Here is a 55,745-nt window from a genome sequence, read left to right on the forward strand (position 1 = left end):
GACCACCCGGCGCGAGGTGCTGGAGTGCTTTGCGACGACGGGCGATGCCGATTATCATTTGCGCGTCGTGGTGCAGGACATGGCGGCCTACAACAGGTTTCTCGACGAGTTCATGTTCCGCATTCCCGGCATCCGCTACGTCCGCAGCAATGTGGTGCTGAAGGAGATCAAGACCAGCGTGGCGCTGCCGTTCTAAGACACGGGAAGTGCAGTAGGGTGGGCAAAGGCGTGTAACGCCGTGCCCACCATCTCGCCTCGATTTGCGAAGGTGGTGGGCACGCTTCGCTTTGCCCACCCTACGGCACCTTTGTCATTTCACCGCTGCTCCCGGTCGCCCTCAACGATCCCCCAGCTAGTGTTTTCCGCAGCAGCAAATTTCACCCAGCGCATGTCATATCCTTGTTGCTATTCCGTGGCATCGCGCGGCTGCATCTTCCAGGCGCCGGCGGCAGGCCGCTTCAGCCCGAGATTTTCCCGCAGCGTCTTGCCGCGATACTCATTCTGGAACAAGCCGCGGCGTTGAAGCTCCGGCACGATATGCTGCACGAAGTCCGCGTAGGAACCCGGCACATAGGTCGCGGCGATGACGAAGCCGTCGCAGCCGCGCTCGACGAACATCTCCTCCAGCTCGTCCGCGATCTCCCTGGGGCCACCGACCATGGCGTCATGCACCTGGCCGCGGCCCGAGAAGCTGACGAAGTCGCGCGCGCTCGGATTGCTCTTGCCGGAATTCTTCAGCACGCCGTCGCGGATGCCCAAAATGCCCTGCATGCTCTTCAGCTCGTCCGTCGTCAGTGGCTCGTCGAGATCCTTTGAGGCGAAGTCGTAATTGAGCGCTTCGGCGAGCAGCGACAGCGCGTCGATCTCGAGCGGCAGCTTGTTGATCAGCGCCATCTTGTCTTCGGCCTCGGTCTTGGTCGCGGCGCAGACCGGCGTCGTCAGATTGCAGAGGAACATCTGGTCGGGATCACGGCCGGCCTTGGCGGCCTCGTTGCGAACGGCCGCGTAGCCGTCCCTGGCGCCCTGGAGATTGCGCGCGGCGGTGAAGATCACCTCGCCCCATCGGCCGGCAAAGCGCTGACCGCGGCCGGACGCGCCGGCCTGGATGATGACGGGATGGCCCTGGTCCGAACGCGGCACGGTGAAGGGACCGCGGGACTTGAAGGCCGGTCCCCTGTGATCGAGCCGCTTCACCTTGGCCGGATCGGCAAAGCGGCCGCTCTTCTTGTCCATGATGAGGGCGCCGTCTTCCCAGGTATCCCAATGACCGAGCACCACTTCCATGAACTCGTCGGCCTTGTCGTAGCGGGAATCATGTTCGGGATGGGAGTCCCGCCCCATGTTGAGCGCCTCGCCGTCATTGAGCGAGGTGACGACGTTCCAGCCGGCGCGTCCGCCCGACATCAAATCGAGGGTCGCGAAGCGGCGCGCGACGTCGAACGGCTCGTAATAGGTGGTCGAACAGGTCGCTGCCAGCCCGAGCTTGTCGGTGACCATGCCCATCGTGGTCAGCACGATCAGCGGGTCCATCTTCACGCAGCGGATGCCGTATTCGACGGTGTGGGCGTGATCGTTGCCGTAGCGGTCCGGCATTGCCAGGCGATCGTCGAAGAACGCCATATGGAATTTGCCGGCTTCGAGTATCCTGGCGATCTCCTGATAATAGTCCGCCGACATCGAATCGTCGCGCGAGTCCGGATGCCGCCAGGAGCTCGGCAAATTCGTGCAGTTCTGCGCCTGGAGGAAGCCGACAAGTACCATCTGCCGCGTCATGCTGCGTTCCCTCGGCATTTGTGCCCTTAACGGGCTGCTTGTTGGGAGCCATCGTCTCAAAGCGCGGGAGCGATATCAATCTCCCGTAAACCAATACGGGGCTGCAAATTCGTAAAAGGATCACACCTTTCGTCGCAGATTCCTCCCGTGCGGCGGCATTCCCGAGAGTTTGGTGCCGGTCGTTCGCAGCTCGTTCACTTTGATCGAGGGTTTGCAGCGCGCAATAACGACCACTTAGGCGATGGCCGTTCATAAAGCATCGGGAGAATTAGGCAGAAATGCCCGGGAGCTGAGATCGTGCAGACGACCCTCGCGCGCACCTTTGCAGCGTTGAGCGCCATCAACGAAGCGATCCTCTACGCGAAATCGCCGGACGAGCTGTACCAGAAGGTCTGCGACGCCGGGTTTTCGAGCGGAGACTTCATGGCCGTCGCCGTGTTCCTCGTGGAGCCGGACGGTCATAAGCTCCGCTTTGCCGCTGGTTGCGGCGATGACGTGGCGCGGCTGAGCGCGATCGAGATCACCACGGAAGCCGGTACGCCGGAAGGCTCGGGCGTGGGCGGCGAGGCGTTCCGCAGCCAGAAGCTCTGCATCAGCAACGATTTCCTGAACGATCCGCGTTCGCTCGCGTGGCGCGACAGCGCGGTGGCGGCGGGTGTCGGCGCAGCCGCGGCGCTGCCCTTGATCTGCATCGGGCGCAGTATCGGGGTGTTGTATGTTACGCGGTCGGGGGCTGGCTCGCTCGACGAGGCGATGGTCTCGTTGTTCGAGCGGATGTCGGCCAATATCTCTCATGCGCTGGAGAGCTTCGCGACCGAGAGAGCCCGCCTGATTGGCGAGCGGGCAGTGCGGCGACTCAACCGCATGTTCGGCGCGCTCAGTGCGACGAACGAAGCAATCCTGCACGCCAGCACTGAACTGGACTTATACCAGCGGGTCTGCGACGCCGCTGTATACAGCGGCAAATCGCTTGCCACTTTCGTTCTGCTGCGCGAGGCGAATTCGCAATGGCTGACGCCGGTGGCCGCGACCGGACAAAATCTCGATCTGATCAGGCAGTCGCGCTACTCGATCGATCCGGAGAGTCCCTACGGCAAGGGCATCTCCGGCCAGGTGTTCCGGACGCAGAAAGCGATCGTCGAGGACGACCTCGTCAATCGCACCAAAGGGACGACCTGGGAGCAGACCAACGTCAATGCCGGAGCCGTCGCCTGCGTCGCTGCTCCGTTGATCAAGCGTGGCACCAGCATCGGCGTGCTGTTCTTCTTCGTGAGCAAATCCTGGGCGAAGGACGAAGGCATCGTCGCATTGTTGTTGCGAATGACCGAAAACGTATGCTTTGCGCTCGAGAATTTTGACCGCGACAAGGAGAAGGCCCAGATCGCGCTGGAGGAGGATCGGCTGGCGCGCATGTACGCGGCGCTCAGCGCGACGAACGAAGCCATCCTGCGGGCAAGCTCGCGCAGCGAACTGTTCGATCTGGTTTGCGAAGCCACGGTGCAGGGCGCGAAGTTCGCCTCGACCTCGATTGCGCTGCTCGACCGCGACGCGGAACTACTTCGCGTTGCCGCGTCCTCCGGACCGAACGCGGACGAGGTGCGATCCTTCAGATTGGCCGTCAGCGACGAGGTGCCGGAGGGACGCGGCCTGACCGGAACTGCGTTCCGGACGCGGCAGCCCTGCATCAGCAATGACATCCTTGCAGACGCCCGTCTCGCGCCGTGGCACGCCAGCGCGCGTCGCAACGGCATTGCGTCGTCTACCGCGCTGCCGCTGTTCAACGGCAACAGCGTCGAAGGCGTATTCCTGTTCAATTCGCGCGAGTGCGGTACTTTCACGGACGAATTCGTCGAGCTGTTGCGCAAGCTCCAGGCCAACGTCGCCTTCGCGCTGGAGAATTTCGATCGCGCCGACGAAAAAGCGCGGGCCGACAAGCAGCGCGACCGCCTGAGCGGCATGTTCGAGGCGCTAAGCGCCACCAACGAAGCCATCATGCGCGCCAAGAGCCGCCAGGAGCTGTTCGAAGCGGCGTGCCAGGCAGCCGTGCTCGGCGGCGTATTCGCCTCGACGACAATCGGCATCATTGACGACAAGCGTGAACTCGTCCGCGTCGTCGCGGCGAAGGGGCGCCTCCAGGAGCGAATGGTTGGACGCACCTGCTTTGTTTCCGCCGATCATCCTGAGGGCCAGGGAATCATAGGGATGTCGCTGCGGACCCGCCGGCCCAGTGTCATCAACAACTATCTTAACGATCCGCGATCGATGCACTGGCATTCCAAGGCGACAGAAGACGGAACGCGAGCCGCGGCCAGCTTTCCGCTGCTTCAGGCGGGCCAGGAGCCGATCGGGATTCTGCTTTTCCTCGCACCAGAAGAGAATACGTTCACACCGGATCTGGTCGAACTGCTGGGGCGCCTGGCCGAGAACGTGTCGTTCGCACTGGATAATTTCAATCGTGCCGAGGAAAAGGCCCGCACCGAGACGCAGAAGGAGCGCCTGACGCGGATGTTCGCGGCCCTGAGCGCGACCAACGAGGCGATCATGCGGGCAAAGTCTCGCGCCGAGCTGTTCGATCTGGTCTGCCTCGCGGCGTCGAACGGCGCCAAGTTCACCTCGACCACGATCGCCCTGGCCAAGGCGGACAGCGATCAGCTCGAGATCGTGGCCGCGGCCGGACCGTCCGCCGAAACCACGCGCAACGTCCGTCTCTCCATCGATCCCGAGCGTCCCGAAGGGCGCGGAATGAGCGGCACGGCGTTCCGCACCCGCCAGCCCTGCATCAGCAATGATTACCTCAACGACGATCGCGTCCGTGTCTTCCACGCCATCGTCCGCAATGACGGCGCGCGGTCTGGCGCGGCGTTCCCGCTCGTGGTGCACGACAAGGCCGCCGGCGTCATGATCTACATGTCGACCGAGCCGGGCACCTTCACGGCCGAGTTTGTCGAGCTGCTGCAGCGTCTCGCCGACAACGTCTCGTTTGCGATGGAGAATTTCGATCGTGCCGACGAGAAGAACGAGGCCGACGAGCGGATCGAGTACCTCGCCTCGCACGACAGCCTGACTGATTTGCCAAATCGCGAGACCTTCAACGGCTTGTTGCGCGGGGCCATTGATGAAGCCCAGCGCCATGATCACCGCTTCGCGGTGCTGTTCATCGATCTCGACCGCTTCAAGGTCATCAACGATTCGCTTGGCCATGAAGCCGGCGATCTGCTCCTGCTCGAAGTGGCGAACCGGCTGCGCCGCGCGCTGCGGGCAAGCGATGTGGTGGCGCGCCTCGGCGGCGACGAGTTCGTTGTGATCCTCGACCAGTGCGGCGAGATCGACGACGTCCAGCGTATCGCGACCGGGCTGCTGATGGCGCTCGCCGAGCCGATGGAGCTTGCCGGACACGAATGCCACACCACGGCCTCGATCGGCATCGCGATGTATCCGGCCAACGGTTCCGACGCGCAGACGCTGACCAAGAACGCCGACATGGCGATGTATCTCGCCAAGGAGGACGGCAAGAACGGCTATCGCTTCTTCTCCAAGGAGGTGAAGACGCAGTCGATCGAGCGGCTGTCGCTGGAGAGCGCGCTGCGCCGGGCGCTGGAGCGCGACCAGTTCTCGCTGAACTACCAGCCGAAGGTGGACATGGAGACCGGCCAGATCACCGGCGTGGAAGCGCTGCTGCGCTGGACGCACCCCGATCTCGGCAGCATCTCGCCGGCGCAGTTCATTCCGCTTGCGGAAGAGACCGGACTGATCGTGCCGATCGGCCGCTGGGTGGTGAAGGAGGCCTGCGCGCAGGCCATGGCCTGGCAGCGCCGCGGCCTGTTGCCGGTGTCGATGGCGGTCAACCTGTCGCCGCGGCAGTTTGTCGATGAACATCTGCTGCAGGACGTCGACGAGGCGCTGGCGGCCTCCGGCATGTCGCCGGTGCTGCTCCAGCTCGAGGTCACCGAGAGCATGATGATGCGCAATGTCGGGCGCGCGCTGAAGGTGCTCGACGCCATTCAGAGCCGCGGCATCCGCCTTGCCATCGACGATTTCGGCACCGGCTATTCGTCGATGTCGCTGATGAAGCATTTTCCGATCGACACCATCAAGATCGACCGCTCTTTCGTCCGCGACCTGCCGCAGGATTCGGAGGACCAGGCGATTGCGCAGGCGATCATCAGCATGGGCAAGGCGCTCGGCATGACCGTGGTCGCCGAAGGGGTCGAGAACTCCGAGCAGGAGGCGTTCCTGCGCGCCCATGGCTGCGACGAGATGCAGGGTTTCCTGATCTCGAGGCCGGTGCCGGCACGGCAGATGGCCGAGCTGCTGCGGCCGATGCTGCTGCCGGTCGCACCGCCGCTCCAGCCGGAGCCGGATCTTGCCGCCGCTGAAGCCGCGAAATTACGGCTGAAACGCGCTGTCGTCTGACGGCTGCGGCTGCAGTTCGCGGACGTCGTCCGCCTTGATCTGCGCCTTGCGCGGAAAATCATCCGGCCAGGGCACCGAGGTTTGCCCGGCGAACAGCGTGAGAAGAGCATGCGCGCCTTCGGCGAAGCTCGCGCCGTCGTCCAGGCCGAGTTCACGACACCATGCGCGTTGCATCGGCTCGTGCGCGTCGAACATCGCCATCGCCGGTCCCCACCACCAGGCCGGTGCCGGCGAGCGCTCGTCCTCGGGCACGGCGTGCCAGCGAACGAGCTCGTCCATCACGCGCTCGAATTGCAGGCCTGCGGCCTGATGCATTCGCTCTGTGCTCCCTGGGGCCGGCCTGAAGGCAGGCCGATGCGCGGTCTCGATCGTGGCCTTCGCTGTGAAGAATCGGCTCGCGCTGTCGGCTGAGCCATATGTGCCGCTTCCATTGGCGGCCCTGCAAGAAACATTCGGCCGCCGGATATTCGCCAGCGCCGGTTGTGACGACCTCTTTAGCCCCTTAGGGGCCCTACCCGCAAGGTAATACGGCGTTCAGCGCGATTTGAATGGATGCGCCTTCTGATGCCAGGCCCAGGCGGTCCGGATCACCGTCGGAAGGTCGGAATGGCGCGGCACGAAGTTCAGCACTTTTCGTGCGGCGGAGGGATCGGCGACCAGATAGGTGGGATCGCCGGCGCGGCGCGGCTTCACGGTGTGCGGCACCTCGCGTCCGGTCTCCTGCCTGATGGCGTTCAGGATCTCGCGCACGGAGAAGCCGGAGCCGGTGCCGAGATTGAAGCTGCCGCCGGCATGTCCCGTCTCCAGCAGCTTCAGAGCGGCGACATGCGCCGCGGCGAGGTCGGTGACGTGGATGTAGTCGCGGATCGCGGTGCCGTCGGGCGTGTCGTAATCGTCGCCGAACACGGCGAAATCGACATGGCCCTGGAGCGCCATCATGGCGCGCGGAATGAGATGGGTCTCGTTGTCACGCAGCTCGCCGATGCCGCCGGCCGGATCGGCGCCACTGGCGTTGAAATAGCGCAGGCAGAACGCGCCGAAGCCGTAGGCCGCGCGATAATCGGCGAGCATTCGCTCGATCATCCATTTCGACGCGCCGTAGGGATTGATCGGCGCGCAGGGAAAGTCTTCCGGCAGCTCCTTGGAATCGGCATTGCCGTAGACGGCGCCGGTCGAGGAGAACACGATGCGCGTGCAGCCGGCATGGCGCATCGCCTGCAACAGCGACAGGGTGCCCTGCACATTGTTGATGTAGTATTTCTGCGGGTCGGTCATGGATTCGCCGACGAGGCTTGCCGCCGCGAAATGCATCACCGCCGTGATCTTGTGGTCGGCAAAGGCGCGCGCCAGCGCCGCGCCGTCGAGCAGATCGCCGGTCACCAGCTCCCCGGCGACGAAGCCGCGATGGCCCGTCGAAAGATTGTCGTAAACGACGGGCCGGTAGCCGGCGGCGGTCAGTGCGCGGCAGGCATGCGAGCCAATATAGCCCGCGCCTCCTGTGACGAGGACAGTCGGTCGGTCGGTCATGTCGTCTTCCACTCTTCTCTCAGCGATTGAAGGGCCGGTTGCGACTGAAGAGAAGGTAGAGCGCGCGAGGGTTGGTGGTCAAATAGCGCCAGAACAGGCGGCGCGGCTCGAGCAAGGTGCGCCAGGCCCATTCCAACCCGATTTTCTGCATCCATTTCGGCGCGCGGGACCGGCTGCCCGACAAAAAGTTGAACAACCCGCCGGACGTCTTGATAACGCCGACATTGGTCATCAGCGGGGCGTATTCCTCGACGAACGCCTGCTCGTTGGGCACGCCGAGCGCGACCCAGAGGTAATCGGGCGCGAGCGCGTTGATCTCCTCGACTTTCGCGCGCAGGGCGTCGCCGCGCAGATAGCCGTGGCTGTGGCCGACGATCTTGAGGTCCGGATACAGTTTGCGGACATTCTCGACGGCCGCCGCGTTCTCGTCCTCGCTGGCGCCGAACATGTAGAAGGTGCGGCCCGCGGCCTCGGCCTTGCGCGCGACGACGTGGAACAGATCGGTGGTCGCGACGCGCTCCGGCAGCGGAAACCATGATTGCAGCTTTGACGCCGCCACCAGCGGCTGGCCGTCGGCATTGATCAAATCGGCGGCGCGGAACAGACGCTCGGTCTGCGGTTCGGTCGAGCAGCGCGCCAGCACCTCGCCATTGGCCGAAGTCAGGTACAGCGGACGACCGATGCGGTTGTCGGGATCGGTGGCCTCGATCATGAAATCGGCGGTCGCCTCCAGGTCGAGCGCGGCCATGCGAAGGCCGCCGACGGTGGTTCGCGGCACGTCGGCAGTTGCGGCCCGGCCGTCCAGATTGACGCGGCGCTCAAGCATATTGTCTGCCTCGCTGGCGCGCCTGGGTTGCGGGGGTGAGCTCGTCGAGCACGACGCCGGCGAGCTTGCGCTCGGCGCGACCGAGCGTGTTCAAAATTTCCTCGAGGCCGTCGTTGATGTCGAGGCTGGTCGGCAGCACCGCCACCAGCGCGTCGGCTTCATCGAGCAGCTTGCGGCTGACGGCGTTGAGCGGCGTCACGGGGCCGTCGAGGATCACGAGGTCGTAGCCGCCGGCGGAGCGCGCCTGCTCAATGGCCTTGCGGATGGCCTCTGTCGCCCTGCCGGCATCGCCCTCGGCAGCCGGCAGCACCGAGACGCCGTTGACTGTCTTGATCTCGCGCGCGGCCTTGCTGCCGATCGAGAGCCAGCCCAGCCTGCTCGGCTCGCTCTTGCCGGGGCGGCTCACCTTGTTCGAGAGCGAATGTGCCTGATGATCGGCATCGATCATCAGCACGCGGGCGCCGTCTCGTGCGGCCGCGAGGGCGAAATTCAGTGCAGCCACGCTGCGCCCGGTGGTCTCGCCGGCGCCGACGAGCGCGATGACCGGCATTGCCCTGCCGCCGGCTCGCCGGGCCGCGGCAGTGCGCATGTCGCGCCAGGCGTTGAGCAGCATCGTCAGGGGAAAGCCGGGGCGCAGCGTCGGCCAGCCCAGCCGCGTGAGATCGACGCCGCCGCCGGTGGCGAGAATGGCGCCGAGCGTGTGGATGACGTCAGCCTCCTGGAGGCGCGCAATCAGCGGCTTTCCGACCAGCGGCTCCTCGACCATTGCAGGCTGCAGCGATGGCGCAGCAAGTTCCGGCAGCGGCTGCGCAACGTCCGCGGCGTGTGACGCCGGCTGGGACTGAGCAATCTCCGGAGCTCGTGGAGGCTCTGGCACTCGCGGCGTCCGCGGCGCCGAATTGCGCTCACGGCGGGCCGGTGCGGGCGCCGGCGCGGTCGCACCGGCGAACATTAGCTCGGCTGCGACGAACCAGCTCGAAGCAGCGATCGCGCCGAAGATGAAGCCGATCATGGCGAACATGCTCATCGCCGGCGGGAACGAGCGCCGCTGCGGCACCGTCGCTTCGCCGATGATACGGGCCGCCGAGGTGTTCAGGGTCTCCTGCTCCTCGGTCTCGCGCGAACGCTTGAGGAACGACTGATAGACGTCGCGGCTGGCATCTGCCTCGCGCTCGAGCTCGCGCAGGCGCACGGCCGCCTGGCTGAGCTGAACGCTCTGCCGCTTCTGCGCTTCCAGCGCCCGGTTGAGCGAGGCCTCGAAGTCGCGGGCGCGCGTCAGGTCGTTCTTGGCGGACTGGGCGAAGCGGTCGATCTCTTCGTTGATGGTGCGCTTGAGATCCTCGACCTGCTTCTCGGTCTGGCGCAGCGCCGGATGGCGCGGGCCGAGCTCGCCGGCCTGCTCCGCATATTTCTTGCGGGCCTCGGCATATTGCGCGCGCAGGTTGGCGATGGTCGGCGATTGAAGCGCCTCGGAGTTCGCACCCGCATCGGCAGCCGTGCGCCGGCTCGCCTCGATCTGGTCGAGCCGCGCCTGCGCATCCATCGTCGCCGCGCGGGCGGCGGACAGCCGCTGGTTGCTGGCGGACAGCTGTTGATCGCTGATCAGCGCGTCCTGGGTGCCGACGAAATTGTTCTGGGCCTTGTAGGTGGCGAGCGCGGTCTCGGCGCTGCGCAGCCGCTCGCGCAGCTCCTTCAGGCGGCCGGAGAGATCGCTGGTGGCGCGCCGCGCGGCCGAAGCCTGCGAGTTGCGGGACTCGGCGAGGTAGGCGCTGGTCAGCGTGTTGGCGAGCATCGCTGCCTTGGCGGGATCGGTCGACCAGACTTCGATGTCGACGATGAAGCTCTTCTCGGTCTTGCGGATGGTGATGTGCCTGTTCAAGGCCTCGAGCGCCGCAAGCTGCACTTCCTTGTTGTCCGCGGCGGAGGGGAGGCGAGGCTGAAGGCCGATCAGGCCGAGCAGCGACGACATCAGGCTCCTGCCGTCATCGCCGCCGCCGAACTCGGCGTCCTTGTCGAGGCCCGTCTGCTGGATCACCCGGAGCAGCACACTGTTGGATGTGATCAGACGCGCCTGGCTCTCCACCACCATGGACATGCCGGAGACATCCTGCGCGCGGGGCGTGAGCTCGCGATCGACGAGCTGAAGCTCGCGCGGGTCGACATAGAGCTGCGCGGTGGCGGTGTAGCGGGGCGTCACGCTCTTGCCGAGCGTGACGGCAAGGGTCGCACCGAGGAGGGCGGCAGCGGCAATCGCAACCTTCCGCCGCCACAGCAGATTGACGAGCTTCAGCACGTCGAAGCCGGCTTGAGGCCTTTGTTGCGGGGTCTCCGGTCCGGTCCGATCTATCGGCTGGTTATAGTCAAGCATGATCCCCAGCTTCCATTCCAACTGCCGCAGGCTGAGGGGTTACTCTTCGCTCTACGCCACGCACCCGGGATATAGGTGCCCAATCAACGCAACAGGGAAAATTAACCATACTCAGTGCGGGACTATTCACGGAAATGGCAAACAAAGCGTTTAAGCGCGTGTCACTCTTCGACGCATCGTGGTGACGCCGGGGTCCCTCGGAGATTAACGGTTCGTTACCGCGCGCGGCCTGGCCGCGAAGCCTCGCTTGTTGTGCGATGAGCGGCGCGCGCATGGTCGTCAGCTTTTCCGCAGGATGACGTGATAATCGCCGCGGCGGACGTCGGTGCCGCGCGGCAGCACGGCATTGAGCACGGCGGCGCCGGCATCGACCAGAGCGGCGAACAGCGGCTTGCGCCGGCGCATCTCGGGATAGCGCGGGCTCTCGACCTCGCGGCGGTAGACCATCTCGAGGCCGTTGGCCGCCGCGAACGCTTCAAGCCGCGGCAGCGTCACCAGCGGATGGAAGAAGGTTGGGAACGGCGGCTCGCCGGGCAGGCCGGCATCCTTGATGCCGCGGACGTGCCGATAGAACCAGACGTGAAACCAGTGCGGCGAATATTTGGTGACGACGCCTGACAGCGAGCGCGGATTGGGGGCGCCGATCAGGATCATCCCGCCGGGCTTGAGTGCGTCGCGGAAGTTCAGAAGCGCGGCGTCCACATGGGGCAGATGCTCGATCACGTTGTAGCAGATCACGAGATCGAAGGTCTCGCGGCCGAAGCGGTAGGTCTGCACATCGCCGAGGATCGCCTCGTCCGCGTATGTGTTGTTGCTGACCTGATCCTCGTCGATGTCGACGACCGTGACGGTGCTGCGGCTCAGCAATTCCGGTGGCAGGACGCTGCACGAGCCGCCGCCGGCTTCATAGGTGGCGAGCCGGCCTTGCGGCAGTTCGCGGCGCAGCAAATCGTGGACGGCGAGCAGGCTGTCGCGAGCCTCGCCGGGGACGAGATCGTGCAGCGCCTGGGTGGGTACAGTGGCCGCGGGGATCTGGATCGCCGTGGCTGTCGCGAAATCGATCGTGGCTGGCTTGTTCATTTTCTCTGACCGCACTTGTTCTATTCAAATTTACAGGAAAAAACGTGCATGCCCGAAGAGCAAATCTGATGCCGCGCCGCTTCACCGGTCGCGGTGCTTACGGCCGGGTTAATGCTTATGGGCGTTAACTACGGCATCGACCATGCTGCGCCATCACCAGCGCAATGGACTGCGAATTGCACTATCACGCGTGCAGGATTTTGCAGGAGAAACACCCGGAAGCGGTTAAGTCCATGGGTTGCGGCGAGATCGGCGTTGCGGCTCCGATACGCGCTTCCTCTCGGTCGTCCATCCTGGGACGCATCTGTCCCGCGGCGATGTGCCGTTGCAGGACAGCGCCGATCCGCACGATTGATGCAGGGTTTTTTTCACAAATCTCGGACATCTATGACGCCATGACGCTGATCCCGACAGACCTCTCCGCCAGCCGGATCTCGGATGCCGTGCGTGATCCCCACCGGGAGATCGCGGCGAGCTCGCGCGTCATCGATCTGTCGGTCGGCATCGTCGTCTGCGTTCCCTGCTTCCGCCGCCCGGAGCATCTGCGGCGGACGCTGGACTCGCTCGCGAGCCAGCGCACCCCACGCTCGTTCGCCGTCGTCATGGTCGAGAACGATGCCGCAGGGCGCGAGAGCGCGCCGGTGGCCGCGGAGTATCTCGCGGACGGCAGGCTCCAGGGCGTCTGCCTGGTCGAAAAACGGCAGGGCAATTGTCAGGCGATCAACGCTGCGTTCGAGACGGCGCAGGCGCTGTTTCCGGCTGCGACCCGCTTCCTGATGATCGACGACGACGAGATCGCCTCGCCGGACTGGCTCGAGCTGATGGTTCGCACCGCGGAGGCGACCGGGGCCGACGTGGTCGGCGGGCCGGTGCTGCCGGTGTTCGACGACGAGAGCAAGCCCTGGCTGGCGCGTCACCCCGCCTTCTGTCCCGCCTATGAGTACAGCGGCGCGGTGCCGCTGATCTATGGCTGCGGCAACTGCCTGATCACGCGCGGGGCGTTCGAGCGGATCGACCGTCCCGCGTTCGATCTGCGCTTCAATTTCCTCGGCGGCGGCGATTGTGATTTCTTCGTGCGGTGCCGCGATGCCGGCATGATCTTCCACTGGACGGCGGAGGCGGTCATCACCGAGACCGTGCCGCAAAGCCGCACCGGCCTCGGCTGGATCGCCAGGCGCGGCCTGCGCATCGGCGCAATCAATTATCGTGTGCAGTACAAGGCCGCGCAGAGCGCGGGAGCTCGGGCGCGGGTGTTCGCGCAGATGCTCGGGCGGCTGCCGCTCTCGCTGGTTCGCTCCGGCCGTCTGCTCGCAAGCTCGAAGGCCGTCGTCGCCATGCATCCCGCGCTGGTCGCGCTCGGCTCCCTGCTCGCGGCGTTCGGCATCGAGCCGAAGCCTTATGAAGCGTCAAAAATCCTGTCGTGAGGTCGCCGGGCGCCTAGATGCCCAGGCGGGCGAGAGCGACCCTAAGCGCGGCACGCGGCAGCGATCGGAGCGAGCGCCGGCCGATCATCCTGAGATAGGCGAAGGCGTCGCGATATCTGCCGAAGCGGACTGCTTGCATCGCCGAATAGGTGACGAGATGAATCTCGGCGGCCAGGCGGAGGCCGGCTTCCATGCCCTCGGGCAGTCTCGCCAGAATCAGGCCGTCGTCGAAAACTCGCGCGATGGCCGGGAAGAAATCCCTCGGCGTCCGCACCGCTGCGTTCATGGTGTTGGCGGTGTGCAGGCGATAGTCGAGTAGAAGTTTTGGAGCGAACTCGAATTCGCCGATCGCGGCAAGGCGGCACCAGCAATGCCAGTCTTCGCAATATCTGAGCGACGTGTCGAAGCCGCCGATGGCGCGGAAGGCTTCCGCCCGTGCCAGCGCGACGCCGCCATTGACGATGAAATTACCGGCCGCAAGCCGCGCCAGCACATCGCCGGACGGCTTGCGGCGTCCCTTCAGCAGGCCGCGCCGGCCGATTTGCCGTCCCTCGCTGTCGATCGTGTTGTAGTCGCCGTAGACGAGAACCGCGCGCGGCGCCCCGCGCGCTGCCGCCAGCAGCGCCGCAACCGCGCCGGGACGCAGGCGATCGTCGGCATCGAGGAAGAGGAGCCATTCGCTGTTTGCATGCCGGGCGCCGAGATTGCGCGCGGCCGATACGCCGGCGGACTCGTTCGTCATCAGGCGCAGCCGCGGGTCATGAATCGCGCGGACGATGGCGGTCGTGTTGTCGGTCGAGCCGTCGTCCACGACGATCACTTCGCCGACCTCGCCCTGCGCCAGTGCGCTGGCCAGGGTTTCGCCGACATAGGCTGCGACGTTCTTGGCGGGAATGACGACGGACACCGACGTGGTTGGGCTCGCCGGCAGCGGGAGGCGCGGCGCCGGAACGGCGCGTGAGGTGGCCCGCAAATCGAGGACGTCTTCGGCGGTGATCACGTTATGGCTCGGCTTTAAGGATCTGTTAACCAGGACGCTTCCGCCGGAATGGCAATGCGATCGATCGCAATCCTGGCCGCTGCGGATGATACCCGCATTACCGGCAAATCGTTGCCGCGAAGCTCTGCGCGACTGCCGGTTTCGTAGATTAGCGTTAAGCCGGTGCCATTAAGCCTGTCGCAAGGTTGGAAGAGTGCGACAGCCGGTCCCATGCGAGAATGCGGACTGCTTGCCGCGGATGGATTCAGTGCCCGCAAACACATTCGAACATGACTCCGATGCCATGGTCCTCAACCTTTTCTACGAGGACAAGGACGATCGCTGGTTTCCCGGCGACCGGCATCTGCGGCGCGTGGCGCGCCGCATGCTGCTCGGCGAGCCGCGCATGAGCGGACAGCTTCGGGTGTTCCTCAACCTCTGCGCGGGGCTCGATCGGCTCGGCATCCGCTATCGCGTCAACGACTACCGCTACATCGCGCAACATCCCGACGAGCTCGCCTGCATCATCGGCCGCACCTTCCTGCTCGACAAGTTCGCGTGGAAGAACCCGATCCTGCTCGGTGTCGCCGCCCACAACCATCCGCTGGACGATCCGGATCTGTTCAAGCGTCTGCCGGTGAAGAAGGTCGTGGTGCCCGGCCCATGGTATGTCGACATGTACCGGCCGTATTGGCCCGACACGGAAGCCTGGCCGATCGGTATCGACACGGATCTCTGGGCGCCGTCGGCGCCGTCGCAAAAGACCGTCGACGTCCTGATCTACGACAAGGTCCATTGGGACCGCGAGCACCATGCGCGGGACCTGATCGAGCCTGTCCGCACCCGCCTCATCGAGGAGGGGCGCTCGTTCACCGAACTGCGCTACGGCAGCTACAAGGAAGATGACTATCGGGCCGCGCTGGCGCGTTCGCGCGCGATGATCTTCCTGTGCCAGAACGAAAGTCAGGGTATCGCCTATCAGCAGGCGCTGTCCTGCGGCGTGCCGGTGTTCGCCTGGGATCCGGGCGGACCGTGGCGCGACCCCGACTATTACCCGCACCGCGTCCGGTTCGCGCCGGTGTCGTCGGTGCCATACTGGGATGACCGCTGCGGCGCCAAATTCCTGGACATCGCGGGGTTCGAGGCGGGCTGGGACAATTTCTGGGCCGGGTGCGCTGCCGATACGTTCGATCCACGCGGCTTCGTGCTCGACAATCTCACGCTGGAGCAGCGGGCGCTGCAATATTACGAGATCGCGCGCGGCATCGTACGGCAGCAGGCGGTATCGCAGACCCCCGATGGGCTGGTTGACGGATGCTTAACAGGGATAGGCTAAGAGCTGGAGCTTCCCCGGCTTCACCACCAACCTCGCCATGGATCGCAGCGCCGCTGACATGACTGACGTCGAGGTCCGATCGCTTGGCCACGTCCTGCACGATGGGCTTGCGGGGCTGAATGCCGCGCATGCGGCGCGTTGCCTCGTCGCGGTTGCGGCGCTGCTTCTCGTGCTGGTGACGCTCGATCCGTTTCCCGACCTGCGCAACGAAGACGTCACCACCGTCGTCGGCGGGCGAATGGCGCTCGCCTATATCCTGTGGGGTCTCCTGGCTGCGGTCGCGATGCTGTTCGTCGCCGTCACGGATGCGCCCGCGCTGAGGAGTCTGGTGACGCCGCTGCATCTCTGCCTCGTCGGCTGGCTGCTGATCAACATCGCCTTCTCCGAGAGCCGCGGCGTTTCGATCCAGCGCTTCGCGTTGGCGGCCAGCGTGACGTCGCTCGCGGTGCTTCTGCCCCTGCTGCCGCCGACGCAACGCAGCTTCAATTCGTGCCTCGGCGCCGCCGCGCTCGTGCTGTTGGTGCTCTGCTATCTCGGTGTGGTTCTCGCGCCGGACCATTCGATGCATACCGCGCTCGACCTCACCGAGCCGCAGCTTGCCGGTGACTGGCGCGGCAGCTTCGGTCACAAGAACATTGCCTCGCCGGTGATGACCATCCTGATCTATGTCGGCATTTACCTGTGTGGCGTCGGCTCGTTCGTGATGGGGCCGGCGATCGCGGCATTGGCCGGAATCTTCCTGATCTTCACCGGCGGCAAGACCTCGACGGTGCTTTGCCTTGCGATCTACGCGCTCGCATCTCTGGTCTATGTTACGCCAGGTCTGTGGCTGAAGCGGCTCATCTGTTTCGTGCCGCTGGTCGTGATGAACCTGCTGACGGTCGGCAGCGTCCTGAGCCCGGCGCTCGGGGCGATGACGCGTCTGCTTCCGCTCGATCCCACTTTCACCGGCCGTTCCGCCATCTGGGAGTTCGCGCTCGCGGCCGTCGCCGAGAAACCGATTGTCGGTCACGGCTATGCGGCTTTCTGGGACGATGTGACTGCACGGCAGACCGCCCAGGGCGCCGAATGGGCGACCTCCGCCGCGCACAGCCACAACAGCTATCTCGACCTCGCGGTCACCATCGGCCTGCCGGGGCTGGCACTGCTGATCCTCGTCTTCGTGCTTGCGCCGCTCCGCAATTTCCAGTCGGCCCGGGTTCACAACCGGAGCGGCGGGCTGGCAAAGCTGTTCCTCACGATATGGCTGTTCGGCCTGTATTACGGGGTCACCGAGACCTTCCTGCTCGAGCGCCAGAATCCGATCTGGTTCATGGTCGCGCTTGCCGTCGCCGGCCTGCACTTCCTCGCCAGGTTCCAATGCGTCGAACAGATGGAACCGGAGCGCTGACAGCTTGTCGCAGCCCCGGCGGCAATTGGTGGCGCCAGCTTAACGATAAGCGGCGACGTCACTTGGTGTGCGACAAAACATAATCTATCTGGACACATTCAGTAATCATATGTCCCGCGGATGACGTTTCTCAGCGTCGATCAACCAGATGGTCTTGTGTCCAGCACGTCGGCAATCGCTGTCGATTTCGTGCGTGACTGGCAGCGGGCCGCATCGCGCCTGAACGCAGGCCATCGCACCGCGTTCCAGCACGGCTACTGGCTCGGCGCCTGGTACGAGGCGTTCGATGATGTCGCGCCGCTGATCGCTGTGCTCTCCGATGCTGAGACCGGCAAGGACATCGCGGTGGTGCCGATGATCAGCCATGTCAGGCGCGGCATCCGCATCGTCGAGTTCGCCGATCTCGGCGTTTCCGACAACAACGCGCCGATCCTGGCACTCGATGCCGTGCTGGATGCAGAATCGACGGAAGCGATCGGCAGGGCGTTGGTCGATGCATTGCGCGCCTTGCCCGACCGTTTCGATCTGCTGCGTCTGAAGAAGATGCCGGCCCAGATCGGCGGCAAGCCGAACCCGCTGGTGTCGCTCGGCCGGGTCGGATCCAGCTCGCTCAACGGCAATCTCGTGCTGATGGGCGACAGCTACGAGGATTACCAGGCCTCGATCAAGCGCATGCAGATGCCGCGTGCCTGGCGCGTCTTCGACCGTCATGCCGGCGCGCGGTTCGAGCTCGCCGCGGATGTCGCGCGCGCGCGCGAACTGCTGGATGTGATGGATGTCCAGCAGCAGGCGCGGATGCGCAAGCTCGGCTCGCGCTTCGTCCTCAACGACGAGACGCATGCGAGATTCTATCGCGAGGTCGCCCGTCAGGGTCTCGCGGACGGTTACGCCGTTGTCTCCGCGCTCGTCTGCGACGAAGGCGTTGTCGCGACCACGCTTGGCGTGAGACACGATGCGACCTACATTCTTCTGCGCATCAGCCACGCCGGCGATACATGGTCGCGCTGTTCGCCCGGACTGCTTGTTGCCGAGCGCACCATGGCGGCGCTGCATGCACAGGGCGTGCGCCGATTCGACCTCAGCATCGGCAACCTGGACTACAAGCGCCGCTTCGGCGCCGAGCGGGTTCCGCTGACCGACGTCAGCATCGCGCTGTCCTGGCGCGGCACCCCCTACGCATGGCGCGACCACGTCGCGCAGGGCATGCGCCGATATCCCAGGCTCGCCGCAGTCGCCACTCCTGCGCTGCGCAAGTTGCGCTGACAGGGGTAGTCTATCGCATCGCCGGCTTTGGCGGTCCGCGCAGCCGGCAAGTCATCACACTGACACGAAACTTGCGACTGCGCCGTGCTTCCGGTTCTCGCGGGAGTTGTGCTATCGTCGCCACTGCTTTTCCGGAGGCGACATGGAAGATCGTTCGGCGAAATATCGCGCATTCTATGCGCGGTTGATCTGCGCTGCCGCCAAGACGACGGATCCCCGTATCGAGCAGGCCTTTCGCGCGGTCAGGCGCGAGCCCTTCGCCGGACCGGGGCCGTGGTCGATCTCCGTGGGACGCCTATTGGCTCGGCGGCTGCGGGGTGAAAGAAGGCGAGACCGTGATCCAGATCGGCGCCGGCAGCGGATGTTACACGGCAATCCTTGCCGAGCTCACGGGATCTTCCGGCCGTGTCCACGCTTATGAGATCGACGAACGCCTTGCGGCACTCGCGCGCGAAACCCTGAAGGGCGTTCCGCACGTCGAGCTGCACGATCGCTCGGGCATCGCGTCCGATCTGACGAAGGCAGACGTGATTTACGTCTGCGCCGGTGCGGCGCAGCCGGCCGCCGAATGGCTCGATGCCTTGCTGCCCGGCGGGCGGCTGGTGTTTCCCCTGGCGGCGGAGGGCATGCTCGGTGGCATGTTGATGATCACGCGTCCGGACGAGGGCGCGGTCTGGCCGGCGAAATTCCTCGGCCGAGCCCAATTCATCGGCTGCGCGGGATTGCAGGATGCCGATGCCGCCCGGCGATTGGCCGAGGCGTTCGCAAAAGGCTGAGAGAGCGTGCAGTCGTTGCGGAGGGAGGGCGCTCCGGACGAGACGTGCTGGTTTGCCGGTGAGGGCTGGTGGTTGTCGACGGCGCCCGCACCTGCGCCGGCGATCAGCATCCCTGCGCACGCGGACATCACGCAGGCCTGAGGTCAGCCGCCGCGCGTCGCGATCCCGTGCGGCCGGCGCAAAGCCATTCGTATCGCTTTGGTGAAATAAGGTAGGGCGGCATCCCCGCATAAGAATGCCGCCCTTGTCGCATCAGCCATGCGGCCGGCTATCAAGCTTGATAACGCAGCTCAGCCGTGCAGCTTCCTGGCCGTCTCCGCGATCAGGCGGCCCTGATAGCGCGCGCCGGCGAACTCGTTGGCGCTGGGCTGGCGGCTGCCGTCGCCGCCGGCGATCGTGGTGGCGCCGTAGGGCGCGCCGCCGGTGACCTCGTCGAGCTTCATCTGGCCGGCGAAGCCGTAGTTCATGCCGACCACCACCATGCCGAAATGCAGGAGGTTGGTGATGATCGAGAACAGCGTCGTCTCCTGGCCGCCGTGCTGGGTCGCGCTCGACGTGAAGGCGCCGCCGACCTTGCCGTGCAACGCGCCCTTGGCCCAGAGGCCGCCGGCCTGGTCGAGGAAGTTCGCCATCTGCGAGGCCATACGGCCGAAGCGGGTACCGGTGCCGACGATGATCGCGTCGTAATTGGCGAGGTCGTCGATCTTGGCGACCGGGGCGGCCTGGTCGACCTTGTAGTAGGACGCTTTCGCGACCTCCGCCGGCACCAGCTCCGGCACGCGCCTGATGTCGACGGTGGCGCCGGCCTCGCGCGCGCCCTCGGCGACGGCGTTCGCCATCGCTTCGATGTGGCCATAGGCGGAATAATACAGGACGAGAACTTTGGTCATGGTGGTCTCCGTTGGATGAAGATTTGATGGGTTGATTGTGGGGTCGTCATGCCCGGGCAGAAGCGCGAAGCGCGTCTTCGCGCTAGATGTCCCGGGCATCCACGTTCTTGCTTCCTCGTTGAGAGGCGTGGATGGCCGGGACAAGCCCGGCCATGACGGAGAGAGTCGTTAAGCGGCGTCGACGAGCACGATCTCGGAATCTTCCAGGGCCGTGATCTTCAGCCTGTCCTCGTCGCGGATTGCGACGCCGTCGCGGGCATTGACACGCACGCCGTTGATCTCGACTGCACCCGCCGCGGGCACCAGATAGAGATGCCGCGACCTCTCGGGCTCGTACTCAGCGCTCTCGCCGGCCTTCAGCGTGGTGGCGAGCACCCGCGCATCGGCGCGGATCGGCAGCGCGTCCGCATCACCCTCGAAGCCGCTCGCGATGGTGACGAGCTTGCCGGAGCGGTCCGACTTCGGAAACGGCTTCGAGCCCCAGGTCGGCTGTCCCCCGCGCGCCGTCGGCTCGATCCAGATCTGGAAGATCCGTGTCCTAGTCGGCTCCAGATTGTACTCGGAGTGGCGGATGCCGCTGCCGGCGCTCATCACCTGCACGTCGCCCGCTTCGGTGCGGCCCTCGTTGCCAAGGCTGTCCTGATGGGTGATCGCGCCTTCGCGCACATAGGTGATGATCTCCATGTTGGCATGGGGATGGGCGGGAAAGCCGGTGTTCGGTGCGATCTCATCGTCGTTCCACACCCGCAAGGCACCATGGCCCATATTGTTCGGGTCATAGTGGCTTGCGAAGGAGAAATGATGCTTCGCGTTGAGCCAGCCGTGATCGGCGCCGCCGAGCTTTGCGAAAGGTCTGAGTTCGATCATCTGCGTAGTCCTTGTTGGAGTGGTCGGCGTCTTGTTCAGGCGCCGAACCCGCCGTCGACGTTGAGTACGGTGCCGGTGACGAAGGACGCTTCCGGGCTGGCCAGGAACACGATTCCGGCGGCGACCTCCTCGGGGCGGCCGAAGCGTTGCAGCGCGTGCTGCTTGCGCTGGGTCTCGGCGAACTCGCCGCCGTCCTTCGGGTTCATGTCGGTGTCGATCGAGCCGGGCTGCACCACATTGACCGTGATGCCGCGCGGGCCGAGGTCGCGTGCCGCGCCCTTGGTGTAGCCGACCACGGCCGCCTTGGTCGCGACGTAGTCGGCAAGGCCGGGAAATGAGGCGCGGTCGGCGAGCATCGAGCCGACGGTGACGATGCGGCCGCCTTCACCCATCAATTGCGAGGCGGCACGGATCGCCGCGATCACGCCGTGCACGTTGACGGCATCCTGGCGGGCCAGCGCTTCGGTATCGGCATTGGCATCGTCGATCGCACCGCCACTGGCGACGCCGGCATTGTTGACGAGGATGTCGAGATGGCCGAATTCCTTGGCGACGTCCTTGACGAGCTGCGTCACGTCCTTGGCCGAGGCCTGGTCCGCTTTGAAAGCGCGCGCCCTGACGCCCCTGGCCTCCAGCTCGGTGACGACGGCTTCGGCCTTTTCGGGCGAGGCGACATAGCTGATGGCGACGTCCGCGCCTTGATCGGCGAGAGCGCGGGCCGCGGCCGCGCCGATGCCGCGAGAACCGCCGGTGACGAGGGCAACCTTGCCTGAAAGCTTCTTGGTCATTGGATTTCTCCAGTCCTGAATGTCTGATGAGCCTTGGATAAGCCTCCATCTGTGGTATAGGAATAGAAACTGTTGAAACGTATTGTTTCCCAAATCGACATATAGAGGCTGGCCTCCATGGCAAAACTCCCCGATTTCGAGGCGCTCGCGGTTTTTGCAAAAGTCGTGGAATTGCGGTCGTTTGCGGGAGCGGCGAGCGAGCTCGCGATGTCCAAGGCGACAGTGTCCAAGGCGGTCACACGCCTGGAGGAGCGGCTCGGCGCGCGGCTGTTCAACCGCACCTCGCGCCGGCTCGCGCTGACCGATGCCGGGCACAAGCTCGCCGAACGCGCCACGCGCCTGCTTGCCGATGGCGAGGCGGCCGAGAACGAGGCGCTGGCGCAATCGGTGGCGCCGCGCGGCCTGGTGCGGCTCGCCGTGCCCATGACGTTCGGCATCAAGGCGGTGGCGCCGCTGCTGCCGGAGTTTTTCGAGACCTATCCGGAAGTCTCGGTCGATCTGCATTTGAGCGATGCGACTGTCGACCTGATCGGCGAGGGTCTTGACATGGCCGTGCGGATCGCGCGCCTGCCGGACTCGTCTCTGATCGCGCGGCGGCTCTTCACCATGCCGCGTTTCACGGTGGCCGCGCCGTCCTACCTCAAGCGTCACGGCCGGCCGACGCATCCGATGCACCTGGCCGAGCACAAATGCTTCAGCTACGCCTATCTCTCCACGCCCAACGTCTGGCACTACACCAATTCGGCCGGCGAGCAGGCCAGTGTGCGCCCGGGCGGGCAGCTCCGCGTCAACAACGGCGAAGCCGTGATGCCCTCGCTGATCGCCGGCCTCGGCATCGCCGAGCTGCCGGAGTTCATCGTCGGCGAGGCGATTTCATCCGGCGAGGTCGAAGTGATCCTGAAAGACTGGAAGCAGGCCGAGGGCGCCGTGCATCTCGTCACCCCGCCCGGCGGCCCGCGTCCCGCCCGCGTCGAGGCACTCGGTGATTTCCTGGCGGCGAAACTGCCAGGCACGTGCAAGCGGCGAGCGCGCGGAAAGGTGAAGGCGTCTTAGGCAAGCGGCTTCAACAATCCCCCGTCATTGCGAGCGCAGCGAAGCAATCCAGAGTGTCTCCGCGGAGGGATTCTGGATTGCTTCGTCGCAAGAGCTCCTCGCAATGACGCGCCTGACTTAAGAAACCTTCACGCCATCGCGTGTGACCACGCGCAAGGCCGGCTTCAGCGTCTCTTCCAGCTGCGACTTCAATTGGTGAACGCGCGGGTCGGTCGATCGCGCCGCGCAGACCGCGTATTGATGGACCGATTGCGCCAAAGCGCGCCGCGCTTCCGGGGTTCGCGTCAGTTCGGGTTTTGACAGCCGCAGGACGATCGCGGCGAGGTTCACCAGCATTTCGTCCAGGGCGATGTCGATGGTCGCGAGTTTTGCCATGGCACATTCCGTGGGAAGGCAACGACGGCTCCCGGGATGCGTTCCTGACCGGACTGAACATGGATAATGCTTCGTAAACGGCTTGTTCTTGCCGGTCGCCGCGCTAGGCTGGGCCCGAAACAAGAAAAGTCGAGGGAGGGCCTTCCATGGATCGACGCGATGTCCTGCGCGCCGTAGCCGCGCTGCCGCTGTTGCCCGCGGTGTGGCCGAACTCGGCGTCCGCCCAAACCTATCCCGCGCGCAACATCACGATGATCGTGCCGTTTCCGGCCGGCGGCCAGGCCGATCTCGCCGCACGCCCTGTGGCGATGGCGCTGGAGCGGATCCTCGGCAAGCCGGTCATTGTCGACAATCGCGCCGGCGGTGGCGGCGGATCGGTCGGCAATGCTGCAGCCGCACGGGCCGAGCCCGACGGCTACACGCTATTGATGACGCTGTCTTCGCTCGCGGTGCTGCCCGAGGCCGACCGGCTGTTCGATCGTCCCGTTGCCTATGAGGTCTCGCAGTTCATGCCGATCGCGCGCGTGCTCGCCGATCCCACGCTGCTTGCGGTGCCGGCCTCGGCGCCGTGGAAGACGGCACAGGATTTCGTCGCGGACGCGAAGAAGCGCCCGGGCCAGATCACTTACGGCTCATCCGGTCCTTACGGCACGCTACATGTCGCGATGGAGATGTTCGCCAATAGCGCCGATATCAAATTGCTGCATGTGCCGTTCCGTGGCGCGGGCCCGGCGCTGACCGCGCTGCTCGGCGGCACCGTGCAGGCGATCGCGGCCGCGCCCGGCACGCTGAAGCCGCAGGTCGAGGACGGCAAGCTGCGCGTGCTCGGCAATTGCGGCGCGCAGCGCATCGCAAGCTTCCCCGACGTGCCGACTTTCCAGGAGCTCGGCTACAAGGACGTCGAGATGTACATCTGGGCCGGGCTGTTTGCGCAGAATGCTCTTCCCGCGCCGATCGCGACCCGGCTGCGCGAGGCGATGGCGCAGGTGATGACGAGCCCCGACGTGCTCAAGGCCTTCGACACCTCCGGCAGTCTCGTCGCCTATCAGGACGCACCCGCTTTCTCGGACTTCATCGCGACCGACAGCAGACGGCTGATCGCGGCGGTGAAGAAGATCGGCAAGGTGGAGTAGAGAGCTATGCTAGAATTTGCTGCGGATCAGGCCCCGCAGCGTATGCCGGTCGTACCCCGATGCGAACGCGCCCTCGTAAGACGCCTTGAACGACGTCGCGGTCGTGAGATCCCACCGGATCTCCGCGCCGGTGAGCGCCACGGTGCGCGCCCGTTCGACACCGGAGATCGCGAACGGAAGGCCCGGGGCGCCGTCGAGAGCGGCCGTGGTGGTTGCGGCGCTGCCGGTCAGCTCATGGCGCACGGCAAGGGTCGCACCGAACTGGGCCCGGTGGCCGTTTGGCATCAGCATGCGATGATGGGCGCGCAGGCCCGCCGTGCCATAGCCGAGGTCGAAGCTGCCGCCCCGCACCAGTTGATTCACGCCGGGCGCGCCGGTTTCGGAAAGGCTGCCCTGGCGTGTCGAATACCAGTCGGCCTTGGCGAACGGTTCGACTGTGACGCCCCATCCGGTCTCGAATGGACGCGCGATGCCGAGCGAGGCTGCAAAGGTGCTCGCCCGCGAGGAGGCGGTTGCGGTCTCGCCCAGGAACGCGATCGTGCGCGAGGATTCGAGCGCGGCGAAGGAATAGCTGATCGCGGATGCGAGATTGAAGCCGCCGGTCTCGCCGCGTGCGTAGAAGCCGGCATGGCCCGAATTGGCGTCAATGCGGTCGGCGCGGCCCGCCATGCGCAGCTGGCCGGTCGATGCACCGATCGCAAGGCCGGCCGTGAAGCCCGGCAGGTTCCAGAGATCGGCGCCGAGCGCCGCGCCGCCGAGGGCCGTGCTCGTTCCCAAAGCAATGTTGCTCGCTGCCACCTTGTCCCAATTGCCGTAACCGCCGAACCAGACGCTCTGCACCGGCGTAACGCGGCGACTACGCAGCGCCTTGCTGATCGGGTCCGCTGGCTCCGCCGCATAGGCGGATGCGGGCATGCGCAGGGTCTCGCCGCGCGACTGCGTGCCGGCGTTCCACATAAAGCTCTGGAACGCATCGGCCTGGTCCGCGGTGAAGCGGCGGCCGTCGGCGTGAACTTGCCCTGCGAGATCGTCGAGGCCGGCCTTGATGCCCGGCGCACTGAGCGCGGCGAGCGTATTGATCGCGGTGCCGAGCGGTCCTGATGTGCCGCCGGACTGCGCCTGGTCCAGCGCGCCGGCCACCGCGGCCTGGTTCGGCGTCAGCCCCGATAGCGTGCTGAAGCCGCCGATCTGTTGCAGAAGGAAGTAGACATTGTTGGCATCGTAGCTGAGCTGACCCGAAACGAGCGGGCTGCCCGAGGTCGTGAGCGTCGCATACGTTCCGTTGACCCCGCCGGCCGCGGTGAGGATCGTATATTGGGTGTTGGCCAGGAAGCCCGCGCCGAGCGGCACGATCTGCACCGTACCGCCATTGAGCGTCGCCGTTCCGGTTGCGGCGATCTTGTCGGATTGGCCGGCTGCGTTGATCTCGACCTGAAACGTCGAACCGGCGTTGAAGGTGACGTTGCCGCTGACATTGAGGGGCCCGATCGAATTGCCGGGTGCGACCGCGCCGCCGTTGTTGACGACGAGGCCGCCGACCGTGCCGGTGCCGCCGAGATAGCCGCCATTGACGGTGAGGGTGGACGGCAATGTGCCGTTCACGATCAAGCCGCCGGCTTCCACCGCTGTCGCGCCGTTGAAGGCGGTGGTGCCGGTCAGCGTCCAGATCGAGGTGCCGACCTTGGCCAGTTGCTCGAACTCGTCATATTGCAGGAAGGCGCCGATATTGCCGAGATCGAATGCGGCGCTCCCGCTGCCGCCGAACTTCAGCGTGTCGGTGCCGGCGCCGCCGAGCACGCGCCCGGTGATCGTCGAGCCGGGAATCAGGGTGAGCACGTCGTCGCCGCCCCACAGGTTGATCGCCCCGCCACCGCCACCCGCGATGGTGCCGGAATTGACGATGGTGTCGATGCCCGAAGAGCCGGAGATGGCGAGGTCGAACCCGCCGGAAATCGTACCGGCATTGATGAGGGTGTTTCCCCCGGCAATGAACTGCACACCGGTATGGCCACCACCGATCGATCCGCCTTGATAGACATTGACGACATTCGCGGACGATGTCCCGCTTATGCGCAATCCTGTCGTATTCCCTCCGATGCCGTTGGCCGACCCGCGAACGTTGACGATATTGCCGTTGGAATTGTCGATGACGATCGCGGCTTCGATATTGCCTGTGCCCTCCGCCACCGCGCCGGCTGCGATCGTAACGGTGTTGTTGTTTGAGCCGTTGGACAGGAGGACGGCTCCGCTATAGGTGGAGACCGTGGCCTGATTATTGATGGTCACATTCGAATTCGACGTGTTGTCGTAAACGATCGCGGGAATTCCGGCGCCGGGCAACAGCGATGTCAACGTGCCATCGCCAATGTTTACTGTGACGTTGCTCCCGCCGGTGGCGTTGATGTGGTCGGTGTTGCCCGGGCCGGTGCAGGTCGCAACGTCGCCAGAATTGAGCGCGCCAATGACGCCCGTACCGACGACATTGCAGGCTGCGATCGCCGGGCCGGGTATCAGGATCGGCAGCGTGGCGAGCACGAGTGGCGCTAGCGCCGTGGCGACGAGCAGATTTTTGCGGGCGGTGGCGATCCGGGGGGCGTTTTGCGCACGGGCTAGTCCAACAGTCGGCATCGACGATTCCCTCATTCCAGCACAATTGCTAGCGGGGAGGTCGTCGCGGTTCTTGGCGTTATGCGAAGTGCCTTATGGCAAAAGGCGCAATATGCCGGTTTGCTCCGGCTCTGTTGCGGCGATGCCACGGACTGTGCCGCGTACGGCGCGGCGTGTTGCCGCAGCAAATGGACTAATGCGCAAATTCACTAGGCCTGACGCGCACCTCATTTGAAGCGTGTTGCGCGCTGCAACAAACGCGATATTGCTGGCTCCGGAATGAACTCGGAGACGCGCTTTCATGGCGGCCGATGACCAATCGATACATGGCGCGCCGCGCCTCGGCTATACCGGCGACCCGCATGGGCCGGCCTATGAGATGTGGCGGGAGGAATTTTGCCGCCGCGTGATGGAAGCCGATCTCGCGCCTCTGTCCGACGGCTCTTTTCACTGCGATGTCAAAGCGTTGATGTTACCGCGGGCGGAGCGGCGTCACGTTCTCCGAGTTCGTGCTGGAGCAGCGGCTGCTGCGGGCGGCAAGGCTGCTGCGCGATCCGCTGCACCAGGTGACCAAGATCAGCGACATCGCCCATCTCTCCGGCTTCAACGACGTTTCGTACTTCCACCGGACATTTCGGCGCCGCTTCGGAATGACGCCGCTGGACGCGAAGGTGTGGCCCCTGGACATAGCTAGCAAGCCGTAGTCGGAAGGATGTCTTCGGTTCGTCCGGGACTCGCGGTTCGAGCGGCGGCGGGAGTTGCCGCCGATGCCCGCGCGGCCGGTTGCGGCGATGAAGAAGATCGGCAAGGTGGAATAGGTTCCTGCCGCGCTTTCACGTTTTTTTGTTGGTCCAGAACCCGCTCGCGTCTCATTGATTGATGAGAATTCCAGGGACGCGGGAAGGAATCGAACATGCGAACAGAGCGGATCGCGCTGGGTGTGGCGCTTGCGATTGGCGGCATCGTCACGCATAGCGCTGCATCCGCTGAAGAGTATCGTGGAACCATGGAGCAGCAGATGGCCTGTACGCCGGATGTGTGGCGGCTGTGCAGCGACCAGATCCCTGACGTGAGCCGCATAACGGCGTGTTTGCGAGCGAACACGCCACAGCTGTCGAGCGGCTGCCGCGCCGTGTTCCAATCCAACAACCAGATGCAGCCGCAACAGCAGGTTCCGCGTGGCCGGTCGGCGCCGCCGCCGCGCTATTACCCGCCGCCGCCTCCCGCGGCGCAGCCTTACGATGACGACGACTAGCCCGGCCTACGGCCTGATGTCGCAGACGTCGACCCATTCCGCGGCAACGAGCTCGGCCATCCGGTCCGGAGCAATGCGCACGGCGCTGTGGGTCGAGCCAGCTGCCGGAACAACGATGTCGAACGCCTTCAGCGACACATCGCAGTAAATCGGTAGCGGCGACTTCAGCCCGAACGGGCAGACACCGCCGACCTCGTGCCCGGTGATCTCGGCAACCTCTTCCAGGCCCAGCATCTTCGGCTTGCCGCCAAACGCGGCCTTCACCTTCTTGTTGTCCATGCGCGAGGTGCCGGCCGCGACGATCAGGATCACGCGCTCACCGATGCGCAATGACAGGGTCTTGGCGATGCGGCCGGGCTCGACGCCATAGGCCTCGGCGGCCAGCGGGACGGTCGCGGAGCTGATCGGAGATTCGATGACAGTGATGTCGGGGGCTTTCTCGGCGAAGAAATCGCGTACGGATTGAAGGCTCATTCCAAACGGCTCATTGCGGGCTATCGGCGGGCGGCGATACTTACGCGATCCTTGGCAGCTCGGAGAGCGAACGGACGCGATGGTCCGGCGCAAAGCCAAGCTCGTCCATCTGGGTGCGGATCGCCTTGAACATCGTCAGCGGTGCCACGAGTTCGTTCTCGACGCAAGCCAGCGCCATCGCCTCCGGCGTCACGCGTTCGATCCAGGCGACGTTCAGCCCGAATGCCTTCGCGCCCGCGACGTCCCAGGGATTGGACGAGACGAACAGGACCTCGTCCGGTGCGGTGCCGAGCACCTCGCCGATCAGCGCATAGGCTTCCGGGCTCGGCTTGAAAATCTTCTTCGCATCGACGCTGATGGTGGCATCGAGCAGGGCATCGAGACCGGAATTGCGCACGAGCGCATTGAGCATGTCCGGACTGCCATTCGAGAGGATGGCGAGTTGTCGCGGCCTCAAGGCCGTGAGTGCTGCCGCCGCGTCCGGATAGAGATCGAGATGCAGATACTTCTCGATCACGCGCTCGAATGCCTCGCCGTCATAGGCGAGGCCGAGCACGCGCAGCGTATAGGCGAGCGAGTCACGCGTGACGGCTGCAAAATCCTGGTAGCGCCGCATCAGCGAGCGCAGCCAGGTGTATTCGAGCTGCTTGATGCGCCAGACCTGCGTGATGATCTCGCCGTAGCCCGGAAACGCATCCTCGGTGATCTCCGCAACCGACTGGATGTCGTAGAGCGTTCCGTAGGCGTCGAAGACGACGGCTTTGAGGTTCATTGACCGGTCCTCCGGGATCGCGACAGACGCCCGGACTATACAAGGCGTCCTGATGTTGCTCCAAGACCGAAACATGCATTGGGCGCCGTTCCGCAGGCGGCGACTTAAAGCCTTATGACGATCTTGCCGAAATGTGAGCCGGTTCGGAGGTGAGCATAGGCTTCGGGGACCTCGTCGAAGCCATAGATCCGATCGACGGTCGGGTGAATCGCATGTTCGGTCAAGAAGCGATCCATCGCGGCGAAATGTGCGACCGATCCGACAGTGACACCGATGATATCGGCATTCTCCCACTGAAGGCGCGCGAGGTCGGGCTTCGGGCCGAACCCGGTCAAGACACCGATCTGAATGATCTTGCCACCCGAAGCGACCGATCGTAGCGATCGGTCATAGGTGCCGGGACCGCCAAGTTCGAGGATATGAGTGGCGCCTGCGCCACTCGTCGCCTTTATCAGCGCCACATCCCAGTCGGGCGTGTCGCGATAGTTGATGAGGATCGAAGCGCCCAGCGCCTTGGCACGGGCAAGTTTTTCGTCCGAGGAGGAGATCACAATCGCGCGCGCTCCGAGCGCTGTTGCGAATTGAAGTCCGAACAGCGCGACGCCACCCGTTCCCTGGACGAGCAGGGTGTCGCCTTTGCCCATTCCGCCGCGGGCGATGAGGCCGTGCCAGGCCGTCACGCCGGCACAGGGCAGCGTCGCTGCTTCGACCGAGGAGAGGTGTGCCGGCACCGACACCAGTGCAGTTGCCGGCAGCACGACATACTCTGCCAGCACGCCATCCAGATTGTTGCTGCCGAGGGCTGATGCAATGTAGCTGGCTTTGAATGGCCCCGAGACCCAATCGCGAAAGTAGGATGCGGCGACACGGTCGCCCATTTGCCATTGCGTGACGCCGTGGCCGATGGCGTCAACGATGCCGGCGCCGTCGCAGAGCGGCACGCGGCCGTCGAGCCCGCCTTGGCCCGCACGGTCGAAGATGAGGAGGTCGCGGTAGTTGAGACTGGCCGCTTCGATCCGGATGCGAACTTCTCCGCCGGCGGGTTCCGGTTTGCCGAGATCGACGCGCACAAGGCGGCCAGCACCTGCATGGCCATTCAAATGATAGGCTTTCATCGTTGCACCCTTCACAAGCGGTATTACTTGGATGAGCACAGCCTGTAGGGTCTGACAGTGCTGTCAGGGTCAAGAGGTTTTCAGATGAAGATTGGCGAACTCTCCCGGAGGACGGGGGTCAGCGTCCGAATGCTGCGCTATTACGAAGGCGAAGGGCTGCTTGCGCCGCAGCGGACCGGCTCGGGTTATCGCGACTATGGCCCGGCTGAGGAGGAGACCGTGCGGCGGATCAAGATGCTTGGCTCAGCCGGGATGACGCTCGAAACGATCCAGCGGTTGCTTCCGTGCGTGCGGAATAACGATCCAGCCTTCACCCCGTGCAATGAGCTGCGAAGCATACTTGCCCAGCAAGTCGGCCTGATTGACGAGCGCATCGAGACACTCAGCCAGAGCCGCACGATTCTGGCTGGCTACCTCGCAAGCGTGAACTGATCGCGCATCCCATAGATATTCGCGGGCAATGGGACGCGCTGCGGCGGAAAGCTCGCCCGCAAAGCAGAACGCGAGGTCGGTTAGCGTCCCCTGCTATTCGAGACGTCCCGTTCGGCGAAGACCCGGCTGACCTCCGCGACGTGCTCCTCGCCCCACGCGCAGAGCGGCACGAGAGCTTGGGCCAGACTGTGGCCCAACGGTGTGAGGCTATAGTCCACCCGCGGCGGCACCTCCTTGTGATCGGTACGCTTCACGAGGCCGTCGGCCTCCAGCTCCTTGAGCTGCTGGATCAGCATCTTGTCGCTGACGTCGCGCACGGCGCGCCGGAGCTCGCCGTAGCGGGTCGGGCCGTCCTGAGCGACGAAGTAGAGGATCAACGGCTTCCACTTGCCGGCGATGACCCGCAAGGTCGCGTCCAGGCCGCAGGTGAAGCCGGGCAAGGTCGGCGTGCAGCTTTGAACAGGTGGTGAAACCTGCGTCGGCGCGGTGGTGGGGTCTGAAAGATCTGACGACATTTTTGGGTACTTACCAAAAGGTGCATACTTGTCGATAGGTGGGTAGGCCGCCAGCTCAGTGCAACCTCAATGAAGGAGAGCACATCATGAGCAGACTACAAGGCAAGACGGCGGTGGTGACGGGCGGTGGAACCGGCATCGGACTTGGCGCCGCCAAACGGTTCATCGACGAAGGCGCGTTCGTCTACCTCTTCGGACGGCGGCAGGAGCCGCTCGACGCGGCCGTTGCGCAGCTGGGGTCCTCGGCGCGTGCCGTCAGGGGCTCGGTGACTGACATGTCCGACCTCGACAGGCTGTACGCAGCGGTGAAGGCCGAACGCGGCGGGCTCGATATTCTGTTCGCCAACGCCGGCACCGGATTGTTCGCACCGCTCGGCGAGATCACGGTCGAGCATTACGATCAGATCTTCGACGTCAACGTGAAGGGGCTGGTGTTCACCGTGCAGAAGGCGCTGCCGCTGATGAAGCAGGGGTCGTCGATCATCCTGACCGGTTCGAGCACGGGCGTGATGGGGACGCCGCAGTTCAGCATCTACAGCGCGACCAAGGCTGCGATCCGCAATCTGGCGCGCAGCTGGGCGCAGGACCTGCGCGGCACCGGCATCCGCGTCAACGTGCTGTCCCCGGGGCCGACCAAGACCGAGCTGGCGCTGGAGATCGTCGGCGAGGAAGCGTTCGATGCGCTCGGAAGCATGACGCCGATCGGGCGCGTGGGCGACCCGAGCGAGACGGGCGCGGTGGCCGCGTTCCTGGCGTCGTCAGACAGCAGCTTCATGACCGGCGGCGAGGTCTTCGTCGACGGCGGCCTGGCGCAGGTCTGAGGTTTTAGGCGTCTAGGCGTGAGGGCTTCGGTCATTCGATCGAAGCCCTTCATGCGTGGCCTAGATCCCCAACAGCTTCCTTGCGTTGGCCTTCAACACCTTCGGCCGGATCTCGTCGCGGATCTCGATCTTGGCGAAGTCCGAAAGCCAGCGGTCCGGCGTGATCACCGGCCAGTCCGAGCCGAACAGCATCTTGTCCTGCAGGATCGAGTTGATGTAGCGCACCAGGATCGGCGGGAAGTACTTCGGCGACCAGCCCGACAGATCGATGTAGACGTTCGGCTTGTGGGTCGCGACCGACAGCGCCTCTTCCTGCCAGGGGAAGGAGGGGTGGGCGAGGATGATCTTGAGGTCGGGAAAATCGGCCGCCACGTCATCCATGTACATCGGGTTCGAATATTTCAGCCGCATGCCCATGCCGCCGGGCATGCCGGAGCCGACGCCGGTCTGGCCGGTGTGGAACAGCGCGATCGCGCCGCCATTGTTGATCTCTTCGTAGAGCGGATAGGCCATGCGGTCGTTGGCGTAGAAGCCCTGCATGGTCGGGTGGAATTTGAAGCCGCGCACGCCGTATTCCTCGATCAGCTTGCGCGCCTCGCGTACGCCGAGCTTGCCCTTGTGCGGGTCGATCGAGACGAAGGGGATGAGGACGTCGAGGTGGTCGGAGGCGATCTCCAGCATCTCCTCGTTCTTGTAGCGGCGGAAGCCGGTCTCGCGTTCGGCATCGACCGGGAAGATCACCGCGGCGATGTTCTTGGAGCGGTAATAGGCCGCGGTCTCCGGCACGGTCGGCGGATGCTTGTGCGGCGACTTGAAATAGTCCGCCATCTGCGCCTGGAAATCGTCATAGCCGTCGTCGGGATGGGTGCCGCAGGGCTCTTCGGCGTGAGTATGGATGTCGATCGCGACGACGTCGTCGATATTGGGCAGCTTCAGCTTCGGCATTGGTTTCCTCCCGAGCGGTTGCCAAATTGATTATATGATATAACGAATTAGGCAAGGCATTGCTGGAGGCAAAACCGCCGTCCGCAAAAGTCGTTGCCGGGCCTGGCCGCGAATGGACAGATTGGGCCGATCCGGCCGCTTCTACTGTGCATGGGGTTGTTTTCAAGAATTTGCCGGGTGGGAGCGGGCCAGTTAACATTGACATGACCTCCCGCCATGCCTTAAGAACCGCCCCGTCCCGGGCGGTCGGTCCGCCAGCGGGGAAAATCTCATTTTGCCACATTCGCGCGTGCCGAAACGGTAGTGCCGAACACGGCCTTTCGAACGTTCAGGATTCCGCCATGAAGGTCCGTAACTCGTTGAAGTCGCTGCGCGGTCGCCATCGCGCCAACCGCCTGGTCCGCCGCAAGGGCCGGGTCTATGTGATCAACAAGGTGCAGCGCCGCTTCAAGGCTCGCCAGGGCTGATCCCTGCCGAGGGCTTTCGCGCGCCCCGCAAGACCACGGTTCACACGAGTTTGACGCCGCCTTTGCTTGGCAAGGGCGGCTTCGCGCGTTTAGACTTTGCCGATGGCAGTGAGATTCCCTTTCGCGCGCACCCTGTGCCTGGCCTTTGTTCTGGGAGCCACCGGCCTTGCGCCGGCACTGGCGCAGCAGATTGAGCCCCCGCCGCCGCCCGGCAAGCAGAAGAAGCTTCCGGAAGCGCCGGCCAAGCTGCCCAAGGTCGATCGCGGCAAGAATCTCGATTTCCTGTTCGGCGCGCTGAAGGCGGCGCCCGACGAGGCCAGCGCCAAGCATGTCGAGGCGCGGATCTGGGCGATCTGGATCCAGACCCCGAGTGATACCGCGTCGCTGTTGATGTCGCGGGCCAAGACCGCGGTCGACGCGCAGAAGATCAACATCGCGATCAAGCTGCTCGATTCGGTCATCAAGCTCAGGCCCGACTACATCGAGGCCTGGAACCGGCGCGCCACGCTCTACTACATGCAGAACGACTACGGCCGCTCGCTTGCCGACATCCGCGAGGTGCTGATCCGGGAGCCCCGCCATTTCGGCGCGCTCGCAGGTCTCGGCATGATCATGCAGGAGGTCGGCGACGAGAAGCGCGCGCTCGATGCCTATCGCAAGGCGCTCGCCGTCAATCCGCACCTCGAGAAGATCCCCGACCAGGTCAAGGCGCTGACGGAGAAGGTCGAGGGCCGCGATATTTAGCCTAGAACTCGATCCTATCTTGAGCGAACGCGGCGCCTCCGGATTAACCACGATCGGAAGCGCGGCATCTTGAGGACTATTGTCGGCGCCGCGACAAGCCTACCTGCATGGCAGGAGCATAGCCATGAAGCGCTTGATCTTTGCAGGTGTACTGCTGTTGGCGTCGGGAACGGCCAGTCTCGCCGACGGATTGTTCTGGGTGGTCGGCAACCGCGCCACCGGCAAATGCAGCATCGTGACCAGCAATCCCGTGATCATCGGCGACATCTGGTTCGGCGACGGTCCCTACAAGTCCAGGGCCGATGCCAAGCTCGCCCGCTCGACGATCCGCGCCTGCCCCGCCGTCACACCCGACGACGAAAAGGACGAGGACGGAACGAACTAGCCTGGACTTAGTGCAGGGCGCTGCCGCCGCGCTCAGCGAGGCCGCGATCGGCGGCTGCGGCGTAAGCCTTTGCAAGCTCCGTCTCGAGGTGCTCGTTGATCAGGAGCAGCGCGCGCACGGCGCCGCGCAAGTCGCCATTGCAGCGCGCCACGATCTCGTCGATCGCAGTGTCGTTGGATCTGAAGCTCATCGAGTTTCTCCGGTTCAAACCAGGACAAATCCTGCCGGCCTTTCCCGCATCCCCTGAGGTCGCGAGCAGGATCGGCGCCCACCCGCGACTAAATGGCGGAACCGACCGTGGCGATTATAAGGAAGCCGCGATGACGTCTGCATGAAGCTGGTCCGGGGCTTGCGCTGATCGGATAACAATATTGATTTCATTGAGGTTTTCAGTTTGGCAATTATGCACATATCCACAGCCCCGGCATTTGCGGTGGAAATACCGGAGCCGGCGGAGCGAAACTGCCGGCTGCAAGAACCGTAGCTGCGATGTGCCCTGGATTCCCCGGACTCTCTCCATGATCGTGATGTCAGTCGTGACGGCGCTGGTGCTGCTGGCGCTGGTCACGCAGGCCGGCGTCGTGGCCGTGCAACGTGCCTTTCCACCTCAGGGCCGGATGATCGAGGTCGAGGGTGCAACGCTCCACGTCGTCGACCTCGGCCCGCGCGATGCGGGCGTGCCGATCGTGATGCTGCATGGCGCGAGCTCCAATCTCGAAGCGATGCGACGCCCGCTCGGTGATCTCCTCGCCAGAGATCATCGCGTCATCCTAATCGATCGTCCGGGCCACGGCTGGAGCACGCGCGCGCGGCGGCAGGATTCGACGCCGCAGATCCAGGCGCGAATGATCGACGAGGCGATTCATAAGCTCGGGATCGATCGCGCGGTCTTTGTCGTGCATTCCTGGAGCGGCGCGCTCGGCGCGCGGATTGCGCTCGATCATCCGTCGCGCGTCGCCGGCCTCGTGATGCTCGCGCCCGTCACCCATCCCTGGCGCGGCGGCGTCGGCCGATACAACGAGATCATCGCAATGCCCGTGATCGGGCCGTTGCTCGCCTACACCATCACGCTGCCGCTCGGATATGCCGTCGCCGAGGCCGGCGCGCGCAGCGTCTTCCTGCCGCAAATCATGCCGGACGGCTTCGTGCAGGACTCCGCGACGCCGCTGCTGCTGCGTCCGCGTGAGTTCATCGCCAATGCCTGTGATCTGGTGACGCTGAAGGAAGCGGTGACCGCGCAAGCCCCGCGATACGGCGAGATCAGGACGCCGGTCACGATCATCGCCGGCGAGCCCGACAAGACCGTGAGGACCGACATCCACGCACGTCCCTTCGCCGCGACCGTGCCGAATGCAAAGCTCATCGTGCTGCCCGATCTCGGCCACATGGTGCAGAACGCGGTGCCGGATCTGGTAAAGACGGAGATCGAGGCGATGATCGATAAAATCGTCCTGGCGCAGGCGGCCGCCGACTAGCGGCCGCCCTCACGCGCCTACTGCTTGATCTTCCCGTCCTTGTCGAACTGCGCGATGAAGGCCCACAGATTGTTGATCTCGTTCTCGTTCTTGATGCCGGCGAACGCCATCTTGGTGCCGGGGATCTTGGCCTTGGGGTCCTTGATGTATTCCTTGAACGTGGCTTCGTCCCAGGTGATGCCGGAATTCTTGTTCGCGTCCGTGTAATTGTAGTCCGGCGCGCTACCGGATTTGCGGCCGTTGAGGCCGTTGAGCTCGGGGCCGACCTTGTTCTTGGCGCCTTCGCCGATCGCGTGGCAGGCCAGGCATTTGTTGAATGACGATTTGCCGGCCGCAACGTCCTGCGCCATCGCGGCGGATCCGGTGGCGGTTATGGTGAGGATCATCAATGCGCCAAAAGTCAGTTTTGTCATCGGGTGCTCTTCGTCTCTCTTCCCTGTGGGTCTAGGCCTGGCCCGTCTCTTGCCGGGTCGGCAAACGCCGGGCCTGCCGGTTTTGGCAGGCCCGCTCGGCTTGGACAAGCCACGAAAGCATGACAGGTTTCGTGATGTCCTACTTGTCTCAGAGCGAACTCGCCGAAGATCGTCGATCCGACTTTCGAATGGCCTACCCAAACCACCGCGGACGTGGTTGATTTGCCGCGATAAATTGATCGTGCGGCGTGAGCCGGAAGGATCGAGCCGGAAGGATAATGTATTGGCCATCATGATGCCTGCGAGCGACCAGGCCGTCCTCGCGCGCCGCGCCGAGATCGTGGCAGCATTGCGCGCAATCGTGCCCGGCGAGGGAGTGATCGATACGCCTGCCGAGATGCGGGCTTACGAATCCGACGGGCTGACGGCCTATCGGCAGCCGCCGATGGTCGTGGTGCTGCCCGATACGACCGAGCAGGTCGCGCTCGTCCTGAAATATTGTGCCGCCCAGGGAATCAAGGTGGTGCCGCGCGGCTCCGGCACGTCGCTATCCGGCGGCGCATTGCCGCTGGAGGACGGCGTGCTGCTCGGCCTCGGCAAGTTCAAGCGCATCCGCGAGATCGATTTCGACAACCGCGTCGTCGTCACCGAGCCCGGCGTCACCAATCTTGCCATCAGCCAGGCGGTCGCGCATGCAGGCTTCTACTACGCGCCCGATCCGTCCTCGCAGATCGCCTGCTCGATCGGTGGCAATGTCGCGGAGAATTCCGGCGGCGTGCACTGTCTCAAATACGGCATGACCACCAACAACGTGCTCGGTTGCGAGATTGTCCTGATGAGCGGCGAGATCTTGCGCATCGGCGGCAAGTCGCCGGAAAATGCCGGCTACGATTTGATGGGCGTCATCACCGGTTCTGAAGGCCTGCTCGGCGTCATCACCGAGATCACGGTGCGCATCCTGCAGAAGCCGGAAACGGCGCGCGCGCTGATGGTCGGCTTTGCGCAGGTCGAGGCGGCCGGCGAATGCGTGGCGCGCATCATCGGCGCCGGTATCATTCCCGGCGGCATGGAGATGATGGACAAGCCGGCGATCCACGCCGCGGAGGCCTTCGTCCATGCCGGCTATCCGCTCGACGTCGAGGCGCTCCTCATCATCGAGCTCGACGGTCCCAAGATCGAGGTCGACGAGTTGATCACGCGCGTCGAGACCATTGCGAATGCCTGCGGCTCCACCACCTGCCAGATCTCGACCTCGGAAGCCGAGCGCAATCTGTTCTGGGCGGGCCGGAAAGCTGCATTCCCGGCGGTGGGCCGCATCTCGCCCGACTATCTCTGCATGGACGGCACCATTCCGCGCGGCGCCCTGCCGAAGGCACTCGCCCGTATCCGCGATCTCTCGGAGAAATACCAGCTCGGCTGCGCCAACGTGTTCCACGCCGGCGACGGCAACCTGCATCCCCTGATCCTCTACGATGCCAACAAGCCCGGCGAGATCGAGCGCGCCGAGGCCTTCGGCGCCGACATCCTGCGTGCCTGCGTCGAGTTCGGAGGCGTCCTCACCGGCGAGCACGGCGTCGGCATCGAGAAGCGCGACCTCATGCCGGAGATGTTTTCCGAGGTCGACCTCAACCAGCAGCAGCGGCTGAAATGCGCCTTCGACGCGCAGGGCCTGCTCAATCCCGGCAAGGTGTTTCCGACGCTGCACCGCTGCGCCGAGCTCGGCCGCATGCATGTCCATGCCGGCAAGCTGGCGTTTCCGGATATTCCGCGGTTCTAGCGTCGCCTCGCTGCAACGCGCCAAATTTGATTTTCGCTGCAAACTTCGTTACCCGCTACAGGCGTGGATACGCTCAAGGTCAGAGACGCCAAAGACGTCGAAGAGGTGGTGCGCGCGGCGATTGCGAATGAGCAGCCGCTCGAGATCATCGGTCATGGCAGCAAGCGCAGCATTGGCCACGTTATGGCGACCAACGCCGTGCTCGACGTCTCCGCACTGAATGCCGTCACCTCGTATGAGCCGAATGAACTCATCGTGACGGTCCAGGCCGGCGCGCCGCTGGCCGACGTGCTGTCGCTGATCGATGCCAAGAACCAGCAATTCGCCTTCGAGCCAATGAACACGGCGCCGCTGCTTGGCATGCCCGCGGCAGGCACGATTGGCGGCATGATCGCCGCCGGGCTCGCCGGTCCGCGGCGGATCAGGGCGGGCGGGGCGCGCGATCATCTCCTGGGGGCGCACGCCGTCTCCGGTTTCGGCGACAGCTTCAAAACCGGCGGCAAGGTGGTGAAGAACGTCACCGGCTACGATCTCTGCAAGCTGCTGGCGGGCTCCTGGGGCACGCTGTCTGTCATGACCGAGGTCACGCTGAAGGTGATGCCGAAGCCGGAGGCCGAACGAACCCTGCTGCTGCGCGGGCTCGACGACGCCGTCGCCAACAAGGCGATGACCGCCGCGCTGGGCTCGCCCTTCGACGTTTCAGCCGCCGCGCATCTGCCGAAATCGGCGTTCCGGGCCAGGACGGACGGGCTTGGCGATATCGCGGGTCAGGGCGAGGCGCTGACCGTGCTGCGGCTCGAGGGCATCGCGGCGTCCGCCGCGCATCGTGCCGGCTCGCTGCGCGAATTGCTGGCGCCGTTCGGAACCGCGACGCTCGTCGAGGACGTGGCGTCTGCGGCGCTGTGGGCCACGATCCGCGACGTGCTGCCGTTCGCGGCCGGCGGCGCGCTTGGTGCATGGCCGGTGTGGCGGATCGTCTGTCCGCCGGCATCAGGCGCGGCGCTCGGCACGCAATTGGCGCGTGAGACCGGCGGCGACGTGATCTACGATTGGGGCGGCGGGCTGATCTGGGCGGCGCTGCCACCGAAGCCGGACGCGCATGCGCCCGCCGTGCGCCAGCGTGCCGATGCCGTCGGTGGGCACGCCACGCTGATCCGCGCGGCCGAGGACGTCAGGCGCATAGTGGACGTGTTTCATCCGCAGTCGCCCGGGATTGCCGGGTTGAGCGAGCGGGTCCGCGCCAGCTTCGATCCAAAGACCATTCTCAACCGGGGACGGCTGACGCGGGGCGCTCGCTGAATGAAGACCGAATTCTCTCTCGCGCAGCTCGCCGACCCGGATATCGCGGAAGCCGACAAGATCCTGCGCGCCTGTGTCCATTGCGGCTTCTGCACTGCAACCTGTCCGACCTATGTGCTGCTCGGCGACGAGCTCGATAGCCCGCGCGGCCGCATCTATCTGATCAAGGAGATGCTGGAGAAGGACCAGACCCCGACGGCCGAGGTGGTCAAGCATATCGACCGCTGCCTGTCGTGCCTGGCCTGCATGACGACCTGCCCCTCCGGGGTGAACTACATGCATCTCGTCGATCAGGCCCGGGTCAGGATCGAGCAGCGCTATCGGCGGCCGCTGACCGAGCGGCTGCTGCGCCGGGTGCTCGCCTTCGTCCTGCCGGACCCGCAGCGCTTCCGCTTCAGCATGTGGCTGGCGCGGCTCGCCCGTCCCCTGGCGGTGTTGCTGCCGACGCCGCGGCCCTCAGCCACGCCCGGCCTGATTTCGCGCCTCAAGGCGATGCTGGCGCTGGCGCCGGACCGGCTGCCGTCGCCGGGGCCCGCCGCCGGCATTGTGTTCGCAGCGCTCGGCAAGAAGCGCGGCCGGGTCGCGCTGTTGCAAGGCTGCGCCCAGCAGGTGCTGGCGCCGCGCATCAACCAGGCCGCCATCAGTCTGCTCACCCGCCATGGCATCGAGGTTGTCCTGGTCAGGGACGAGCAATGCTGCGGTGCCCTGACCCATCATCTCGGCAACGACCAAGATGCGCTGGCGCGGGCCCGCGCCAATGTCACGGCGTGGCGTGCGGAGGCGGCCGGCGAGGGGCTCGACGCTATCCTGGTGACCGCGTCCGGCTGCGGCACGGTGATCAAGGACTACGGCTATCTGCTGCGCGAGGATCAAGCCTTCGCGGCCGATGCCGCGAAGGTCTCCGCGCTCACCAAGGACATCACCGAATACGTCGCCGGTCTCGGATTGGAGCAGGTCGCACGGCAAGACAATGTCGTCGTTGCCTATCACTCCGCGTGTTCGTTGCAGCACGGGCAGAAAATCACGAGCCTTCCGAAAGAATTGCTTTCCAAGAATGGATTCGTGGTGAAAGATGTGCCGGAGAGCCATTTGTGTTGCGGTTCGGCGGGGACCTACAACATTCTCCAGCCCGAGCTTGCGGGCAGGTTGCGCGATCGCAAGGTCGCCAACATCGCAAGCGTCAAGCCGGACATGATTGCCGCGGGCAATATCGGCTGCATGGTGCAGATTGCCAGTGGCACGTCAGTTCCGGTCGTACACACGATTGAGCTTCTCGATTGGGCTACGGGCGGGTCGCGGCCGGCATTGAACACGCAAGGCTGAGCTTTCGAAGATTGAGCTTTCGAAGGCCGAGCTTTCATCCGGAGGTGACGGCTGAAGACGCCCGATCGACCATTGTTCGGCGGCAACAGGAGGACCACGATGGCGAAAGCGAAGAAGAAAAAAAGCAAGAAGGCCAAAAAGGCCAAGAAGGTTGTAGCGGCGAAGAAGACCGCGAAGAAGGCAGCCAAGAAGTCCGCGAAGAAATCCGCGAAGAAGTCGGCGAAGAAGGCCGCCTCGAAGAAGGCTGCCAAAAAGACTGCGAAGAAGACCGCTAAAAAGTCGGCCAAAAAGGCTGCCAAGCCGGCTGCACCGAAGAAGGCCGCGAAGAAAGCGGCACCGAAGAAGGCGAAGGCAGCTCCCGCGCCGAAGCCGTCAGCGCCGGCGGCCGCTCCGGCTCCCGAGCCTGCCGCCGAGACGAGCTGGGCGATGCCTTCGTCTTCTGCGGAATCGACATCGGCCGAGGGGCAGGGTTAGGACCGCCCCAACGACACGAGCGACAGCAAGGAAGGCCGCGGCGGTGACGCTGCGGCCTTTTTGCATCAGTGCAGGCGGCCGAGGGAATCGCACCTTTTACGCTGGTATGATTCGTAGCGCAGTGTGGGGTCCCGTATTTGTGCGGGTGGCTCTGTGCACTTTGGAGTGCAAAAAAATGTGATCCAGAAGCAACACAGGCTGACAGACTTTCGTGGAATCGCCAGAACGCCTAAAAAGTCGGCAGATGCCCGCGTTTTTTGCTTCACGGTTTGCACCCCTCCATACAGATTGTCGCAGTAACGCAATTTTGCAGATAGGTCGTACTCCCCCGGGGGGCTTCCGGGAAACCGACTGGGTAAGAACTGGTGATGGGGATCGAAATGAAAAAAGTGGCTTTGTTGGCAACGGCGCTGGCAATGGTGACGGGTTCGGCTTTCGCGGCAGACATGCGTGTGAAGGCATTGAAGGCTCCGCCGCCGCCCGCCTTCGACCCCTGGGACGTCGCCTTCGGCGGCGCGATCATGAGCGACTACGTCTTCCGCGGTATCACCCAGTCGAACCACAAGCCGTCGGTCGCGGCTTATTTCGAGCCGCGCTACAATGTCACCAAGGACCTCCAGCTCTATGTCGGCGTGGCCGGTGAGAGCATCTCCTTCCCCAACCGCGCCGCGGCCGAAATCGACATCTACGGCGGTATCCGCCCGACCTTCGGTGCGTTCGCCTTCGACATCGGCGTGTGGGGTTACCTGTATCCGGGCGGCACCTGCTATTTCGGCGGCACCGGCATCGACTTCGCTGGCGTGGACCATGGCGCTGGCTGCGCCGAGAAGGCTCTCCTGAACACCAACGTGATCAAGAAGGACCTGAGCTTCTTCGAAGTTTACGCCAAGGGCACCTACACGGTGAACGACAACTGGTCGTTCGGCTTCACCGAATACTACACGCCGAGCTATCTGAATTCGGGTGCCTGGGGCAACTACGCTTCGGTCGTCGGCAAGTACATCGCGCCCCCCACGATCTTCGGCGCCAGCGGCGTCGGCATGTATGTGTCGGGTGAGTTCGGTCGTCAGTGGCTCGGCACCTCGGACAGCTTCTATGGCGTTCTGGCCTTCCCGAACGGCATCAAATATGCCGACTACAACACCTGGAACGTCGGCATCGGCTTCACCTACAAGGTCGCCACGCTGGACCTGCGCTACTCCGACACCAACCTTTCCAAGGGGGATTGCAACGCCTTCACCAGCGACTTCGCGGCTCGCGGCAACATCAGCGCTTCGAGCGGCACCTATCTGACCCCGATCAATCCGTCGGGCGTCGGCTCCAACTGGTGCGGTGCGACCGGCATTGCCAAGCTGTCGTTCGACCTGACGGCGATGAGCAACCTGAAGTAAGTTTCTTCCCGAAGAGACTTGACGAGGGCGGCAGGGCAACCTGCCGCCCTTTTGCTTTGGGCGCATCCGTCATGGCCGGGCTTGACCCGGCCATCCACGCGTATCCCGAGGTTCACAAGTACGTGGATGCCCGGGACAAGCCCGGGCATGACGAGTTTGCGGAGCAGCCGTTCAAGCCACTGATCCCCCGCTTCACTCAGCGCGCCGCGCTCGGCTCCTTCTCGGCCGGCGCGCCGCCGTCACCGAGAACGTGGATATCGCCGCGCTTCGCCATCGTCACCTTGCGGGTGTGGAAGGCGTCGAGGGTCGAGCGGTGCCCGATCGAGACGAGGGTGGCCTGTGGCAGCCTCTCCGCCAGCAATCGGTACAGCCGGGCCTCGGACGGCTCGTCCAGCGACGCCGTGGCTTCGTCGAGGAACAGATAGTCCGGCACATGCAGCAGCGCGCGCGCAAGTCCGAGGCGCTGCTGCTCGCCGAGCGACAGCATCCGATTCCAGTGACCGTCCTCGTCCAGCCGCTTGGCGAGCCCGGGCAGCTCGACCGCAAGCAGCGCATCCCGGATATCGGCAGCCTCGAATGCGCCCGGGGCGGCAGGATAAACCACGGCATCGCGCAACATACCGACCGGGAAGTAGGGACGCTGCGGCAGCATCATCAGCTTGGCTCTCTCGGGAATGACGATCGTGCCGGTGCCGAACGGCCAGATGCCGGCGATGGCGCGGAACAGCGTCGACTTGCCCGAGCCCGAAGGGCCGGTCACCAGCACCCGTTCCGGCGCCTGGATCGAAAACGCGTCGGCAGCGACCAGCGGTGTGCCGTTCGGCAGGTTCACGCAGAGCTCCTCGAGGCCGATATTCCGGCTGCCGCCAGCCTCGAGGGCGATGGCCGGTTCATGCGCCGGCAGGTGCGCGGCGGAATCGACCGACATCTCGAAGCCGTCGAGACGGGCGACGATCGAGCGCCATTCCGCGAGCGACCGGTACGCCGTGACGAAAAACGAGAGCGCGCCCTGCACGCTGGAGAAGGCGGAGGCGGTCTGCATCATGTCGCCGAGCTGGATCTTCTTGGCGAAGAAAGCAGGCGCCACCAGCACGTAGGGAAAGATCACGGCGGCCTGCTGATAGCTCGCGGTGAACGCGGTAAGACGCTTGGTCCGGCTCATGATGGCGTACCAGTTGCCGATCACGAAGCCGAAGCGATCCAGCAGGCGGCTGCGCTCGGCACCTTCGCCCTTGAGCAGCGCGATCTGCTCGGAATTCTCGCGGACGCGGACGAGGTTGAAGCGGAAGTCGGCCTCGTAGCGCTGCTGCTCGAAATTGAGATTGACCAGCGGGGCGCCGATCCAGTGCGTCAAGGCGGTGCCGAAGATCGCGTAAACCAGCGCGCCCCAACACAGATAGCCGGGGATCATGAGATCGCTGCCGAACAGGTGAAGCGGCGCGGCGTTCGAAAGTCCCCAGAGGATGATCACGAAGGAGAACAGCGTCACGATCGACGAGAGCAGGCCGAGCCCGATGGTCAGGGTCTGCTCGACGAAGTTCTTGACGTCCTCGGTGATGCGCTGGTCCGGGTTGTCGGCTGCATCGCCCTTGAGCTGCATGCGGTAATGGGTGGCGCCTTGCAGCCATTCGCCGAGATAGTGCCGGGTCAGCCATTGCCGCCAGCGGATCTGGAGCCACTGGTTCAGGTACAGCTTGTAGACCGCGAGCGCGATGAAGGCGGAGGCGAGGCCGATGAAAATCCAGATCTCCCTGACGAAACTATCCCAGTCGCTCGCCTGCAGCGAGCTGTAGAACCGGTTCTGCCATTGATTTACCAGGACATCGATCGCGACCAGCGCCAGCTCCATCGCGATGACGGCGGCGAGCAGGCCGCGGCCGGCCCATTTATCCTCCGACCGGAAATAGGGGGCGGCGATTCGCCAGACGATCGCGAGCGTGGCGCTGATGTTCTTCACAGAGCTCTGTCTCCAGGGGGATATGCACAAATGCCCGGAGCCGAATGGCTCGGGCAATGGCGGAAATGGGCGCGCTTATACTAAAGTCGCAAGTGCAGCAATTTGCGTTGGCTTGTCGCGGCTTGCAACCCTAGCATGGGCTTCAACGGCGCGGGGTGGGGGCCTCCGGGACTTCGCGAGCTTGTGAGCGGGCGGGAACCGCCGGATTCGCGAGGAATTCGGCTCCAGCTCGGGGGTTATCGTTCCAGCGTCAAGCAGGCACGGCTTTCCACGCGGGCCGCCTGCCGCAACATGCGTGGGGAGGAAGACCATGTGGAATCAAGTCTACGACCCGCTGCACAGTCCCGTGCTGTCGACCATTGCAGCGGCGGTGCCGGTCGTCACGCTGCTGGTCCTGATCGCGAGCGGGCGCGTCCAGGCTCATATCGCAGCCATCATCGCCGTGATCGTCGCGAACCTGATCACGATCTTCGTCTTCACCATGCCGGCCAACATGTCGATCCGCGCCTCGGTGCTCGGCATCGTCACCGGCTTCTTCCCGATCGGCTGGATCGTTCTCAACGTCATCTTCCTCTACCAGGTGACGGTGACCACCGGGCGTTTCGAATTGCTCAAGCGCGCGGTCGGCGGCGTCACCGAGGACCGGCGGCTGCAATTGCTGCTGATCGCATTCTCGTTCGGCGCGTTCTTCGAGGGCGCTTCGGGCTTCGGCACCCCGGTGGCCATCACCGGCGCGGTGCTGATCGGGCTCGGCTTCTCGCCGCTCGCAGCCTCGGGCCTGTCGCTGATCGCCAACACCGCACCGGTCGCCTATGGCGCGCTGGGCACGCCGATCCAGGGCCTTGCCTCGGTCACCGGGCTCGATCCCTACATTCTCGGCGCGATGGTCGGCCGGCAGTTGCCGGTATTCTCGCTGATCGTGCCGTTCTGGGTGGTGTGGGCATTCGCGGGCTGGAGGGGCATGAAGGACGTCTGGCCGGCGATCCTCGTCACCGGCGTCTCGTTCGCGGTCCCGCAATTCGTGATCTCGAACTACATCAATCCCTGGATCGTCGACATCGGGGCCTCGCTGATCTCGATGGGTGCGCTGATCCTGTTCCTGAAGGTCTGGCAGCCCAGGCAGCTCTGGCTGTCGCCGGCGTTGCGCGGCAACGATGAATCGGCCGCCACCATGGCCGCGGCAAAGCCGCTCGACAAGACGCCGCTGACGCAGAGCGAGCTGTTCAGCGCGCTGCTGCCGTGGATCATCGTCTGCATCGTGATGCTGATCTGGGGCAACGGCGCCTTCAAGACCTGGGCAAATTCGATCTTCACCTGGAACTATCCCGTTCCCGAGCTGCACCAGATGATCAACAAGATGCCGCCGGTCGCGCCAGGGCCGACCAAGGAGAATGCGGTGTTCGGCTTCACCTATCTCTCGTTCACCGGCACGGGCATGCTGATCGCGGCGATCATCTCCGGCTTCCTGATGGGCGTCGGTCCCGGCAGGCTCCTGACGCAGTACGGCCGCACCATCCGGCTGTGCGCGATCTCGCTGATCACGATCTCGGCGATGCTCGCAATCGGCACGCTGACGCGGCTGTCCGGCGTCGACGCGACGCTCGGTTTGGCGTTCGCCGCAACCGGCGTGCTCTATCCCTTCTTCGGCACGTTGCTCGGCTGGTTGGGTGTGGCGCTGACGGGATCGGACACCGCCTCCAACGTGCTGTTCGGGAATCTGCAGAAGATCACCTCCGAGCAGCTCGGCCTGTCGCCGATCCTGATGGGCGCGGCGAACTCGTCCGGCGGCGTCATGGGCAAGATGATCGACGCACAATCGATCGTGGTCGCCTCCACCGCCACCAACTGGTACGGCCATGAGGGCACCATCCTGCGCTTCGTGTTCTGGCACTCGATCGTGCTGGCCTGTCTCGTCGGCGTGCTCGTGACGTTGCAGGCCTATGTCTGGCCGTTCACGGCGATGGTCCTGAAGTAGCAGGCCCGGCTTCGACGCAAATCCCCGCAGGGCTTGCCCCTGCGGGGATTTTTGCGCCCCGGAAGGGGCAATCTTCTCAATGGCGCCGCCGTCTTGTAGAAGGTGCGGCAAATCAGGTCGGTCGAGAGGTCTCATGGTTTCGCTGAAGCAGATGGTATGTGCGGCGGTCGCAACCCTCGCGATGTCGACGCTCGCGCGTGCCGAGGACGGTTTCCCCTTCGGCACCGAGATGACGCTGGAAGCGCTGCCGCAGCCGGGCTCGAAGCGGATTCCGAACATCGAGATCGGCGACAATGGCCAAGTGGTGCTGGAGCTCTGGTGCAAGGGCGGCAAGGGCCAGTTCTCGGTGGCCGGCAACACCGTGATCTTCGTCCCCGGCCAGATCCAGGACCGTTCCTGCCCGCCGGCAAGGGCACAGGCCGACGACGAACTCGTCGCAGCCCTTGGCAGCGTCGAAACCTGGAAGCGCCAGGGCGACGTGCTCACGCTGATCGGCCCCAAGCCGCTGCGGTTTCGCGTCAACGGAAATTAGCCGTCGCTCACGTTCTCTCGTGTCCCGGACAAGGCGCAGTGCGTGAGCGCTGCGACGCGGAGCCGGGACCCAGATTCTATCCGCAATCGAGCTTGTAGCTTCTGGGCCCCGGCTCGGCAGCGCATCACTGACGCGCTGTGCCTTGTCCGGGGGCAAGATGCTCGACCTATTTCCACACCGACTTGTCCGCGTCCCAGCGCTGGCCCTTCAGCTCCTTGACGAGCGCCTCGATCGAACCGTTGTCGTCGGGCTGGTCGCCTTCCTCGTCGGCGGTCGCGTCGTCGGACAGGTTGAGCTTGGCGCCGCTGCTCTCGTCGGCGGTGGTGGTTGCCGGGCTACCGATCCAGAGCATCAGCTTGTCGGTCGCGCCGGGCTTGTCGGGCGAGATCAGACCCGCGACCTCGATCGTGTCGGTGAGCTGGAGCGCCGGGAAATCCTGGTTCGGCCGTTTGAACACCAGCTTGAGCTTGCCGGTGGCCGGGTTGAAGCTGTGCGAGGCCGGCTTGGCCGCCAGCGTCCTGCTCAGAACGTTGGAGACGGCGGTCGCGAGCTTGTCGCGGTTGAGCTTGTCGCCGTCGCGCCAGTCGGCGGCAGCAAAGCGGATGGTGCGGTCCATCTCGGTCATGCCCGCGGTCCAGCCCGCGGCGGTGACGCCGGGCATCGCCCTGAATTTGGCGAGCAGAGCGCCGGCGCGCTCCGGATCGACCGACATGTTGATGGTTTGCTCGCCCGCGCGTAGCGCGTCGCAGCCGGCCGTGAGGCTCGCCAGCATCACCTCGACCTCCTGGCCCCTCAGGCTCTTCAGGAAGTCGGTCGCCGCATCGAGCTTGACCTTGACCGCGATCGCTTCCGGCGAGACGTCGGTGAAATCCTTCGGCTGCGGCGTGATGCCGTCGTCGGAGGTCTGGTTGTCCTGAAACTCTTTTTCGCTGAGATCGGAATTGTCGGGCGAGGTGACCTCGGTCACCGTCTGGCCGATCGCGATCTGGCCGCGGAATTCGAAATTGTCCCCGGACTGTTTGCGCAGCAGCTTGACGCTGACCGGCGATTTCTCGCCGATGCTTTGTGTCGTGCCCGTCAGGTTCTGGCCCGCGACCTGGAGATTGACGACGAAGCGGTCCTTGCGGTCGGAATTCTTCGCGACGGGATAGCAGACGTCGAGCACGGCGGCCGTCACCGTCTTGCCCTGCCGCGTCTCCTTCAGGATCACGTCGGCATTGCCGTCCATCAACCCGTCGATCGAGGTGAAGTAGCGTATCTCCGGCCCGCCGGGGGCGGTGGCCTTGGGCGACAGCTTCATCTGGGCGGATGCGACCTCGGGCGAGACGGCGAGCAAGGCCGCCAAAAGGGCTGTCGAACAAACCAGAAGCGCGCGCATCGACGAAATCCTCGGGGAATTAGAATCGGCGCCACCGTAGTGGGTTTTGGCCCTCGGTTGAATCGGAAAGCAGCGGGGCAGGGTCGACAAAAAGAAGGCCGCCCGGAGGCGGCCTTCGCAACACTGTAACGGAACGGAGGCTTTAGAAGCCGCCCATGCCGCCCCCGGCGGGCATCGCCGCCGCCGCTTCCTTCTTCGGCGCCTCGGCGACCATGGCCTCGGTGGTCACCAGCAGGCCGGCGATCGAGGCGGCGTCCTGGAGCGCGGCGCGGACCACCTTGGCGGGATCGATGATGCCCTTTTCGATCATGTCGACATAGTCCTCGGTCTGGGCGTCGAAGCCGAAGGTATCGGACTTGTTCTCCAGGATCTTGCCAACGACGATCGAGCCTTCGACGCCCGCGTTCTCGGAGATCTGGCGGATCGGGGCTTCCAGCGCCTTCAGCACGATGTTGATGCCGGCCTGAACGTCGGCATTGGCGTTGGTGAGACGGCCCACCGCCTTCTTGGCGCGGAGCAGCGTCACACCGCCGCCGGGGACGATGCCCTCCTGCACGGCGGCGCGGGTGGCGTTGAGCGCGTCCTCGACGCGGTCCTTCTTCTCCTTGACCTCGATCTCGGTCGCGCCGCCGACGCGGATCACCGCGACGCCGCCGGCCAGCTTGGCGAGGCGCTCCTGGAGCTTCTCACGGTCGTAGTCCGAGGTGGTCTCCTCGATCTGCGCCTTGAGCTGGCCGACGCGGGCCTCGATCTCGGGCTTCTTGCCGGCGCCCTTGACGATCGTGGTGTTTTCCTTGTCGATCACCACCTTGCCCGCGCGTCCCAGCATCTTCACCGTGACGTTCTCGAGCTTGATACCGAGCTCTTCGGAGATGAGCTGGCCGCCGGTGAGGATCGCGAGGTCCTCCAGCATGGCCTTGCGGCGGTCGCCGAAGCCCGGCGCCTTGACGGCGGCGACCTTGAGGCCGCCACGGAGGCGGTTGACGACCAGGGTGGCCAGCGCCTCGCCCTCGACGTCCTCGGCGATGATGACGAGCGGCTTGCCCGACTGCACCACGGCTTCGAGCACCGGCAGCATGGCCTGGAGGCCCGAGAGCTTCTTCTCGTGCAGGAGGATGTAGGCGTCCTCGAGCTCGGCGGTCATCTTCTCGGCATTGGTGACGAAGTACGGCGACAGATAGCCGCGGTCGAACTTCATGCCCTCGACGATATCGACCTCGGTGTCGAGCGACTTGTTCTCCTCGACGGTGATGACGCCCTCATTGCCGACCTTCTGCATCGCCTGTGCGATCATCTTGCCGATGGCGGCATCGCCGTTGGCCGAGATGGTGCCGACCTGGGCGACCTCGGAGGAGGCGGCGACCGGCTTGGCGCGCTTCTCGATGTCCTTGACGACGGCGGCAACCGCGAAGTCGATGCCGCGCTTGAGGTCCATCGGGTTCATGCCGGCGGCAACCGCCTTGGCGCCTTCGCGCACGATCGCCTGGGCCAGCACGGTCGCGGTGGTGGTGCCGTCGCCGGCGAGGTCGTTGGTCTTGGAGGCGACCTCACGCACCATCTGGGCGCCCATGTTCTCGAACTTGTCCTCGAGCTCGATCTCCTTGGCGACGGTGACGCCGTCCTTGGTGATGCGGGGAGCGCCGAACGACTTCTCGATGAGGACGTTGCGGCCCTTCGGGCCGAGCGTCACCTTGACGGCGTTGGCGAGAATATCGACGCCGCGCAGCATGCGTTCGCGCGCGTCTCCGGAGAATTTGACGTCTTTGGCAGCCATGGTCTGCAATCCCTCGTGGTTCGTGATGTGTCTTGTTTCGTGATGTGGCCGGCGGAATGATCGATGCCCGGATCACGCGATCCGGGCATGACATTCAGCGGCCGTTCAGGCAGGTGGCCTTAGGCCAGCACGCCCATGATGTCCGACTCCTTCATGATCAGGAGCTCATCGTTGTCGATCTTGATCTCGGTGCCCGACCATTTGCCGAACAGCACACGGTCGCCGACCTTGAGGTCGATCGGGATCAGCTTGCCGGCTTCGTCGCGGCCGCCGGGGCCGACGGCGACGACCTCGCCCTGGGACGGCTTTTCCTTGGCGGTGTCCGGAATGATAATGCCGCCCTTGGTCTTTTCCTCGGCGTCGATACGTTTGACCACGACGCGGTCATGCAGCGGACGAAATTTGGATTTAGCCATGACGTTTCCCTTTGGAGGCTCGCTTCGGAAGTAGTGGAAGTGGGTGGGGCGGCGCTTCCGTCAACCCTGTTTCCGAGGATCGAACGGCGCCCTTAGCAATCGGGCTTTCCGAGTGCTAATAGTGCGTCCGGAAATATGGCTTGGCTGCGATCCTGTCAAGCAATGGTGGTTAAGCGATTGGTGAGGCGGATATAGGATGGTGGCATTGGAAACTCGTTCGGGGCGCCGGCGTATCAAAGGACGTCATTGCTCCAGCGGCGGTTTTGCGCTTGGCTGCGAGAGGGGTGCGGCCATGGTCTTGTTCGGGGGAATGCCATGATCAGTTCAGCTCACGCGCGCACGGTCGCCAATCTGGCGGCCGCCTCTTGCCTGGCGCTGCTGCTGGGCGCCTGCGGCGGCGGCATGAGCCTGCCGTCCTTCTCGTCGTCTTCGCCGCCGCCCGAGGCCGAGCCCGGCACCGGTCCGGAGATGCCGGCGACCATCCGCGCCGACGAGATCGTCGGCCGCTGGGGTCTCGCCTCGTTCCAGAATCCGGCCGACCGTGCCCGTACCGAGGCCGCGGCCCGCGCCCAGTGCAAGAATCCCTACGTGATCACCGCCGGTTCCTCCGGCGGCGTGATCATGCACCTCGCCGACCAGGCGACGCCGCAGGAGTTGCGGCTGAAGGGCTCGCCGAGCGGCAAGAACTACATCGGACCGGCCGGCCCGACGCCGGGCGAGCAGGACCGCGAGATCGTCTCCTTCGACGGCCGCGTCCTGATCACCCGCTTCATCGACAAGGACGCCGGCACCCGCTACGGCAACATGGTCTACGTCCGCTGCGCGCCAAGGGCGTGATTTTCTCGGTCGTTCCGGGGCACGCGAAGCGTGAACCCGGAACCTCGAGATTCTCCGGTGCCCAATTGCGCACCATAGTTCGATGCTGGTGCATCGCCCGGAATGACGGCTTGAGGTAATCCCAACACAAAAAACGCCGGCTCGCGCCGGCGTTTTGTTTTTCCGTATTGTAGCGTTGGCTCAGTCGAACAGCGCGTCGATGTCGTCCTGCGAGGCGTGGCCGACGTCGCCGGCAAGCTTGGGGCCGTTGAGGAGCTTCTCGTCCTCGGTGCGGGTGTCGGCCGGCGCGGGCACATGGGCCTTGATCGCGTCGACACCGCCCCAGATCTCCATCATCGCATTGATGTGCTGCTCGATGAACTTCATCGTGCCCATGACCTTGCTGATGCGCTGGCCGGTCAGGTCCTGGAAGTTGCAGGCTTCGAAAATCGAGATGACGCGTTCCTGGATGTCGTCGGCGAGCCGCTTCTGCTGATCGGCCGATTGCACCTTGGACATCGCGCTGGCCGCCTGGTCGATCGCCTCGGCGGCTTCGAGGATCTGCTGGGTCGCCTGCTCGGTACCGCCGACGACCGCGCCGAGCTCGCCATTGACCTTGGCCATTTCGCCGCCGTCGAAGCTCTTGCCGTGCAGCGTCGCGATTTCGCGCTTGGTGCGGTCGATGGCGTCGTGGATGAGGTCGAGCTCGACCTTCAGCTTTTCGCACTGCTCGATCTGCGCCCGGTAGGTCTCGAGCATCGTGCGTGCGTCGGAAAGCTCCTGCGTCGTGGAAGCGTCGATCGCGGCCAAGGCGGCGCTGCCGGACAGCGGGGCAGCGGGGACCTTCGCCATCTGTGCGCGGATCGCACGCAGCTCGGCCATGATCTCGCTGTGCATCGGCGCAGCCTCCTCAATCATTTCGGGGCTGGGCATCTCGCCGACAATAGCCTCTTCGACACGAAAACGTTTGCGGTGAATAGCCATCAGAAACTCCCCCCACCTCACTCACGCGTCTTTGTAGGCAGAAGCGATTTAACACGAAGTTCACAGCAGGAACGGTTGTGCGGCCCGGCGCGACGGCGTGAAAGGAAGCGATTAACCATGCCTGCGCGGCGTTCATCGAAAATAAACGCTGATCGCCAAATTGCCGCTCGCTCGCGACGTGGTGAATCGAAACACCGTTTCCGTTTACCAAACAAAACGGCTTTTGCTCTTTATTGACCACGTCGCGGATCGTCGATCAGCCATCGGCTCCTCGCGACGCATGTGATCTAGACGAAACAGTACAGAGTACGTCGATGTTCAAGAAAATGTCTCTCGCGCTGCTCGGCAGCGCTTGCACCTTCATTGCCGGCGCGAACAGCGCCAGCGCCTTCGACAATAGCGTGCCGAACGATCCGCCCGCGGTGCTCTACCAGCCGCAGGTGCCGCCGGCGCCGGTGCGTGTCGCCTCGAATGCGAACATGGGCGGCGGCTTCATCGAGTTTCTGTTCGGCGACGGTCCGGGCCGGGGCCCGGCCTACGCTCCGCAGCAACCGGTCTATCAGCAGCAGCCTGGCTATTACGATCAGCGCCGCCTGCCGCCGATGGGCGAGCCGCAAGTCCAGGGAGCGATTCAGCAAGAGGCGATCGATCCGCGGCAGCGTCAATTCGATCCGAAATTCGAGAAACAACTTGTTGACTACAGCGGCAAGGAAAGCGCCGGCACGATCGTGGTCGATACGCCGAACAAGTTCCTCTATCTCGTCGAAGGCAACGGCCGGGCAATGCGCTACGGCATCGGCGTCGGCCGTCCCGGCTTCACCTGGTCGGGCGTGAAGTCGATTACGGCCAAGCGCGAATGGCCGGACTGGACGCCGCCGGCGGAAATGATCGCACGCCGCCCCGATTTGCCAAGGCACATGGAGGGCGGCCCGGAAAATCCGCTCGGCGCCCGCGCGATGTATCTGGGCTCGACGCTCTACCGCATCCACGGCTCCAACGAGCCCTGGACCATCGGCACCAACGTCTCCTCTGGCTGCATCCGCATGCGCAACGAGGACGTCATCGACCTCTATGGCCGGGTCAACGTCGGCACCAGGGTCGTGGTGATGTAATCGGCCGTTTTCCCCCTTTCTCGCAACGGGAGAGGGGGAACGCCGCATCTGACCGAATTGAAGCCGAGTGTTGCCCGCGCGCTATGGACGCGATTCCGGGCGGCTGCCATAAGCCTGCGCAACATGATGACCCGCAAAGCAGTATGCGGAACCCATCGAGTTGCTAACCAATTATGAACCTGTCGCTGTCTATTTGAACTAATCGGGCAGAGTACAGGGGAACGAGGACCATGGCAGACCGCGGCGCACTCAAGCTGGTCGGATTTATCTTCGCTACGGCGACGCTGGCAGTGATGCTGGTGGCCGGCATGGTGGTGAAGGGCTATGCCGACGGCGCCTACACCCTGGAAGCCTCGAGCATCGACGCGAGCCGTTAACGGCTCGTTAACTCCGCGGGGCCGCGACGCGGCCTCCGCTCAGCGGCTATAGACGAACGCCAGCACCGCGATCGCAACCGCCAGCAATCCCACGAAGCGCAGCATGATCGTGCCGAATTGATTCGGCGCGGGCCGCAGCGGGATCGGGTCCGTATTGTCGGGCCGAATGCTTTCCATCTGAAATGTCCCCAGGCCCGGCCGTGGCTGCACGGGCGCTTGGCGTTAGTCGCCTCGGGAAAGCGGAAAGTTCAAAGGCGAGCCACACCCCTCGCTGTCATGCCCCGGCTTGACCAGGGCATCCAGTACGCCGCGGCGTCTCGACTCCAGCCTCGCGGTCTCTGGAATACTGGATCACCCGCTTTCGCGGATGATGACACCTGCGTTGAGGAGGCTGCGTGCGCAGACGCGCACTCACCCCCACGAATCAAAACCGCCGCGCTCCGTGCGGAACGCGGCGGCCGGTGATGCTTGAAACCAGCGATCAGCTGTTGCGCAGGCCGTCGGCGGCGCGCTTCCACTGCGCGACGTTGTCGGCGATCATGCGGGTGGACTTCATCGCGGCCTGGCTGAGCTGGGCGTAGCCGGAGATCTCGCGCTGGACGCGCTGGCCTTCGGCATGGAGCAGGTCGCGCAGGCTCTCGAGCTCGGAGATCAGATTCTCGATCTCGGCGAGCGAGGTGCCGGCGACGCGCTGGATCAGCGAGTTGACGTTGGTGACGGTGGCTTCCGCGCTCGGATCGAGCGGCGGCGCGTCGGTGGTCGGCGCCGCCGGCCGGCGCAGATAGGCGATGTCGTTGCGGACGAAGTCACGGATGCCGGCTTCGACTTCGGTCACGGCGGCGAGGTTGGTGTCGACCGTCTCGGTCTCGGTGGTCTCGGTCTTTTCGGGACGCATGGCGTTCATCGTTATTCCCCTGTTCCGTTGAGCGCAGCGCGAGTGTCCCCCGCACGACGACGTCTGTAAGGCGGTCTGTATCAGGGCGCCCGATTTTGACCGCAACGGGGCCGAGATGCGGCAGGGGCGGACCATTCGGCGGTTTTGCCGTGGCGTATGGTTAGGAGAGTATGAAGGCTGGCTGGGGATGGGATGCGCGGCTCGGTCGGTGGTCGACCCCTTCGTCCCGCTCGCGGGGAGAGGCGAAAGACTCACCAGCTCTTCTTGAAGCCCGCGGTCAGGCTCTTGTTGATCGCGCCCTGCGAGGTCTCGCCGACCGAGCCGGAGACCGTGACATTGTCGAACAGTTTCTGCTCGGCGCCGACCTTGCGCAGCCATTTGTCGTCGGTGGTCGACAGCGTCTGGCCGGCGGTGACGCTGGTGCCGGTCTCGGTGAGGGTGACCTTGGCGGTCTGGTCGGTCTGGTAATTGCGCGTGATGTGGCCGCCGATGCCGGGGACGGCGGTGGTGCCCTGCTGGTTGACGCTGTAGCCGTTCTGGAGCGTCAGCGACGTATCCTTCGACAGCGGCACCGACTTGATCAG

At 64.6% G+C, this 55,745-nt stretch carries 54 protein-coding genes and 1 pseudogene (2 of these 55 running past the window's edge); 27 read left to right on the forward strand and 28 right to left on the reverse strand.

The genetic code is table 11. The features are described 5' to 3' along the window. On the forward strand, positions 1–196 hold the 3' portion of the coding sequence (locus QSV46_RS12910) for an Lrp/AsnC family transcriptional regulator (RefSeq protein ID WP_314951131.1). Its footprint begins 260 nt before the window's first position; 196 of the gene's 456 nt are visible here — the last part of the coding sequence; its start codon lies off the left edge, out of view; the stop codon is at positions 194–196. 119 nt (positions 197–315) lie between these two features. Here the strand turns inward: QSV46_RS12910 and QSV46_RS41410 are convergent, their stop codons facing one another. Then, positions 316–390: an Rv2993c-like domain-containing protein gene (locus QSV46_RS41410; RefSeq protein WP_409997172.1), complete on the reverse strand. Its 75-nt coding sequence runs from the start codon at positions 388–390 to the stop codon at positions 316–318. A gap of 15 nt (positions 391–405) precedes the next feature. After that, positions 406–1,773 carry an LLM class flavin-dependent oxidoreductase gene (locus QSV46_RS12915; protein WP_314951133.1) on the reverse strand — a complete coding sequence of 456 codons (1,368 nt, stop codon included), beginning with the start codon at positions 1,771–1,773 and terminating at the stop codon, positions 406–408. A gap of 297 nt (positions 1,774–2,070) precedes the next feature. Here QSV46_RS12915 and QSV46_RS12920 point away from each other — a divergent pair, with 297 nt between their 5' ends. Continuing rightward, complete coding sequence (locus QSV46_RS12920; RefSeq protein WP_314951136.1) at positions 2,071–6,186, forward strand: GAF domain-containing protein; 4,116 nt, start codon at positions 2,071–2,073, stop codon at positions 6,184–6,186. Here QSV46_RS12920 and QSV46_RS12925 read toward each other — a convergent pair. The 5 genes from QSV46_RS12925 to QSV46_RS12945 all read right to left on the reverse strand — a co-directional run bounded on the left by QSV46_RS12925 (position 6,160) and on the right by QSV46_RS12945 (position 11,987). After that, positions 6,160–6,501 (reverse strand): hypothetical protein, encoded by a 342-nt coding sequence (locus QSV46_RS12925; RefSeq protein ID WP_314951139.1) that lies wholly within the window; start codon positions 6,499–6,501, stop codon positions 6,160–6,162. The genes QSV46_RS12920 and QSV46_RS12925 overlap by 27 nt on opposite strands. A gap of 219 nt (positions 6,502–6,720) precedes the next feature. After that, a complete protein-coding gene (gene galE, locus QSV46_RS12930) occupies positions 6,721–7,713 on the reverse strand; it encodes a UDP-glucose 4-epimerase GalE (RefSeq protein ID WP_314951142.1) in 993 nt (330 codons plus the stop codon). A gap of 19 nt (positions 7,714–7,732) precedes the next feature. Further along, a complete protein-coding gene (locus QSV46_RS12935) occupies positions 7,733–8,539 on the reverse strand; it encodes a WecB/TagA/CpsF family glycosyltransferase (protein ID WP_314951144.1) in 807 nt (268 codons plus the stop codon). Then, entirely contained in the window at positions 8,532–10,907 is a 2,376-nt protein-coding gene (locus QSV46_RS12940; protein ID WP_314951146.1) for an exopolysaccharide transport family protein, read from the reverse strand. The genes QSV46_RS12935 and QSV46_RS12940 overlap by 8 nt, the downstream gene beginning before the upstream one ends. A 279-nt stretch (positions 10,908–11,186) precedes the next feature. Further along, positions 11,187–11,987, reverse strand: a complete 801-nt coding sequence (locus QSV46_RS12945; protein WP_314951148.1) for a class I SAM-dependent methyltransferase — start codon at positions 11,985–11,987, stop codon at positions 11,187–11,189. A gap of 395 nt (positions 11,988–12,382) precedes the next feature. Between QSV46_RS12945 and QSV46_RS12950 the strand changes: the two genes are divergently transcribed. Next, complete coding sequence (locus QSV46_RS12950) at positions 12,383–13,411, forward strand: glycosyltransferase family 2 protein (RefSeq protein WP_314951150.1); 1,029 nt, start codon at positions 12,383–12,385, stop codon at positions 13,409–13,411. 13 nt (positions 13,412–13,424) lie between these two features. On the opposite strand, the gene QSV46_RS12955 is transcribed toward QSV46_RS12950, so the two are convergent. Continuing rightward, positions 13,425–14,411 (reverse strand): glycosyltransferase, encoded by a 987-nt coding sequence (locus QSV46_RS12955; RefSeq protein WP_314951152.1) that lies wholly within the window; start codon positions 14,409–14,411, stop codon positions 13,425–13,427. 247 nt (positions 14,412–14,658) lie between these two features. Between QSV46_RS12955 and QSV46_RS12960 the strand changes: the two genes are divergently transcribed. The 4 genes and pseudogenes from QSV46_RS12960 (at position 14,659) to QSV46_RS12975 (ending at position 19,296) form a co-directional block, all read left to right on the forward strand. After that, positions 14,659–15,726 carry a glycosyltransferase family 1 protein gene (locus QSV46_RS12960; protein WP_314951156.1) on the forward strand — a complete coding sequence of 356 codons (1,068 nt, stop codon included), beginning with the start codon at positions 14,659–14,661 and terminating at the stop codon, positions 15,724–15,726. A 37-nt stretch (positions 15,727–15,763) separates the two neighbouring features. After that, positions 15,764–17,116 carry an O-antigen ligase gene (locus QSV46_RS12965; protein WP_314951158.1) on the forward strand — a complete coding sequence of 451 codons (1,353 nt, stop codon included), beginning with the start codon at positions 15,764–15,766 and terminating at the stop codon, positions 17,114–17,116. 120 nt (positions 17,117–17,236) lie between these two features. Next, complete coding sequence (locus QSV46_RS12970; protein ID WP_314951159.1) at positions 17,237–18,379, forward strand: GNAT family N-acetyltransferase; 1,143 nt, start codon at positions 17,237–17,239, stop codon at positions 18,377–18,379. 142 nt (positions 18,380–18,521) lie between these two features. Further along, a pseudogene (locus QSV46_RS12975) lies at positions 18,522–19,296 on the forward strand (protein-L-isoaspartate O-methyltransferase family protein). Between the two features lie 149 nt (positions 19,297–19,445). Here the strand turns inward: QSV46_RS12975 and wrbA are convergent. The 3 genes from wrbA to QSV46_RS12990 form a co-directional block, all read right to left on the reverse strand. Continuing rightward, complete coding sequence (wrbA, locus tag QSV46_RS12980; protein ID WP_314951161.1) at positions 19,446–20,045, reverse strand: NAD(P)H:quinone oxidoreductase; 600 nt, start codon at positions 20,043–20,045, stop codon at positions 19,446–19,448. Positions 20,046–20,213: 168 nt separating this feature from the next. Then, the gene (locus QSV46_RS12985; protein ID WP_314951164.1) at positions 20,214–20,912 is read right to left on the reverse strand and encodes a pirin family protein; all 699 of its coding nucleotides are present in this window, start codon (positions 20,910–20,912) and stop codon (positions 20,214–20,216) included. A gap of 35 nt (positions 20,913–20,947) precedes the next feature. After that, a complete protein-coding gene (locus tag QSV46_RS12990) occupies positions 20,948–21,700 on the reverse strand; it encodes an SDR family NAD(P)-dependent oxidoreductase (RefSeq protein ID WP_314951166.1) in 753 nt (250 codons plus the stop codon). A 117-nt stretch (positions 21,701–21,817) separates the two neighbouring features. Here QSV46_RS12990 and QSV46_RS12995 point away from each other — a divergent pair, with 117 nt between their 5' ends. Beyond that, on the forward strand, positions 21,818–22,753 hold the full coding sequence (locus QSV46_RS12995; RefSeq protein WP_314951169.1) for a LysR family transcriptional regulator: 936 nt from the start codon (positions 21,818–21,820) through the stop codon (positions 22,751–22,753). Positions 22,754–22,870: 117 nt separating this feature from the next. On the opposite strand, the gene QSV46_RS13000 is transcribed toward QSV46_RS12995, so the two are convergent. Beyond that, the gene (locus QSV46_RS13000; RefSeq protein ID WP_314951172.1) at positions 22,871–23,128 is read right to left on the reverse strand and encodes a hypothetical protein; all 258 of its coding nucleotides are present in this window, start codon (positions 23,126–23,128) and stop codon (positions 22,871–22,873) included. Positions 23,129–23,274: 146 nt separating this feature from the next. Here QSV46_RS13000 and QSV46_RS13005 point away from each other — a divergent pair, with 146 nt between their 5' ends. Beyond that, entirely contained in the window at positions 23,275–24,261 is a 987-nt protein-coding gene (locus tag QSV46_RS13005; protein WP_314951175.1) for a tripartite tricarboxylate transporter substrate binding protein, read from the forward strand. Between the two features lie 9 nt (positions 24,262–24,270). Here the strand turns inward: QSV46_RS13005 and QSV46_RS13010 are convergent, their stop codons facing one another. Continuing rightward, complete coding sequence (locus tag QSV46_RS13010; protein ID WP_314951177.1) at positions 24,271–26,889, reverse strand: autotransporter domain-containing protein; 2,619 nt, start codon at positions 26,887–26,889, stop codon at positions 24,271–24,273. Between the two features lie 488 nt (positions 26,890–27,377). Here QSV46_RS13010 and QSV46_RS13015 point away from each other — a divergent pair, with 488 nt between their 5' ends. Together QSV46_RS13015 and QSV46_RS13020 are read left to right on the forward strand one after the other, a co-directional pair. Next, complete coding sequence (locus tag QSV46_RS13015; RefSeq protein ID WP_314951180.1) at positions 27,378–27,572, forward strand: helix-turn-helix domain-containing protein; 195 nt, start codon at positions 27,378–27,380, stop codon at positions 27,570–27,572. 209 nt (positions 27,573–27,781) lie between these two features. Further along, positions 27,782–28,123 (forward strand): hypothetical protein, encoded by a 342-nt coding sequence (locus QSV46_RS13020; protein WP_314951182.1) that lies wholly within the window; start codon positions 27,782–27,784, stop codon positions 28,121–28,123. Positions 28,124–28,129: 6 nt separating this feature from the next. Here the strand turns inward: QSV46_RS13020 and QSV46_RS13025 are convergent, their stop codons facing one another. The 3 genes from QSV46_RS13025 to QSV46_RS13035 form a co-directional block, all read right to left on the reverse strand. After that, the gene (locus tag QSV46_RS13025; protein ID WP_314951185.1) at positions 28,130–28,597 is read right to left on the reverse strand and encodes a YbaK/EbsC family protein; all 468 of its coding nucleotides are present in this window, start codon (positions 28,595–28,597) and stop codon (positions 28,130–28,132) included. A 40-nt stretch (positions 28,598–28,637) separates the two neighbouring features. Further along, positions 28,638–29,369, reverse strand: coding sequence for a haloacid dehalogenase type II (locus QSV46_RS13030; protein ID WP_314951188.1), 732 nt, complete (start codon positions 29,367–29,369; stop codon positions 28,638–28,640). Positions 29,370–29,473: 104 nt separating this feature from the next. Next, entirely contained in the window at positions 29,474–30,484 is a 1,011-nt protein-coding gene (locus QSV46_RS13035; protein WP_314951190.1) for an NAD(P)-dependent alcohol dehydrogenase, read from the reverse strand. Positions 30,485–30,568: 84 nt separating this feature from the next. On the opposite strand from QSV46_RS13035, the gene QSV46_RS13040 reads away from it, so the two are divergent. Next, positions 30,569–30,916 (forward strand): MerR family transcriptional regulator, encoded by a 348-nt coding sequence (locus QSV46_RS13040; protein ID WP_314951192.1) that lies wholly within the window; start codon positions 30,569–30,571, stop codon positions 30,914–30,916. An 80-nt stretch (positions 30,917–30,996) separates the two neighbouring features. On the opposite strand, the gene QSV46_RS13045 is transcribed toward QSV46_RS13040, so the two are convergent. Beyond that, the gene (locus QSV46_RS13045) at positions 30,997–31,356 is read right to left on the reverse strand and encodes a helix-turn-helix domain-containing protein (protein ID WP_314951995.1); all 360 of its coding nucleotides are present in this window, start codon (positions 31,354–31,356) and stop codon (positions 30,997–30,999) included. Between the two features lie 161 nt (positions 31,357–31,517). On the opposite strand from QSV46_RS13045, the gene QSV46_RS13050 reads away from it, so the two are divergent. Then, positions 31,518–32,252 carry an SDR family NAD(P)-dependent oxidoreductase gene (locus QSV46_RS13050; protein ID WP_314951195.1) on the forward strand — a complete coding sequence of 245 codons (735 nt, stop codon included), beginning with the start codon at positions 31,518–31,520 and terminating at the stop codon, positions 32,250–32,252. A 60-nt stretch (positions 32,253–32,312) separates the two neighbouring features. Here the strand turns inward: QSV46_RS13050 and QSV46_RS13055 are convergent, their stop codons facing one another. Beyond that, positions 32,313–33,197 (reverse strand): amidohydrolase family protein, encoded by an 885-nt coding sequence (locus QSV46_RS13055; protein ID WP_027565452.1) that lies wholly within the window; start codon positions 33,195–33,197, stop codon positions 32,313–32,315. Positions 33,198–33,538: 341 nt separating this feature from the next. Here QSV46_RS13055 and ykgO point away from each other — a divergent pair, with 341 nt between their 5' ends. The 3 genes from ykgO to QSV46_RS13070 all read left to right on the forward strand — a co-directional run bounded on the left by ykgO (position 33,539) and on the right by QSV46_RS13070 (position 34,793). Continuing rightward, positions 33,539–33,664 carry a type B 50S ribosomal protein L36 gene (ykgO, locus tag QSV46_RS13060; RefSeq protein WP_006611362.1) on the forward strand — a complete coding sequence of 42 codons (126 nt, stop codon included), beginning with the start codon at positions 33,539–33,541 and terminating at the stop codon, positions 33,662–33,664. A 102-nt stretch (positions 33,665–33,766) separates the two neighbouring features. Continuing rightward, positions 33,767–34,408, forward strand: a complete 642-nt coding sequence (locus QSV46_RS13065) for a tetratricopeptide repeat protein (protein WP_314951293.1) — start codon at positions 33,767–33,769, stop codon at positions 34,406–34,408. Between the two features lie 124 nt (positions 34,409–34,532). Next, positions 34,533–34,793, forward strand: a complete 261-nt coding sequence (locus QSV46_RS13070; RefSeq protein WP_314951296.1) for a hypothetical protein — start codon at positions 34,533–34,535, stop codon at positions 34,791–34,793. 7 nt (positions 34,794–34,800) lie between these two features. Here the strand turns inward: QSV46_RS13070 and QSV46_RS13075 are convergent, their stop codons facing one another. Next, positions 34,801–34,983, reverse strand: coding sequence for a hypothetical protein (locus tag QSV46_RS13075; RefSeq protein ID WP_314951299.1), 183 nt, complete (start codon positions 34,981–34,983; stop codon positions 34,801–34,803). A gap of 328 nt (positions 34,984–35,311) precedes the next feature. Between QSV46_RS13075 and QSV46_RS13080 the strand changes: the two genes are divergently transcribed. Beyond that, positions 35,312–36,268, forward strand: coding sequence for an alpha/beta hydrolase (locus tag QSV46_RS13080; RefSeq protein WP_314951301.1), 957 nt, complete (start codon positions 35,312–35,314; stop codon positions 36,266–36,268). A gap of 17 nt (positions 36,269–36,285) precedes the next feature. Here QSV46_RS13080 and cycA read toward each other — a convergent pair whose 3' ends face one another. Continuing rightward, the gene (gene cycA / locus QSV46_RS13085) at positions 36,286–36,681 is read right to left on the reverse strand and encodes a cytochrome c-550 CycA (protein WP_314951304.1); all 396 of its coding nucleotides are present in this window, start codon (positions 36,679–36,681) and stop codon (positions 36,286–36,288) included. Between the two features lie 283 nt (positions 36,682–36,964). On the opposite strand from cycA, the gene QSV46_RS13090 reads away from it, so the two are divergent. The 5 genes from QSV46_RS13090 to QSV46_RS13110 all read left to right on the forward strand — a co-directional run bounded on the left by QSV46_RS13090 (position 36,965) and on the right by QSV46_RS13110 (position 42,945). Next, a complete protein-coding gene (locus QSV46_RS13090) occupies positions 36,965–38,458 on the forward strand; it encodes an FAD-linked oxidase C-terminal domain-containing protein (RefSeq protein WP_314951306.1) in 1,494 nt (497 codons plus the stop codon). A 63-nt stretch (positions 38,459–38,521) separates the two neighbouring features. Further along, positions 38,522–39,757, forward strand: coding sequence for an FAD-binding protein (locus QSV46_RS13095; RefSeq protein WP_314951309.1), 1,236 nt, complete (start codon positions 38,522–38,524; stop codon positions 39,755–39,757). After that, positions 39,758–41,080, forward strand: coding sequence for a glycolate oxidase subunit GlcF (gene glcF, locus QSV46_RS13100; protein WP_314951312.1), 1,323 nt, complete (start codon positions 39,758–39,760; stop codon positions 41,078–41,080). 99 nt (positions 41,081–41,179) lie between these two features. Beyond that, the gene (locus QSV46_RS13105) at positions 41,180–41,554 is read left to right on the forward strand and encodes a histone (RefSeq protein ID WP_314951313.1); all 375 of its coding nucleotides are present in this window, start codon (positions 41,180–41,182) and stop codon (positions 41,552–41,554) included. Positions 41,555–41,934: 380 nt separating this feature from the next. Next, positions 41,935–42,945: a TorF family putative porin gene (locus tag QSV46_RS13110; protein ID WP_314951315.1), complete on the forward strand. Its 1,011-nt coding sequence runs from the start codon at positions 41,935–41,937 to the stop codon at positions 42,943–42,945. Between the two features lie 196 nt (positions 42,946–43,141). Here QSV46_RS13110 and QSV46_RS13115 read toward each other — a convergent pair whose 3' ends face one another. Continuing rightward, positions 43,142–44,902, reverse strand: a complete 1,761-nt coding sequence (locus QSV46_RS13115; RefSeq protein ID WP_314951317.1) for an ABC transporter ATP-binding protein/permease — start codon at positions 44,900–44,902, stop codon at positions 43,142–43,144. 310 nt (positions 44,903–45,212) lie between these two features. On the opposite strand from QSV46_RS13115, the gene QSV46_RS13120 reads away from it, so the two are divergent. Together QSV46_RS13120 and QSV46_RS13125 are read left to right on the forward strand one after the other, a co-directional pair. Continuing rightward, on the forward strand, positions 45,213–46,877 hold the full coding sequence (locus QSV46_RS13120) for an L-lactate permease (protein ID WP_314951318.1): 1,665 nt from the start codon (positions 45,213–45,215) through the stop codon (positions 46,875–46,877). 133 nt (positions 46,878–47,010) lie between these two features. After that, on the forward strand, positions 47,011–47,409 hold the full coding sequence (locus QSV46_RS13125; protein WP_314951321.1) for an META domain-containing protein: 399 nt from the start codon (positions 47,011–47,013) through the stop codon (positions 47,407–47,409). Between the two features lie 166 nt (positions 47,410–47,575). On the opposite strand, the gene QSV46_RS13130 is transcribed toward QSV46_RS13125, so the two are convergent. From QSV46_RS13130 to groES, 3 genes are all read right to left on the reverse strand, one after another. After that, a complete protein-coding gene (locus tag QSV46_RS13130) occupies positions 47,576–48,787 on the reverse strand; it encodes a hypothetical protein (RefSeq protein ID WP_314951323.1) in 1,212 nt (403 codons plus the stop codon). A 142-nt stretch (positions 48,788–48,929) separates the two neighbouring features. Further along, complete coding sequence (gene groL / locus QSV46_RS13135; protein WP_314951326.1) at positions 48,930–50,561, reverse strand: chaperonin GroEL; 1,632 nt, start codon at positions 50,559–50,561, stop codon at positions 48,930–48,932. Positions 50,562–50,680: 119 nt separating this feature from the next. Further along, positions 50,681–50,977 (reverse strand): co-chaperone GroES, encoded by a 297-nt coding sequence (gene groES / locus QSV46_RS13140; RefSeq protein WP_314951327.1) that lies wholly within the window; start codon positions 50,975–50,977, stop codon positions 50,681–50,683. Positions 50,978–51,292: 315 nt separating this feature from the next. On the opposite strand from groES, the gene QSV46_RS13145 reads away from it, so the two are divergent. After that, positions 51,293–51,814 carry a hypothetical protein gene (locus QSV46_RS13145; protein WP_314951328.1) on the forward strand — a complete coding sequence of 174 codons (522 nt, stop codon included), beginning with the start codon at positions 51,293–51,295 and terminating at the stop codon, positions 51,812–51,814. Between the two features lie 180 nt (positions 51,815–51,994). On the opposite strand, the gene QSV46_RS13150 is transcribed toward QSV46_RS13145, so the two are convergent. Beyond that, positions 51,995–52,777 (reverse strand): protein phosphatase CheZ, encoded by a 783-nt coding sequence (locus QSV46_RS13150; RefSeq protein WP_314951331.1) that lies wholly within the window; start codon positions 52,775–52,777, stop codon positions 51,995–51,997. A gap of 314 nt (positions 52,778–53,091) precedes the next feature. On the opposite strand from QSV46_RS13150, the gene QSV46_RS13155 reads away from it, so the two are divergent. Both QSV46_RS13155 and QSV46_RS13160 read left to right on the forward strand, forming a co-directional pair. Then, positions 53,092–53,889, forward strand: a complete 798-nt coding sequence (locus tag QSV46_RS13155; RefSeq protein ID WP_314951334.1) for a L,D-transpeptidase — start codon at positions 53,092–53,094, stop codon at positions 53,887–53,889. A 230-nt stretch (positions 53,890–54,119) separates the two neighbouring features. Further along, positions 54,120–54,266 carry a hypothetical protein gene (locus tag QSV46_RS13160; RefSeq protein WP_314951336.1) on the forward strand — a complete coding sequence of 49 codons (147 nt, stop codon included), beginning with the start codon at positions 54,120–54,122 and terminating at the stop codon, positions 54,264–54,266. Positions 54,267–54,305: 39 nt separating this feature from the next. On the opposite strand, the gene QSV46_RS13165 is transcribed toward QSV46_RS13160, so the two are convergent. The 3 genes from QSV46_RS13165 to QSV46_RS13175 all read right to left on the reverse strand — a co-directional run. Continuing rightward, on the reverse strand, positions 54,306–54,443 hold the full coding sequence (locus QSV46_RS13165) for a hypothetical protein (RefSeq protein ID WP_014492018.1): 138 nt from the start codon (positions 54,441–54,443) through the stop codon (positions 54,306–54,308). A 304-nt stretch (positions 54,444–54,747) separates the two neighbouring features. Next, complete coding sequence (locus tag QSV46_RS13170) at positions 54,748–55,170, reverse strand: hypothetical protein (RefSeq protein WP_314951345.1); 423 nt, start codon at positions 55,168–55,170, stop codon at positions 54,748–54,750. 242 nt (positions 55,171–55,412) lie between these two features. Beyond that, a protein-coding gene (locus tag QSV46_RS13175; protein WP_314951348.1) for a hypothetical protein crosses the window boundary here: on the reverse strand, positions 55,413–55,745 show its 3' portion. 594 nt of this gene lie beyond the right edge of the window; 333 of the gene's 927 nt are visible here — the last part of the coding sequence; the start codon falls outside the window, past its right edge; it ends in the stop codon at positions 55,413–55,415.

Source organism: Bradyrhizobium cosmicum, from assembly GCF_032290525.1.
In the GTDB taxonomy this organism is placed as follows: Bacteria; Pseudomonadota; Alphaproteobacteria; order Rhizobiales; family Xanthobacteraceae; genus Bradyrhizobium; species Bradyrhizobium cosmicum_A.

Coding starts and splice junctions, on each gene's coding strand:
- QSV46_RS12915 (WP_314951133.1), bottom strand. CDS start 1,773: ATGACGCGGCAGATGGTACTTGTCGGCTTCCTCCAGGCGCAGAACTGC.
- QSV46_RS12925 (WP_314951139.1), bottom strand. CDS start 6,501: ATGCATCAGGCCGCAGGCCTGCAATTCGAGCGCGTGATGGACGAGCTC.
- galE (WP_314951142.1), bottom strand. CDS start 7,713: ATGACCGACCGACCGACTGTCCTCGTCACAGGAGGCGCGGGCTATATT.
- QSV46_RS12935 (WP_314951144.1), bottom strand. CDS start 8,539: ATGCTTGAGCGCCGCGTCAATCTGGACGGCCGGGCCGCAACTGCCGAC.
- QSV46_RS12940 (WP_314951146.1), bottom strand. CDS start 10,907: ATGCTTGACTATAACCAGCCGATAGATCGGACCGGACCGGAGACCCCG.
- QSV46_RS12945 (WP_314951148.1), bottom strand. CDS start 11,987: ATGAACAAGCCAGCCACGATCGATTTCGCGACAGCCACGGCGATCCAG.
- QSV46_RS12950 (WP_314951150.1), top strand. CDS start 12,383: ATGACGCTGATCCCGACAGACCTCTCCGCCAGCCGGATCTCGGATGCC.
- QSV46_RS12965 (WP_314951158.1), top strand. CDS start 15,764: ATGGATCGCAGCGCCGCTGACATGACTGACGTCGAGGTCCGATCGCTT.
- QSV46_RS12970 (WP_314951159.1), top strand. CDS start 17,237: ATGACGTTTCTCAGCGTCGATCAACCAGATGGTCTTGTGTCCAGCACG.
- wrbA (WP_314951161.1), bottom strand. CDS start 20,045: ATGACCAAAGTTCTCGTCCTGTATTATTCCGCCTATGGCCACATCGAA.
- QSV46_RS12985 (WP_314951164.1), bottom strand. CDS start 20,912: ATGATCGAACTCAGACCTTTCGCAAAGCTCGGCGGCGCCGATCACGGC.
- QSV46_RS12990 (WP_314951166.1), bottom strand. CDS start 21,700: ATGACCAAGAAGCTTTCAGGCAAGGTTGCCCTCGTCACCGGCGGTTCT.
- QSV46_RS12995 (WP_314951169.1), top strand. CDS start 21,818: ATGGCAAAACTCCCCGATTTCGAGGCGCTCGCGGTTTTTGCAAAAGTC.
- QSV46_RS13000 (WP_314951172.1), bottom strand. CDS start 23,128: ATGGCAAAACTCGCGACCATCGACATCGCCCTGGACGAAATGCTGGTG.
- QSV46_RS13005 (WP_314951175.1), top strand. CDS start 23,275: ATGGATCGACGCGATGTCCTGCGCGCCGTAGCCGCGCTGCCGCTGTTG.
- QSV46_RS13010 (WP_314951177.1), bottom strand. CDS start 26,889: ATGCCGACTGTTGGACTAGCCCGTGCGCAAAACGCCCCCCGGATCGCC.
- QSV46_RS13020 (WP_314951182.1), top strand. CDS start 27,782: ATGCGAACAGAGCGGATCGCGCTGGGTGTGGCGCTTGCGATTGGCGGC.
- QSV46_RS13025 (WP_314951185.1), bottom strand. CDS start 28,597: ATGAGCCTTCAATCCGTACGCGATTTCTTCGCCGAGAAAGCCCCCGAC.
- QSV46_RS13030 (WP_314951188.1), bottom strand. CDS start 29,369: ATGAACCTCAAAGCCGTCGTCTTCGACGCCTACGGAACGCTCTACGAC.
- QSV46_RS13035 (WP_314951190.1), bottom strand. CDS start 30,484: ATGAAAGCCTATCATTTGAATGGCCATGCAGGTGCTGGCCGCCTTGTG.
- QSV46_RS13040 (WP_314951192.1), top strand. CDS start 30,569: ATGAAGATTGGCGAACTCTCCCGGAGGACGGGGGTCAGCGTCCGAATG.
- QSV46_RS13050 (WP_314951195.1), top strand. CDS start 31,518: ATGAGCAGACTACAAGGCAAGACGGCGGTGGTGACGGGCGGTGGAACC.
- QSV46_RS13055 (WP_027565452.1), bottom strand. CDS start 33,197: ATGCCGAAGCTGAAGCTGCCCAATATCGACGACGTCGTCGCGATCGAC.
- ykgO (WP_006611362.1), top strand. CDS start 33,539: ATGAAGGTCCGTAACTCGTTGAAGTCGCTGCGCGGTCGCCATCGCGCC.
- QSV46_RS13065 (WP_314951293.1), top strand. CDS start 33,767: ATGGCAGTGAGATTCCCTTTCGCGCGCACCCTGTGCCTGGCCTTTGTT.
- QSV46_RS13070 (WP_314951296.1), top strand. CDS start 34,533: ATGAAGCGCTTGATCTTTGCAGGTGTACTGCTGTTGGCGTCGGGAACG.
- QSV46_RS13075 (WP_314951299.1), bottom strand. CDS start 34,983: ATGAGCTTCAGATCCAACGACACTGCGATCGACGAGATCGTGGCGCGC.
- QSV46_RS13080 (WP_314951301.1), top strand. CDS start 35,312: ATGATCGTGATGTCAGTCGTGACGGCGCTGGTGCTGCTGGCGCTGGTC.
- cycA (WP_314951304.1), bottom strand. CDS start 36,681: ATGACAAAACTGACTTTTGGCGCATTGATGATCCTCACCATAACCGCC.
- glcF (WP_314951312.1), top strand. CDS start 39,758: ATGAAGACCGAATTCTCTCTCGCGCAGCTCGCCGACCCGGATATCGCG.
- QSV46_RS13105 (WP_314951313.1), top strand. CDS start 41,180: ATGGCGAAAGCGAAGAAGAAAAAAAGCAAGAAGGCCAAAAAGGCCAAG.
- QSV46_RS13110 (WP_314951315.1), top strand. CDS start 41,935: ATGAAAAAAGTGGCTTTGTTGGCAACGGCGCTGGCAATGGTGACGGGT.
- QSV46_RS13120 (WP_314951318.1), top strand. CDS start 45,213: ATGTGGAATCAAGTCTACGACCCGCTGCACAGTCCCGTGCTGTCGACC.
- QSV46_RS13125 (WP_314951321.1), top strand. CDS start 47,011: ATGGTTTCGCTGAAGCAGATGGTATGTGCGGCGGTCGCAACCCTCGCG.
- QSV46_RS13130 (WP_314951323.1), bottom strand. CDS start 48,787: ATGCGCGCGCTTCTGGTTTGTTCGACAGCCCTTTTGGCGGCCTTGCTC.
- groL (WP_314951326.1), bottom strand. CDS start 50,561: ATGGCTGCCAAAGACGTCAAATTCTCCGGAGACGCGCGCGAACGCATG.
- groES (WP_314951327.1), bottom strand. CDS start 50,977: ATGGCTAAATCCAAATTTCGTCCGCTGCATGACCGCGTCGTGGTCAAA.
- QSV46_RS13145 (WP_314951328.1), top strand. CDS start 51,293: ATGATCAGTTCAGCTCACGCGCGCACGGTCGCCAATCTGGCGGCCGCC.
- QSV46_RS13150 (WP_314951331.1), bottom strand. CDS start 52,777: ATGGCTATTCACCGCAAACGTTTTCGTGTCGAAGAGGCTATTGTCGGC.
- QSV46_RS13155 (WP_314951334.1), top strand. CDS start 53,092: ATGTTCAAGAAAATGTCTCTCGCGCTGCTCGGCAGCGCTTGCACCTTC.
- QSV46_RS13160 (WP_314951336.1), top strand. CDS start 54,120: ATGGCAGACCGCGGCGCACTCAAGCTGGTCGGATTTATCTTCGCTACG.
- QSV46_RS13165 (WP_014492018.1), bottom strand. CDS start 54,443: ATGGAAAGCATTCGGCCCGACAATACGGACCCGATCCCGCTGCGGCCC.
- QSV46_RS13170 (WP_314951345.1), bottom strand. CDS start 55,170: ATGAACGCCATGCGTCCCGAAAAGACCGAGACCACCGAGACCGAGACG.